This is a genomic window from Pseudoalteromonas sp. NGC95 (assembly GCF_015864705.1).
GTDB lineage: Bacteria > Pseudomonadota > Gammaproteobacteria > Enterobacterales > Alteromonadaceae > Pseudoalteromonas > Pseudoalteromonas arctica.
This window is the reverse complement of sequence record NZ_JADYWR010000001.1, coordinates 115,343-173,013: the sequence shown is the minus strand read 5'-3', so window position 1 is coordinate 173,013 and position 57,671 is coordinate 115,343. Positions and strand designations below refer to the sequence as shown.

53 protein-coding genes and 1 pseudogene (2 of these 54 running past the window's edge) are annotated in these 57,671 nt (G+C 40.1%); 32 read left to right on the top strand and 22 right to left on the bottom strand.

What is annotated here, in order from left to right; all coding sequences use genetic code 11:
• On the top strand, positions 1–353 hold the 3' end of the coding sequence (locus tag I6E70_RS00790; protein WP_197187821.1) for a glutathione S-transferase family protein. Its footprint begins 622 nt before the window's first position; the window shows 353 of its 975 coding nt (coding positions 623–975); the start codon falls outside the window, past its left edge; its stop codon occupies positions 351–353.
• 3 nt (positions 354–356) lie between these two features.
• On the opposite strand, the gene I6E70_RS00785 is transcribed toward I6E70_RS00790, so the two are convergent.
• Genes I6E70_RS00785 through I6E70_RS00775 form a run of 3 tightly spaced genes read right to left on the bottom strand, consistent with a single transcriptional unit; the run spans position 357 to position 1,401 of the window.
• The gene (locus I6E70_RS00785) at positions 357–599 is read right to left on the bottom strand and encodes a hypothetical protein (protein ID WP_007582895.1); all 243 of its coding nucleotides are present in this window, start codon (positions 597–599) and stop codon (positions 357–359) included.
• A gap of 10 nt (positions 600–609) precedes the next feature.
• Positions 610–1,056, bottom strand: coding sequence for a hypothetical protein (locus tag I6E70_RS00780; RefSeq protein ID WP_165721137.1), 447 nt, complete (start codon positions 1,054–1,056; stop codon positions 610–612).
• 6 nt (positions 1,057–1,062) lie between these two features.
• Complete coding sequence (locus I6E70_RS00775; RefSeq protein WP_010554292.1) at positions 1,063–1,401, bottom strand: hypothetical protein; 339 nt, start codon at positions 1,399–1,401, stop codon at positions 1,063–1,065.
• A gap of 496 nt (positions 1,402–1,897) precedes the next feature.
• Here I6E70_RS00775 and mraZ point away from each other — a divergent pair, with 496 nt between their 5' ends.
• The 16 genes from mraZ (at position 1,898) to lpxC (ending at position 19,638) form a co-directional block, all read left to right on the top strand.
• Positions 1,898–2,356: a division/cell wall cluster transcriptional repressor MraZ gene (gene mraZ, locus I6E70_RS00770; protein WP_197187820.1), complete on the top strand. Its 459-nt coding sequence runs from the start codon at positions 1,898–1,900 to the stop codon at positions 2,354–2,356.
• Between the two features lie 28 nt (positions 2,357–2,384).
• Positions 2,385–3,323, top strand: coding sequence for a 16S rRNA (cytosine(1402)-N(4))-methyltransferase RsmH (gene rsmH / locus I6E70_RS00765; protein WP_008167099.1), 939 nt, complete (start codon positions 2,385–2,387; stop codon positions 3,321–3,323).
• The gene (gene ftsL / locus I6E70_RS00760) at positions 3,320–3,646 is read left to right on the top strand and encodes a cell division protein FtsL (protein WP_007582915.1); all 327 of its coding nucleotides are present in this window, start codon (positions 3,320–3,322) and stop codon (positions 3,644–3,646) included. Before rsmH ends, ftsL begins: the two co-directional genes overlap by 4 nt.
• A complete protein-coding gene (locus tag I6E70_RS00755; protein WP_010554293.1) occupies positions 3,643–5,460 on the top strand; it encodes a peptidoglycan glycosyltransferase FtsI in 1,818 nt (605 codons plus the stop codon). The genes ftsL and I6E70_RS00755 overlap by 4 nt, the downstream gene beginning before the upstream one ends.
• Positions 5,453–6,931, top strand: coding sequence for a UDP-N-acetylmuramoyl-L-alanyl-D-glutamate--2,6-diaminopimelate ligase (murE, locus tag I6E70_RS00750; RefSeq protein ID WP_197187819.1), 1,479 nt, complete (start codon positions 5,453–5,455; stop codon positions 6,929–6,931). Before I6E70_RS00755 ends, murE begins: the two co-directional genes overlap by 8 nt.
• Entirely contained in the window at positions 6,928–8,310 is a 1,383-nt protein-coding gene (locus I6E70_RS00745) for a UDP-N-acetylmuramoyl-tripeptide--D-alanyl-D-alanine ligase (protein ID WP_007582921.1), read from the top strand. The genes murE and I6E70_RS00745 overlap by 4 nt, the downstream gene beginning before the upstream one ends.
• A complete protein-coding gene (gene mraY / locus I6E70_RS00740; protein WP_007582922.1) occupies positions 8,310–9,392 on the top strand; it encodes a phospho-N-acetylmuramoyl-pentapeptide-transferase in 1,083 nt (360 codons plus the stop codon). Before I6E70_RS00745 ends, mraY begins: the two co-directional genes overlap by 1 nt.
• Positions 9,393–10,727 (top strand): UDP-N-acetylmuramoyl-L-alanine--D-glutamate ligase, encoded by a 1,335-nt coding sequence (gene murD, locus I6E70_RS00735; RefSeq protein ID WP_007582925.1) that lies wholly within the window; start codon positions 9,393–9,395, stop codon positions 10,725–10,727. It abuts the gene before it with no gap.
• Positions 10,724–11,899, top strand: a complete 1,176-nt coding sequence (gene ftsW / locus I6E70_RS00730; RefSeq protein WP_007582927.1) for a cell division protein FtsW — start codon at positions 10,724–10,726, stop codon at positions 11,897–11,899. The genes murD and ftsW overlap by 4 nt, the downstream gene beginning before the upstream one ends.
• On the top strand, positions 11,896–12,972 hold the full coding sequence (gene murG / locus I6E70_RS00725; protein ID WP_197187818.1) for an undecaprenyldiphospho-muramoylpentapeptide beta-N-acetylglucosaminyltransferase: 1,077 nt from the start codon (positions 11,896–11,898) through the stop codon (positions 12,970–12,972). Before ftsW ends, murG begins: the two co-directional genes overlap by 4 nt.
• Positions 12,973–14,424, top strand: coding sequence for a UDP-N-acetylmuramate--L-alanine ligase (gene murC / locus I6E70_RS00720; RefSeq protein ID WP_002957994.1), 1,452 nt, complete (start codon positions 12,973–12,975; stop codon positions 14,422–14,424).
• Positions 14,421–15,341, top strand: a complete 921-nt coding sequence (locus tag I6E70_RS00715; RefSeq protein ID WP_197187817.1) for a D-alanine--D-alanine ligase — start codon at positions 14,421–14,423, stop codon at positions 15,339–15,341. Before murC ends, I6E70_RS00715 begins: the two co-directional genes overlap by 4 nt.
• A gap of 1 nt (position 15,342) precedes the next feature.
• Entirely contained in the window at positions 15,343–16,122 is a 780-nt protein-coding gene (locus I6E70_RS00710) for a cell division protein FtsQ/DivIB (RefSeq protein ID WP_197187816.1), read from the top strand.
• Positions 16,119–17,351 carry a cell division protein FtsA gene (ftsA, locus tag I6E70_RS00705; protein ID WP_007582937.1) on the top strand — a complete coding sequence of 411 codons (1,233 nt, stop codon included), beginning with the start codon at positions 16,119–16,121 and terminating at the stop codon, positions 17,349–17,351. Before I6E70_RS00710 ends, ftsA begins: the two co-directional genes overlap by 4 nt.
• Positions 17,352–17,372: 21 nt before the next feature.
• The gene (gene ftsZ, locus I6E70_RS00700; protein WP_007582938.1) at positions 17,373–18,620 is read left to right on the top strand and encodes a cell division protein FtsZ; all 1,248 of its coding nucleotides are present in this window, start codon (positions 17,373–17,375) and stop codon (positions 18,618–18,620) included.
• Positions 18,621–18,726: 106 nt separating this feature from the next.
• A complete protein-coding gene (lpxC, locus tag I6E70_RS00695) occupies positions 18,727–19,638 on the top strand; it encodes a UDP-3-O-acyl-N-acetylglucosamine deacetylase (protein WP_007582940.1) in 912 nt (303 codons plus the stop codon).
• A 92-nt stretch (positions 19,639–19,730) separates the two neighbouring features.
• Here lpxC and yjjG read toward each other — a convergent pair whose 3' ends face one another.
• The 3 genes from yjjG to I6E70_RS00680 form a co-directional block, all read right to left on the bottom strand.
• A complete protein-coding gene (gene yjjG, locus I6E70_RS00690; protein ID WP_010554302.1) occupies positions 19,731–20,405 on the bottom strand; it encodes a pyrimidine 5'-nucleotidase in 675 nt (224 codons plus the stop codon).
• A 13-nt stretch (positions 20,406–20,418) separates the two neighbouring features.
• The gene (gene yjjX / locus I6E70_RS00685) at positions 20,419–20,964 is read right to left on the bottom strand and encodes an inosine/xanthosine triphosphatase (protein WP_197101285.1); all 546 of its coding nucleotides are present in this window, start codon (positions 20,962–20,964) and stop codon (positions 20,419–20,421) included.
• A gap of 66 nt (positions 20,965–21,030) precedes the next feature.
• Entirely contained in the window at positions 21,031–21,930 is a 900-nt protein-coding gene (locus tag I6E70_RS00680) for a phosphoribulokinase (RefSeq protein WP_007579904.1), read from the bottom strand.
• A gap of 157 nt (positions 21,931–22,087) precedes the next feature.
• Here I6E70_RS00680 and I6E70_RS00675 point away from each other — a divergent pair, with 157 nt between their 5' ends.
• Together I6E70_RS00675 and I6E70_RS00670 are read left to right on the top strand one after the other, a co-directional pair.
• On the top strand, positions 22,088–22,963 hold the full coding sequence (locus I6E70_RS00675) for a hypothetical protein (RefSeq protein ID WP_197187815.1): 876 nt from the start codon (positions 22,088–22,090) through the stop codon (positions 22,961–22,963).
• Positions 22,964–23,038: 75 nt separating this feature from the next.
• The gene (locus I6E70_RS00670) at positions 23,039–23,404 is read left to right on the top strand and encodes a hypothetical protein (RefSeq protein WP_007579906.1); all 366 of its coding nucleotides are present in this window, start codon (positions 23,039–23,041) and stop codon (positions 23,402–23,404) included.
• A 76-nt stretch (positions 23,405–23,480) separates the two neighbouring features.
• Here I6E70_RS00670 and I6E70_RS00665 read toward each other — a convergent pair whose 3' ends face one another.
• The 6 genes from I6E70_RS00665 to I6E70_RS00640 all read right to left on the bottom strand — a co-directional run bounded on the left by I6E70_RS00665 (position 23,481) and on the right by I6E70_RS00640 (position 28,937).
• The gene (locus I6E70_RS00665; protein ID WP_197187814.1) at positions 23,481–26,054 is read right to left on the bottom strand and encodes a M1 family metallopeptidase; all 2,574 of its coding nucleotides are present in this window, start codon (positions 26,052–26,054) and stop codon (positions 23,481–23,483) included.
• Positions 26,055–26,202: 148 nt separating this feature from the next.
• Complete coding sequence (locus I6E70_RS00660; protein ID WP_197101279.1) at positions 26,203–26,883, bottom strand: hypothetical protein; 681 nt, start codon at positions 26,881–26,883, stop codon at positions 26,203–26,205.
• Between the two features lie 99 nt (positions 26,884–26,982).
• Positions 26,983–27,333 carry a DUF2750 domain-containing protein gene (locus I6E70_RS00655; RefSeq protein WP_007579911.1) on the bottom strand — a complete coding sequence of 117 codons (351 nt, stop codon included), beginning with the start codon at positions 27,331–27,333 and terminating at the stop codon, positions 26,983–26,985.
• A gap of 17 nt (positions 27,334–27,350) precedes the next feature.
• Positions 27,351–27,929 (bottom strand): glutathione S-transferase family protein, encoded by a 579-nt coding sequence (locus I6E70_RS00650; protein WP_007579913.1) that lies wholly within the window; start codon positions 27,927–27,929, stop codon positions 27,351–27,353.
• A gap of 64 nt (positions 27,930–27,993) precedes the next feature.
• On the bottom strand, positions 27,994–28,275 hold the full coding sequence (locus I6E70_RS00645) for a peptidylprolyl isomerase (protein ID WP_002958009.1): 282 nt from the start codon (positions 28,273–28,275) through the stop codon (positions 27,994–27,996).
• An 86-nt stretch (positions 28,276–28,361) separates the two neighbouring features.
• Positions 28,362–28,937: a glutathione peroxidase gene (locus I6E70_RS00640; protein ID WP_024609133.1), complete on the bottom strand. Its 576-nt coding sequence runs from the start codon at positions 28,935–28,937 to the stop codon at positions 28,362–28,364.
• A gap of 81 nt (positions 28,938–29,018) precedes the next feature.
• On the opposite strand from I6E70_RS00640, the gene I6E70_RS00635 reads away from it, so the two are divergent.
• The 3 genes from I6E70_RS00635 to I6E70_RS00625 all read left to right on the top strand — a co-directional run bounded on the left by I6E70_RS00635 (position 29,019) and on the right by I6E70_RS00625 (position 32,803).
• Entirely contained in the window at positions 29,019–29,507 is a 489-nt protein-coding gene (locus I6E70_RS00635) for a GNAT family N-acetyltransferase (protein ID WP_007579917.1), read from the top strand.
• Between the two features lie 118 nt (positions 29,508–29,625).
• The gene (locus I6E70_RS00630) at positions 29,626–31,620 is read left to right on the top strand and encodes a hybrid sensor histidine kinase/response regulator (RefSeq protein ID WP_024590221.1); all 1,995 of its coding nucleotides are present in this window, start codon (positions 29,626–29,628) and stop codon (positions 31,618–31,620) included.
• A 55-nt stretch (positions 31,621–31,675) separates the two neighbouring features.
• Complete coding sequence (locus I6E70_RS00625) at positions 31,676–32,803, top strand: response regulator (protein ID WP_024590222.1); 1,128 nt, start codon at positions 31,676–31,678, stop codon at positions 32,801–32,803.
• A 46-nt stretch (positions 32,804–32,849) separates the two neighbouring features.
• On the opposite strand, the gene queG is transcribed toward I6E70_RS00625, so the two are convergent.
• The 4 genes from queG to I6E70_RS00605 all read right to left on the bottom strand — a co-directional run bounded on the left by queG (position 32,850) and on the right by I6E70_RS00605 (position 36,883).
• Positions 32,850–33,983 (bottom strand): tRNA epoxyqueuosine(34) reductase QueG, encoded by a 1,134-nt coding sequence (gene queG / locus I6E70_RS00620; protein WP_197187813.1) that lies wholly within the window; start codon positions 33,981–33,983, stop codon positions 32,850–32,852.
• 66 nt (positions 33,984–34,049) lie between these two features.
• Entirely contained in the window at positions 34,050–35,270 is a 1,221-nt protein-coding gene (locus I6E70_RS00615; RefSeq protein ID WP_197187812.1) for a methyl-accepting chemotaxis protein, read from the bottom strand.
• Between the two features lie 45 nt (positions 35,271–35,315).
• Positions 35,316–36,020, bottom strand: coding sequence for a glycerophosphodiester phosphodiesterase (locus I6E70_RS00610; protein WP_197187811.1), 705 nt, complete (start codon positions 36,018–36,020; stop codon positions 35,316–35,318).
• Positions 36,017–36,883 carry a DMT family transporter gene (locus I6E70_RS00605; RefSeq protein ID WP_101164448.1) on the bottom strand — a complete coding sequence of 289 codons (867 nt, stop codon included), beginning with the start codon at positions 36,881–36,883 and terminating at the stop codon, positions 36,017–36,019. Before I6E70_RS00605 ends, I6E70_RS00610 begins: the two co-directional genes overlap by 4 nt.
• Positions 36,884–37,210: 327 nt before the next feature.
• Here I6E70_RS00605 and I6E70_RS00600 point away from each other — a divergent pair, with 327 nt between their 5' ends.
• The 5 genes from I6E70_RS00600 (at position 37,211) to rlmB (ending at position 43,207) form a co-directional block, all read left to right on the top strand.
• Complete coding sequence (locus I6E70_RS00600; RefSeq protein WP_010554317.1) at positions 37,211–38,314, top strand: sensor histidine kinase; 1,104 nt, start codon at positions 37,211–37,213, stop codon at positions 38,312–38,314.
• Positions 38,311–38,925: a response regulator transcription factor gene (locus tag I6E70_RS00595; RefSeq protein WP_197187810.1), complete on the top strand. Its 615-nt coding sequence runs from the start codon at positions 38,311–38,313 to the stop codon at positions 38,923–38,925. The genes I6E70_RS00600 and I6E70_RS00595 overlap by 4 nt, the downstream gene beginning before the upstream one ends.
• Positions 38,926–39,025: 100 nt before the next feature.
• Entirely contained in the window at positions 39,026–39,766 is a 741-nt protein-coding gene (locus I6E70_RS00590; protein WP_197187809.1) for an enoyl-CoA hydratase/isomerase family protein, read from the top strand.
• A gap of 205 nt (positions 39,767–39,971) precedes the next feature.
• On the top strand, positions 39,972–42,467 hold the full coding sequence (gene rnr / locus I6E70_RS00585) for a ribonuclease R (protein ID WP_197187808.1): 2,496 nt from the start codon (positions 39,972–39,974) through the stop codon (positions 42,465–42,467).
• Positions 42,464–43,207 (top strand): 23S rRNA (guanosine(2251)-2'-O)-methyltransferase RlmB, encoded by a 744-nt coding sequence (gene rlmB, locus I6E70_RS00580; protein ID WP_007378377.1) that lies wholly within the window; start codon positions 42,464–42,466, stop codon positions 43,205–43,207. The genes rnr and rlmB overlap by 4 nt, the downstream gene beginning before the upstream one ends.
• 196 nt (positions 43,208–43,403) lie before the next feature.
• On the opposite strand, the gene I6E70_RS00575 is transcribed toward rlmB, so the two are convergent.
• Both I6E70_RS00575 and I6E70_RS00570 read right to left on the bottom strand, forming a co-directional pair.
• Positions 43,404–45,560: a TonB-dependent receptor family protein gene (locus I6E70_RS00575; RefSeq protein ID WP_197187807.1), complete on the bottom strand. Its 2,157-nt coding sequence runs from the start codon at positions 45,558–45,560 to the stop codon at positions 43,404–43,406.
• Positions 45,561–45,748: 188 nt separating this feature from the next.
• Positions 45,749–46,600 carry a LysR family transcriptional regulator gene (locus I6E70_RS00570; RefSeq protein ID WP_007579940.1) on the bottom strand — a complete coding sequence of 284 codons (852 nt, stop codon included), beginning with the start codon at positions 46,598–46,600 and terminating at the stop codon, positions 45,749–45,751.
• A 126-nt stretch (positions 46,601–46,726) separates the two neighbouring features.
• On the opposite strand from I6E70_RS00570, the gene I6E70_RS00565 reads away from it, so the two are divergent.
• The 5 genes from I6E70_RS00565 to I6E70_RS00545 all read left to right on the top strand — a co-directional run bounded on the left by I6E70_RS00565 (position 46,727) and on the right by I6E70_RS00545 (position 54,092).
• Positions 46,727–47,326, top strand: a complete 600-nt coding sequence (locus tag I6E70_RS00565) for a hypothetical protein (protein WP_002958026.1) — start codon at positions 46,727–46,729, stop codon at positions 47,324–47,326.
• A gap of 117 nt (positions 47,327–47,443) precedes the next feature.
• Positions 47,444–48,526: a glycine cleavage system aminomethyltransferase GcvT gene (gene gcvT / locus I6E70_RS00560; RefSeq protein WP_121955113.1), complete on the top strand. Its 1,083-nt coding sequence runs from the start codon at positions 47,444–47,446 to the stop codon at positions 48,524–48,526.
• A gap of 73 nt (positions 48,527–48,599) precedes the next feature.
• On the top strand, positions 48,600–48,989 hold the full coding sequence (gene gcvH, locus I6E70_RS00555) for a glycine cleavage system protein GcvH (protein ID WP_024590231.1): 390 nt from the start codon (positions 48,600–48,602) through the stop codon (positions 48,987–48,989).
• Between the two features lie 161 nt (positions 48,990–49,150).
• On the top strand, positions 49,151–52,042 hold the full coding sequence (gene gcvP, locus I6E70_RS00550; RefSeq protein WP_197187806.1) for an aminomethyl-transferring glycine dehydrogenase: 2,892 nt from the start codon (positions 49,151–49,153) through the stop codon (positions 52,040–52,042).
• A gap of 739 nt (positions 52,043–52,781) precedes the next feature.
• Positions 52,782–54,092: a hypothetical protein gene (locus I6E70_RS00545; RefSeq protein WP_197187805.1), complete on the top strand. Its 1,311-nt coding sequence runs from the start codon at positions 52,782–52,784 to the stop codon at positions 54,090–54,092.
• 724 nt (positions 54,093–54,816) lie between these two features.
• Here the strand turns inward: I6E70_RS00545 and I6E70_RS00540 are convergent.
• From I6E70_RS00540 to I6E70_RS00525, 4 genes and pseudogenes are all read right to left on the bottom strand, one after another.
• Entirely contained in the window at positions 54,817–55,965 is a 1,149-nt protein-coding gene (locus tag I6E70_RS00540) for a hypothetical protein (RefSeq protein ID WP_197187804.1), read from the bottom strand.
• Between the two features lie 304 nt (positions 55,966–56,269).
• The gene (locus I6E70_RS00535) at positions 56,270–56,578 is read right to left on the bottom strand and encodes a hypothetical protein (protein WP_007579961.1); all 309 of its coding nucleotides are present in this window, start codon (positions 56,576–56,578) and stop codon (positions 56,270–56,272) included.
• 387 nt (positions 56,579–56,965) lie between these two features.
• A pseudogene (locus tag I6E70_RS00530) lies at positions 56,966–57,212 on the bottom strand (DUF4235 domain-containing protein).
• Positions 57,213–57,440: 228 nt separating this feature from the next.
• Positions 57,441–57,671, bottom strand: partial view of a hypothetical protein gene (locus I6E70_RS00525; RefSeq protein ID WP_197187803.1) — the 3' portion only. The gene runs 153 nt beyond the window's last position; the window shows 231 of its 384 coding nt (coding positions 154–384); its start codon lies off the right edge, out of view; its stop codon occupies positions 57,441–57,443.

The following is a 57,671-nucleotide window of genomic DNA, read 5'->3' as shown; positions in this document are numbered from 1 at the left end:
CGTTTAACGATGTATTTAAAGCACTCGATACAATAGAGGGGATACTGAGCAAACAGCGGTATTTAACAGGGGATAACCTCACAGAGGCTGATTGGCGATTATTCACCACGCTCATTCGGTTTGATAGTGTGTATGTTGGCCACTTTAAATGTAATTTACGCACAATTGAAAGCTACCCTGCTTTGAGCGGATACCTTAGAGAGTTATATCAGGTTAAGGGAGTAGCAGAGACAGTTGATTTTTACCATATTAAACGTCATTACTATTTTAGCCATACAATGATCAATCCAACACAAGTTGTGCCAAGTGGCCCAAGTATTGATTACTTATCTGATCACGGTAGAAATGTTTAGCGTTTAAGCAAACAGTCTAACAAGCCAGCCGTACTTTCTCACCAGGCTGGTTTCGCCTTTCCCCGCTTGTACAGCTGCGCCGGCTAAAAAGGCACTTGTTAGTCCCACTTTAGTTGCGGCAAAACGCTTTAGTCTATATTGAAACGCTGCATGATGTTGGCGTTTTAACTCACTGCGCGTGTCCATTTGCTTACTAAGAGCATCAACGTTTTCATTAGGTGCTTTGATTAAGTAGTTAACTAACATGATAATTTCCTTATAAGTTAAACAGTTGTTTTAAGCTTTTGAGCGTTTTACTAAAGCCAATTTTATTGCTTAGGTAAACTGTATTTTTCCAAAGCCATGCTAAACAAGCAACTTGCAGCAAAGCAGCTGTTGCAATACTCAGCCATACTGACCCAAAAAGATCATATACACCGTATCCAACAGCACCTAATACTCCTGCCCACAACAAAACCAAACCACTGGCAAAACAGCCTAAAAATATAGTGATCAATGCAAGCGATCTAAGCGATAACCGCCATTCAGCTTTAGCAAGCTGATGGGTGATCTTTCCTTGAGTTTGGTAATCATCCTTGAGCTGCTTAGAGTACTCTAAAAGCTTTGCTATATGATCTTGCCAATCGTCCTTTTGGCTCTGCTGCTCAGTAGTTTGGTTTTGCGCTTCACCATCCTTGGCTGCGCTTGTTTGTGGGTTATTCATCACTAATTACTTACGACGAAATAGTGATGTAATCAGCATGCCCGCAGCAAAAGCAATACCCGCGGTTGCCAATGGGTTTTCAGAAGCAAAAGCACGAGTTTTTGCAGTACATTCACTTAGTTTTTCGCGTGCAATAAGTTGTTTTTCGCTTAGTGCTTCTGCTGAACTCGAAGCGCCTTTACGAACACTGCTTTCAGCTGTTGCTGCTTTGCTAGAAAGTGCATCTACAGCATCGTGCGCCGCTGATGTTGCTTTCTCTGTAAGAGGTGATTCAGTATTTGTTAGTTTAACGTCAGGCTTAACATCTGAAGTTGTGTTTGGTTTCGTATTTGTTGCAGTAGCCATAATCAATCCTTAATAAGTTAAAAATTTAAATAGTGATTTAGATGATGCAATGATTAAACCAAAACTGTTATTTATTTTAAGTTGTTGATTTTGTTTGTTTTTGTTGTTTGTATATAACTTTTCGTATTTGGTAATTTAAAGCAAACAGTAACTATTACTACACGGTTAGGTAAATTTTACAAAGGGAGTAAAAATGCTTAAAAAGTTGTAAATATTCATTGGTTATTCAGTAAGCAAAGCGTGTAAACAGAAAGTTATAAAAAACAGAATAAATATTTTTTTCATCACAATCCCACTTTTTCCCACGTAATTCAAACGCTTCGCTTGAGCCCTTATTTTTTCTAGCTTTGGGACTTACTAAAGCTGGTCAGCTTACTTGACAAAATGGCTTGTCAAGCCCTAAACTGGAGCACTGTGGTAAAAAGTGGTTTTTAGTGGATCACACTGGATAAAAATAAACAAAAGTTGAATAAAACAATTTTAAAGTAGGTTTTTTATGTTTCGTGGCGCGAGTTCACTGAGTTTGGATGATAAGGGGCGTTTTGCGGTACCGACTAAGTACCGAGAATCTCTATTGTCTGAAGATCAGGGAACTGTTATTTGTACCGTCGCATTAAATGAGCCGTGTTTATGGTTGTATCCGCTGGCTGAGTGGCTAGAAATAGAAAGCCGTTTATCTAAAATCTCCAATATGAACCCACGAGCCCGTCGAATGCAGCGTATGTTGCTCGGGAATGCTACTGAATATCAACTTGATAAAAATGGTCGAATTTTGCTTGCGCCGTCACTGAGGGCTCATGCATCACTTGGCAAAAAAATCATGCTAGTTGGTTTGATGAATAAATTTGAAATTTGGGATGAGGCGCGTTGGCACGAGCAAATGCAGCAAGATACTGAGCTTGAAAGGCTTGGCGATTTTGAACCTAACCAAGATTTAGATAATTTTACACTCTAACAGCACAAAAAAAGGCAAATAATAGCTAATGACAGCGCAATTTGAACACGTATCCGTATTAATGGACGAAACCATCGATGCCCTCGCAATTAAGCCAGATGGTATATACATGGATGGTACGTTTGGACGTGGCGGCCACTCTGGACAAATTTTAGCACGCCTTGGTGATGAAGGTCGGCTGCAAGCAATTGACCAAGATCCACAAGCGATACAATCAGCCGAAAAATTTGCTGATGATCCACGTTTTGCGATTGCACATACTCGTTTTTCAAATTTATACGAAGTAGCAGAGCAGAACGATCTCATTGGTAAAGTGGATGGCATTTTATTAGACATTGGTGTCTCGTCGCCACAACTTGATGACGCTGCGCGTGGTTTTAGTTTTATGAAAGATGGGCCACTTGATATGCGCATGGACCCAACAACAGGTCGCAGTGCTGCACAGTGGTTAGCAGAAGCCGAGTTAGATGATATTACCCACGTAATTAAAAAACTGGGCGAAGAAAAGTTTGGTAAACGCATTGCACACAAAGTACTCGAAGTTCGTGAGCACACGCCAATCACAACAACCAAGCAACTTGCTGACCTTGTTGATGAAGCAGTACCGGTAAAAGATAAGTTTAAGCACCCTGCAACACGTACTTTTCAGGCGATTCGTATTTATATCAATAGCGAGCTTGAAGAGATTCAAACAGCGCTACAGTCTGCAGTTAAAGTGCTAAAGCCAGGCGGACGTTTAGTGGTGATTTCGTTTCACTCACTAGAGGATCGTATTGTAAAACAGTTTATTAGAAAACAGAGTAGGGGAGAAGTGTTACCCAGAGGTCTGCCTTTAACTGATGCACAAATAAATAAAAACCTGACGTTAAAAGCAGTGGGTAAGGCTATTAAGCCAAGTACTGTTGAAGTAGAACGTAATCCACGTTCTCGTAGTTCTGTACTTAGGATTGCACAGAGGTTGGGATGAGTAAAAAAGCGAGCTATCGTCAACCCAATTTATTCTTTGAAATATTAAAAGGCCTAGGTGCTAACAAGCTAACCTCGGCCTTGTTGGTTGTGATATTCGCTTCTAGTTTAGCTGTTGTGCAAACAACACATTTAGCTCGTGGGCAACTTATAAAGCAAGATCAATTATTACAAGAACGTGATGAACTCGATTTAGAGTGGCGCTACTTACTTGTTGAAGAAGAATTTTATTCGCAACATGCACGTATTGAAGAAGTTGCTATATCACAATTAAAAATGAAACGACCTACGAGTCAAGATGAGCAGGTAATAATAGTACAATGAGAAATAGAGGCAAAAAACCAGTCACTAATTTAATCACATGGCGCTTTATGCTGGTGTGTACAGTTGTGTTTATGGTGTTTGTAACACTCGTATCTCGCGCTGCTTATTTACAAGTAATAGAACCCGATAAAGCACGTTCAGAAAGTGATAAACGCACGGTACGTGTTGAAAAACTGCATGTGCAACGCGGAATGATTTTTGACCGCAATGGTAAAGAATTAGCGGTAAGTGTGCCTGTGGTAAGTGTATATGCAGATCCTAAAGCATTACATAAATCGCTTGTATCTAAAGTAATTAAACAAGCCCGCAAAAGCGGCGAAGATCACTTATCTTTAACTGAAAACACTGTTGAGCTTGATAAGCGTACTGCACTTTATTATAAAAACGATTTACGCTGGCGCGAGCTTGCAGATGTGCTGCGCATTGATCCTAAGAAGATTAACTCTCGACTATTAAACGATCCCTCGCGTCGCTTTGTTTATTTAAAGCGCCAAGTTACTCCTGCTGTAGCAAATTATATTGGTGATTTACGCCTCCCTGGTATTCATTTACTAGATGAATCTAAACGCTATTACCCCGCCGGTGAGGTTACCGCGCATGTTATTGGTTTTACCAATATCGATGGCAAAGGCATTGAAGGCATTGAAAAGCTATACGAAAACGCTTTAACGGGCGAGGAAGGCCGCCGTACCATTCGTAAAGACGCACAAGGGCGTGAGGTAGAAGTACTTGACGAACGTGAACGTGTAGAGCCAGAAAGTATAGAACTAAGTATTGATCAACGAATTCAAGCTATTGCGTACAAGGCCGTAAAATCAGCTGTACTGACTTATAAAGCCACATCGGGCTCAGCTATGGTAGTTGATGTTAAAACCGGTGAAGTACTGGCAATGGTAAATAGCCCTTCATTTAATCCAAACAACTTAAGCGATGCTGCACCTCATAAACGTCGTAACCGCGCAATTACAGATTTGTTTGAACCAGGCTCAACTGTTAAGCCTCTAGCCATTTTGGCTGGGCTAGACTACGGCGCCATTCAGGCAGATGACACGATTGATACCTACCCAGGTTGGATGCGTTTAGGTGGTAGTTTAGTTAGAGATACTCGTAATCACGGCGAACTAACACTACGCGAAATACTAAAGTACTCCTCAAACATGGGAGTTGCGAAGGTTACCCAGTTAGTGCCTAAAGATTACCTTGTTGGCTTATACCAAAAAGTAGGCTTTGGCAGTGATACTGGTACTGGAATGGTAGGCGAAAGCAGCGGTTTGTTTTATCCAAATCGTCGTTGGTCTGACTTTGAAATTGCAACTTTATCATTTGGTTATGCGATTTCGGTAAGTACTGCGCAAATGGCGCGCTTTTATACCATGTTAGGCGCTGGTGGAGTTAATCGACCACTGACTATTTTAAAGCAAGACAATATACCTGAAGGCGAACGTATTTTTAAACAAAAAGACGTAGAAGCCGTAGTGCACATGATGGAAAGTGTATTTGAAAAAGACGGTACTGCTCGCAACATAAAAGTTGATGGGTATCGTGCAGCTGGTAAAACAGGTACATCTAAAAAAGCCGTAGCAGGTGGTTATGGTGATGAATATGTAGGTTATTTTGCAGGTGTAGCGCCGGCAAGTAATCCTCGTTTAGCCGTGGTAGTTATGATTAATGAACCAGGTGGTGATGTGTACTATGGAGGTGCCACCGCTGGCCCTGCATTTGCAGAAATCATCTCTAACGCATTAAGAATATTAAACGTAGCGCCTGACAAGGAAGAGGTTGCGTACGTACAAGGTAAAGATAACGATGCGTGATTTAAAGGATATTTTAAAATACATCGAAATAGATGCGCCCTCGCAACTGGTAAAACATTTACGCCTTGATAGCCGTGAAGTAACGCCAGGTGATGTATTTGTTGCTATTAAAGGCCATGCACTTGATGGCGGTCAATTTATTAATAAAGCAATTGAAAATGGCGCAACAGCTATTATTGCTGACAGATTATGTGAATTTGAAACAAGTTTTGAGCCACTATATTTAGTTTCGGAGCTTGATAAAAAGCTTCCAGAATTAGCAAGTCGCTTTTATAGCCAGCCAAGTCAGGCTCTTGATTTAATTGGTGTGACAGGTACAAACGGTAAATCGACAACCACAGCAATGATTGCCCACTTAGCGCAATTTTGCAGTACTGATTCGGCTATTATTGGCACTTTGGGTTATGGTCATCCTGATAACTTAATTCCACTGATTAATACCACACCTTCAACGGTTGATTTGCAGCATATTTTGAGCGATTTAAATTCGCAGCATAAAAAGCTGGTAGCCATGGAAGTGTCATCTCATGGATTAGTGCAGCAGCGTGTTGCTAAATGCGCGTTTAAAGCGGCTGTGTTTACTAATCTTTCGCGCGATCACTTAGATTACCATGGTGATATGGCAAGTTACGGTGATGCGAAACTAATGCTTTTCCGTGATTTTGAGCCGCAAGTTGTAGTGCTTAATCAAGATGATTCTCAAGCTGAGCAATGGCTTGAAAAGTATGATTTTAATAACCTAATCTGTTATGGCCGCAAAAACTTAGCCCCTAAGAATGCTCAGTACGTTTATTTTTCTGATGTTGAATATTCAAGTGAAGGTATTTCGGCGCAGTTATCGACTAGTTGGGGTGATATGTCGATTAAATCGCCTCTGTTTGGCGAGTTTAATTTATATAACTTAACGGCCGCGATCGCTACATTACTAGGGCTTGGTTATCCGCTTGAGCAATTAGTTTCAGGTTGTGCGCAGTTACAGCCAGTAGCTGGGCGAATGCAAGCATTTAGCCAAGCAGGCATGCCGACGTGTGTTGTTGATTACGCACATACACCCGATGCACTTGCACTTGCATTACAAGCATTGCAGCTGCATGTGCCAGGTGGTGTAAGTTGTGTATTTGGTTGCGGTGGTGACAGAGACAAAGGAAAGCGTGCATTGATGGCGCAAGCTGCAGAGCAAAACGCTAATAAAGTTATTATTACCAGTGATAACCCTCGCTCAGAAAACCCTGATGACATTATTGCAGATGTAGCTGGCGGTTTAACCCATCCTCAAAATGCACATTTAGAGGCTGATAGAGCAACTGCAATTCGTTTTGCTATAGAAAACGCTACAGCTGATGAGGTTATTTTGATTGCAGGTAAAGGCCACGAAGATTATCAAATTATAGGCGATAAGCGAATCGACTTTTGCGATCGCCGGTATGTACAAGAACAACTAAAAAAAGCAGTAAGAGGGATAACACAATGATCCCAATGGATTTTGATTGGTTAGCTAATGTGCTAACAACCGATTATCAAGGTGATAATCAACACGTACTTAATATAAATACTGATACTCGTACAGTGTGCGATGGCGAAGTGTTTTTAGCACTGAAAGGGCCAAATTTTGATGGGCATAAATTTATAGCTGAGGCTAAACAAAAAGGCGCTATTGGCGTTATTGTTCAGCACAAAGTTGATGTAGATATTCCACAATTTATAGTAAGCGATACACGTATTGCACTAGGTGCAATTGGCACCGCTGTTATGGCCCAAGTGGCGCCTAAAACAATTGCAATTACAGGTAGTGTAGGCAAAACCACCGTAAAAGAAATGTGTGCGGCAATTTTGTCGGTTCACGGTGATGTATTAGCTACTAAAGGTAATTTTAATAACGATATTGGCGTCCCACTTACGTTATTGCGCTTAGAGCCTCAACATCGCTTTGCAGTAATTGAACTAGGTGCAAATCACTTAGGTGAAATTGCTTACACCACTGCAATGACAAAACCAGATGTAGCCGTTGTATGTAATGTTGCAGCAGCCCACTTAGAAGGTTTTGGTAGTTTAATGGGCGTCGCAAAAGCTAAAGGTGAGATTTTTGATGGCCTTAAAGATGACGGCGTTGCAATTGTTAACTGCGATAGTGAATTTAGCCAATATTGGTTAGATAAGCTTGAAGGGCGTAATGTTAAACGTTTTTCTACAACTGAAAAACTAGATATTTGGGCAGAGAACATCACGCTTGATGCCAACGCTCGCGCAAGCTTTACACTTTGTACTAAAGATAAGCAGGTCCCTGTTACTTTGGCACTTCCGGGTAAGCACAATATTAGTAATGCACTTATCGCTGCTGCACTGACCAGTGAATTTAATGTAACCCTTGAAGAAATAGCCAATGCACTTGCCACAATGGGGGATGTAAAAGGGCGCGTTAATTTAATTGAAGTGTCTGATTTACTCACCGTGGTTGATGATACCTATAATGCCAATGTTAAGTCTGTAAAGGCTGCGATTGACTTGTTAAGTGATATGCAAGGTCACCGCATTTTAGCACTCGGAGATATGGGTGAGCTAGGTGAAGATGCACGTAAGTACCATCAAGAAGTTGGCGAGTATGCACTTGAGCAAGGGATTGATGAGTTATTTACATTAGGTGTATTAAGTAAATACGCAAGTGATGTGTTTGAACTACCTAATCGCCACTTTTCGAGCCGCGAACAGATGCAGCAAAAAATTCAAGAAAGTATTAATAAAGTGAATACTAAAACAACAATAGTAGTGAAAGGATCGCGCAGTTCTCGCATGGAATTATTAGTAACCGATTTAGTTAATGGCCAGCAACAAGCCATCAATGGAGTATCATAATGTTAGTTTGGCTGGCAGAGTATTTAACACAGTATTTTAGTGGTTTTCATGTTTTTTCGTATTTAACGCTACGTGCCATTTTAGGTATTTTAACTGCGCTAATTATGTCTCTTTATTTAGGACCTAAGTTAATTCGTGGTTTGCAACGTATGCAAATAGGCCAAACAGTTCGAGACGATGGTCCGCAATCGCATTTGTCTAAGTCGGGTACACCGACTATGGGTGGCTTACTTATTTTAGCGGCCATTTTTACCAGCACGCTACTTTGGGCCGATTTATCAAATAAATACGTATGGGCAACACTGTTTGTAATTGGCTCTTTAGGTATTGTTGGCTTTGTTGATGATTACCGTAAAGTTATTCGTAAAGATCCAAAAGGCTTAATTGCTAAGTGGAAGTACTTTTGGCAGTCGGTCATTGCATTAGTTGTAGCTACTGCTTTGTATTTTACCAGTGCACAAGCATCTGAAACATCACTTGTTGTTCCATTTTTTAAAGACGTGTTACCGCAATTAGGTTTGTTTTATATCGTGCTTACGTATTTTGCCATAGTAGGTACATCAAACGCGGTAAACCTGACCGATGGTTTAGATGGCTTGGCGATTGTGCCAATTATTTTAGTGGCTTCAGCACTGGCAATTATTGCTTACTTAACAGGTAATATTAACTTTTCGGCTTACTTACATATTCCACATTTACCGCTGGCGAGTGAGCTTGTGGTTGTATGTACTGCCATTGTGGGCGCAGGGCTTGGCTTTTTATGGTTTAACACTTACCCAGCACAAGTATTTATGGGCGATGTTGGCTCATTAGCACTTGGTGGCGCATTAGGTATTATTGCTGTTTTAGTACGCCAAGAGTTACTGCTTATTATTATGGGCGGTGTATTTGTAATGGAAGCACTATCGGTCATATTACAAGTGGGGTCGTATAAATTACGCGGACAACGCATTTTTAGAATGGCGCCAATTCATCATCATTATGAATTAAAAGGTTGGCCAGAGCCTCGCGTTATTGTGCGCTTTTGGATTATTTCTGTTGTGCTAGTGCTTGCTGGCTTAGCTACTTTAAAGATTCGATAAATGCAGTATTTAAACGAGATAAAAAACAAACAAATAACAGTGCTCGGACTCGGTGTAACCGGTCTGGGCATTGTGCGTTTTCTATTATCTCATGGCCTCACACCAAAGGTCGTTGATAGCCGAGTAACCCCGCCGGGGATTGATTGGTTAAAAGAGCACGCGCCAACTCTAGATACCCACTTCGGTAAGTTGGATGACGCAGAGCTTTGTTCAAGCGATATGATTATTATAAGCCCTGGGCTTAGCTTAAAAATACCAGCTGTTGCAGATGTAATTAACGCAGGTGTTGAAGTGATTGGCGACGTTGAGTTATTTGCACGCATTAATACAAAACCTGTTGTTGCAGTAACGGGCTCTAACGGTAAATCAACCGTGGTGACGCTCGCTTATGAGGTGTTAAAAGAAGCCGGCTATAAAGTTGCTTTGGGTGGGAATATTGGCACAGCGGTACTTGATTTACTCAATGATGATTTTGATGTGTATGTGCTTGAGTTATCGAGTTTTCAGTTAGATACCACAACGAGTTTAAAACCAGTAAGTGCAACGGTATTAAATGTGTCTGAAGATCATCTTGACCGCTACGACAGTTACCAAGCTTATATAGACTCAAAGCTAAGTATTTATAATTTTGCAGAGCTTATTGTTGTCAATGCAGACGATAGTCAAACACATCCTGTTGAGCGTGGTACGGCTCCTCTAATTAGCTTTGGTGCTCAACAAGGTGATTACCATTTAGCGCAGCACAATGGCGAAACTCACTTTATGGTTAAAGGCGATGCCTTTTTACCTGTTGATACACTTGCGGTAGTGGGTAAGCACAATTATTTAAATACGCTTGCAGTAATGGCGCTCTTAAGTCCGTTTGAAGTAAGCAAAGAGCAATATAAAAATGCATTAGGTCAATTTAATGGGTTGGCTCATCGCTGCCAATTTGTAGCTGAGCTTAACGGTGTAAAGTATTTTAACGATTCAAAGGCAACTAATGTTGGAGCGACCATTGCTGCAATAGATAGTTTAGCTAGTGACGGTGAAAATCTGATTGTTATTGCTGGTGGCGATGCCAAAGGCGCTGATTTAAATGCGCTTAAACCTTACATAGAACAGCATGTAAAAGCATTAATTTGTTTTGGTAAAGATGCAAGTGACTTAGCTGCGATTACCAATAAGAGTTATTTAACTAACAATATGGAAGAAGCCGTTACTTTGGCCAAAGTACTTAGTAGTACAGGCAATATTGTTTTATTAGCACCCGCATGTGCCAGCATTGATATGTATAACAATTATATGCAACGCGGTGATGACTTTGTTCAGTGTGTAATGGCAGAGGCGTTATGATTGCTTTTGCCGATATAAGAGACGCATTAACACCTAAGCCTTCGGCGCAGTTATACGATGTACCGCTATTGTACTGCGTAATAATGCTCATTGGTGTTGGTTTTATCATGGTGACCAGCGCATCAATGCCTACCGCAGAGCGGTTATTTGATGACCCGTACCATATTACCATTCGCCACAGCATGTTTTTGGCAATGGCGTTTGTGCTTTTTTGGATAAGCGTTTGTGTGCCAATGGAGTGGTGGAAACGATCAAACCCTTATCTATTAATACTAGGCATGGTGCTATTAATAGCGGTATTGATTATTGGGCGTGAAGTAAACGGCGCTAAACGATGGATACCTATTGGACCTGTTGGTTTTCAGGTGGCTGAGGCCGCTAAGTTGTACTTTTTTAGTTATATTGCGGGTTATTTGGTAAGAAAACGCGAAGAAGTACAAGAAAATATTAAAGGCTTTGCAAAGCCAATTGCTGTATTTGCAGTGTATGCACTGCTTATTCTGCTGCAGCCAGATTTAGGCACAGTGGTTGTTATGTTTGTAACAACGGTTGGTTTATTGTTTTTAGCTGGTGCTAAGTTATGGCAGTTTTTTGTACTTATTTTAACGGGCGTTGGTCTGGTTGTATTACTTATTATTGTTGAACCATATCGTATGGCACGTGTTGTTGGCTTTTTAGACCCTTGGGATGATCCTTTTGGAAAGGGTTATCAGTTGGTGCAATCGCTAATGGCATATAGCCAGGGTGGTTGGTTTGGCCAAGGCTTAGGTAACAGTGTACAAAAGCTACAATATTTACCTGAAGCACATAACGATTTTATTTTTGCCGTTATAGGTGAAGAACTTGGCTTAATAGGCGTTGTAAGTATTTTAACGGTATTAGCTACTTTAGTATTTAGGGCCTTATTAATAGGCCAACAAGCACTTAAGTGCGGCAAGGAATATGAAGGCTACTTTTCATTTGCCATTGGTATTTGGTTTGCATTTCAAACCATGGTGAATGTAGGTGCGAGCGCGGGTATTTTACCGACGAAGGGTTTAACCCTGCCGTTTATTTCTTATGGTGGCTCAAGCTTATTAATTATGACGATTGCCACGGGTATTTTATTACGCGTAGATTTTGAAACCAAAATGGCAACCAAACAAGCCACCTCACGCGGAGGTAAGCGATGAGTAAAAAATTAGTAGTAGTGGCTGGTGGAACTGGCGGACACATTTTTCCCGGTATTGCAGTAGCCGATTATTTAAAACAGCAGGGCTGGCAAGTTAGCTGGATCGGCACACCAGATCGAATGGAAGCGAGCGTTGTACCTAAGCACAATATAGATATTGATTTTATTAATGTTAAAGGTGTTCGTGGTAACGGATTAAAGCGTCTTATTAAAGCCCCATTCATGGTAATTAATGCAGTATTGCAGGCGCGTAAGGTATTGAAAGAACAGCGTCCTGATGTAGTACTTGCAATGGGCGGTTATGTTACGGGTCCAACGGGAATTGCCGCAAAAATTTTAGGTATCCCGCTGGTTATTCACGAGCAAAACGCTGTAGCGGGTATGAGCAATAAACTGCTAGCCAAGGTGGCTACACGAGTATTAGCTGCATTTCCAAGTGCTTTTGCACAGGGTCAAGCCGAGCTAGTAGGTAACCCAGTTCGCCAAAGCGTTATGAATATAGCCAAACGCGATGTATCAAGCCCTATTAATATTTTAGTAGTGGGCGGCTCGCTTGGTGCACAAGTGCTTAATCAAACATTACCAGAAGCATTTAAAGTACTAAATAATACAGCTCCAATAAGTATATGGCATCAAACAGGTAAGGGTCATTTAACTACCGTAGAAGCCGCTTATAAAATGCATGCTTTTACAGGCAGTAATACAAAAATAGCTGAATTTATTGATGATATGGACGCAGCGTATAGCTGGGCCGACATTGTTGTTTGCCGTGCTGGTGCGTTAACTGTAAGCGAAATTGCAGCGGCAGGTAAAATGGCCGTTTTTGTTCCGTTTCCACATGCCGTGGACGACCATCAAACAGCGAACGCACAATATTTAGTGATGGCTAATGGCGCATTATTAATGCCACAAGGGCAGTTTAATAAACAATCAATTGTTGAACTATTAAGCCCGTATTTAGCCCAACCTTCATTAATTACTGAAATGGCTACAAATGCAAAAAAACAAGCCATTTTAGATGCCACAGCAAGCGTAGCAACGCACTGTGAGCAAGTAACAAATAAGAGAAAATAAGTGAAAGAAACGTCAGTACAAGAAAAACACACACGCCCCGCAATGCGCCGAATAGAAACCATCCACTTTATTGGTATTGGTGGAGCAGGTATGGGCGGTATTGCTGAAGTACTCGCTTTTGAAGGCTACCGTATTACAGGTTCTGACATTGCCCACAGCGCTATGACAGATCGTTTAATTAAAGCCGGTGCTGAAGTATTTATTGGCCATCATGAAAATAACGTGAAAGATGCCAATGTAGTGGTTGTTTCAAGCGCGATTGATGAAACAAACCCTGAAATTATCGCAGCTAAAGCCGCAAGAGTTCCGGTTGTACGCCGCGCAGAAATGTTGGCTGAACTAATGCGTTTTCGTCACGGCATAGCCATTGCGGGTACGCATGGTAAAACAACAACAACAAGCTTAATTGCGAGTATTTATGGACAAGCAGGCCTTGATCCAACGTTTATTATTGGTGGCTTGTTAAATAGCGCAGGTAGTAACGCAAAAGTAGGCAAAAGTGATTTTTTAATTGCAGAAGCTGATGAAAGCGACGCGTCGTTTTTACACTTACAGCCAATGGTCTCGGTGATCACAAATATTGAAGAAGATCACATGGATACTTACGGTGGCAGTCTTGAAAAGATGAAAGACACATATGTGGATTTTATTCATAACTTGCCGTTTTATGGTTTAGCCGTTGTATGTATTGATTCTGAAGTTGCTGCTGAGCTTATTCCGCGTTTTGGTCGCCCAGTTATCACGTATGGTGAATCGAAGGATGCTGATTACCGCATGAGCGACTTTAGTCAATCAGCTAATACATGCACATTTACAGTAACTAACAAGCAAGGTGAGTGTTTAACTGCCACGTTGAATATGCCAGGTAGACACAACGCACTTAATGCAACCGCTGCGATTGCTGTGGCAAAAGATCAAAACATTGCGAATCATGCAATTTTAGAAGCGCTGCAGAAGTTTGAAGGTATTGGTCGTCGTTTTCAACACTATGGTGAATTTGAAAACGAGCGTGGCAATGTGATGTTAGTTGACGATTACGGGCATCACCCTTCAGAAGTTGCAGCAACAATTGCAGCCGTACGTGAAGGTTGGCCTGATAAGCGTTTGGTAATGGTATATCAGCCACATAGGTTTTCTCGTACACGCGACTTATACGAAGACTTTGTAAAAGTACTCGCTGATGTTGATCAGTTATTATTACTTGATGTGTATAGCGCTGGTGAAGACCCTATTGTCGGCGCAGACAGCAAAAGCTTATGTCGTAGCCTTCGTCAACGTGGCAAAGAGCCGCTGCATGTAGCAACAAACGCAGAGCTTGCTGGTGTTTTGGCCGCAAATTTACAAAATAATGATTTAGTATTAACCCAAGGCGCTGGTAATATAGGTCAGTTAGTTAAAACATTAGCTGCGACGGGTATGTCGATAGAAAAACTTAAGCAAGGTGAAGTATGACTCAGGTAAACACACAATTTGGTAAAGTAGCGGTACTGCTAGGTGGTAACTCAGCAGAACGTGAAGTGTCTTTACGATCGGGTCAGGCTGTTTTAAATGCGCTGCAAAATAGTGGCATTGATGCAATTGCATTTGACCCGCAAAGTCGTTCTTTGTGGGAGTTAAAAGAATTAAATGTAGAGCGCGTTTTTATTGCTTTGCATGGTCGTGGTGGCGAAGACGGAACTGTACAAGGTGCGCTTGAATTTATGAACCTGCCTTACACGGGCAGTAATGTACTGGGTTCAGCACTTGCTATGGATAAAGTACGTTGTAAGCACTTATTTAAATCAGCGGGTTTAAGTACTGCACCTTATACCGTAGTTGACGCTAAAAAAGGCTTTGATGCTGCAGCTATTATGGATGAGTTTAAAAAGGTAATGGTTAAGCCATCGCACGAAGGCTCAAGCATAGGTATGGCGCAAGCAAGTACAGCACAAGAACTTGAAGACGCACTAGCTAATGCATTTAAATTTGATAATCAAGTACTTGTAGAGCAGTGGATCACGGGACGTGAATTCACAGTTACAGTGCTTGGCGATGAAGTACAACCAGTCATTGAAATGACTACGCCAAATGGTTTTTACGATTACCAAGCTAAGTATCAATCAAATACAACGCAGTATCACTGCCCTGCAGATTTATCAGAGCAAGATACTAAGTACTTACAAGCTATATCGCTAGATGCATTTGATTTAGTGGGCGCAAGTGGTTGGGGCCGTGTTGATGCGATGCAAGACGAGCAAGGTAACTTTTATCTGCTTGAAGTAAATACAGTGCCAGGCATGACTGAAAAGTCGTTAGTGCCGATGGCGGCAAAAGCGAATGGGGCAACTTTTGAACAATTAGTTGTTCGCATTTTAGAGCAAACGCTTTAATATGCATCCCCTTTTAGAAAAAGCTCAGGAAATCAAACTGAAACTTAATTGGTCTCTGATTTTTGGTGTGAGCTTTTTTCTGATAGTTGTAATTGGCTTAGTGCAAATTACAACAGGTGTATCGGATTGGTTAGTTGAAAACAAAGATGCTCAAATTAAGCACCTTACAGTGCAAGGGCAGCCTAAATACACAGATGAAACGGCAATTATAAAAGCGATTAAAAAAGCCGATTTAAGTAGTTTTTTTGAACTTGATGTTAAGCATGTGCAGCAGCTAGTTCAAGACTTACCCTGGGTTGCTACCGCTTCGGTGCGTAAACAATGGCCTGATACTATACAAGTATATGTTGTTGAACATGAAGTAGTAGCACATTGGAATAGCGACTTATTGCTCAACCAAAGTGGTCAGGCATTTCAAGCCAGCAGCGATAAGTTAGATAATGACTTACCGCAGTTATACGGCCCAGAAGGCAGCGAAGAAGAAGCGTGGATTGCTTTTAAGCAATTTGATGAAATGCTAAAAGTTAACGGCTTAACGTTAACAAGTTTGGCATTGTCGGAGCGTTTTTCGTGGCAACTATGGCTAGATAACGGAATACGTTTAAATTTAGGACGTAAAGATAAAGCCAAGCGTGTACAACGTTTTATAGACGTTTATCCACGAATGGAACAACGTGCAGATGCACAAGTAGATACAATAGATTTACGGTATGATACCGGCCTTGCAGTCAGCTTTAAGCCAGTGCAAGAAGAACAATTACAAAATAAGAGTAAGGCATGACTAAGTCAGCAGAAAGAAACCTAGTAATAGGGTTAGACGTTGGCACCTCGAAAGTGGTTGCCACGGTAGGTGAAATCACCGCAGATAACAAGCTCAGCATTGTTGGTGTGGGCAGCCAAGTATCTCATGGTATGGATAAAGGCGGCGTTAACGATTTAAACTTAGTGTCTGAGTCTATTCGCCGAGCAATAGACGAAGCCGAGTTAATGGCTGATTGTCGTATTAGCTCTGTGTATTTGGGTATTTCTGGCAAACATATACAGTGTCAAAATGAAAGTGGCGTGGTGGCAATTAATAACACTGAAGTCACTGACGAAGACATTGAAAATGTAATTCATATTGCGCGTTCTGTGCCTATTTCGGCAGAACGTAAAATGCTGCATGCATTGCCGCAAGAATACAGTATCGACATGCAAGAGGGCATTAAAAACCCACTTGGTATGAGTGGTGTTCGTATGGAAGCGCGTGCACACATTATTACGTGCTCAAACGATATGGCAAAAAATATCGAGAAATGCGTAGAGCGCTGTGGTCTTGAAGTCGATCAACTTATCTTTACTGCATTAGCGTCATGTTATTCTGTACTAACAGATGACGAAAAAGAGCTAGGTGTTGCAGTACTTGATATTGGTGGCGGCACTATGGATATCACCATTTATATTAATGGCGCACTTCGTCACTCTGCGGTTATTCCAGTGGCGGGTAACCAAGTTACTGGTGATATTGCAAAAATATTTCGCACACCTATATCACATGCCGAGTCACTCAAAGTACAATACGCATGTGCTAGTAGCCAAATGGCAAGTAGCGAAGACACAATTGAAGTACCAAGTGTAGGCGGACGACCAGCAAGGTTAATGTCGCGCCATACATTATCTGAGGTGGTAGAGCCTCGTTTTAGAGAATTATTTGAGCTTGCGATGGAAGAAATTCGTCGTTCAGGCTTAGAAGACCAAATTGCGGCAGGTCTCGTTATTACAGGCGGAACTGCTAAAATGACTGGCGCGATGGAAGTGGCAGAAGATATCTTCCAAATGCCAGTAAGAATAGGCAAACCAATCGGGATGGTTGGTTTGACAGACTATGTAGATGATCCTTCGTACGCAACCGCTGTTGGTTTGTTACAATACGGGCGTACCATGCAATCGATGAATGCACAAAAGTCGAAAGCAGAGGATAACAATAATTGGTGGAACCGCATTACTAAATGGTTCCAAGGCGAGTTTTAAGACTCAAGTCGGAGAGTAAACATGTTTGATATAATGGAACAACACAGCGAAGAAGCTGTAATAAAAGTAATCGGCGTGGGCGGTGGTGGCGGTAACGCTGTTGAGCACATGGTTAAACAACAAATCGAAGGCGTGCGTTTTATAGCCGCTAATACGGATGCGCAAGCATTACGTAACTCTGCTGCCGATATTACAGTTCAGCTAGGCACGCAAATAACCTCTGGGTTGGGTGCGGGCGCAAACCCTGAAGTAGGCCGTAAGTCGGCTGAAGAAGATGCAGATACAATTCGTGCCAGCCTTGAAGGCGCCGATATGGTATTTATTGCAGCCGGTATGGGCGGCGGTACAGGTACTGGTGCAGCACCGGTAGTTGCTAAAATTGCTAAAGAACTCGGTATTTTAACCGTTGCAGTTGTAACACGTCCTTTTGATTTTGAAGGTAAAAAACGTGCAGCAGCCGCTGAACAAGGTATTAACGAATTGTCAGAAATTGTAGATTCACTTATTACAATTCCGAACAATAAATTGCTTAAAGTTTTAGGAAAAGGGACTACACTTCTAGATGCCTTCGCTAAAGCTAATGACGTATTATTTGGTGCGGTACAAGGTATAGCAGAGCTAATTACACGTTCTGGTTTAATTAACGTGGATTTCGCCGATGTTAGAACTGTAATGTCTGCAATGGGTACTGCAATGATGGGAACGGCGTCTGCGTCAGGTCCTGATCGTGCACAAGAAGCAGCAGAAGCGGCTATCTCAAGCCCACTACTAGAAGACGTTGATTTAACAGGTGCTAAAGGTATCTTAGTTAATATCACCGCAGGTATGGACATTGCGATTGAAGAATTTGAAATTGTTGGTAATCACGTTAAAGCACTTGCGTCAGAAAACGCAACGGTTGTTGTTGGTGCGGTAATCGACCCAGAAATGACTGATGAGCTACGTGTAACGGTTGTTGCAACTGGCTTAGGCGGCGATCGTCGTCCACAGTTTGGTATTGTTGATAACGGCTTTAAAAAAGCATCAGGTTCTGATGTTGCAAGCACATCAAACCAAACGAGCAGTATGTACGTACCAAGCTTTGCAAGCCAAGATACAAACACTGAAGAAAACACTGCTAAAGCGCAAACGCAAAGCAAAGAAAAAGCGCCTACAACTAGTTCAAGCAGTGCATCAAGCTCTTCAGCACAAAATAGTAAAAAAGCGGATAAATCAGAAGGTGGTGATTATTTTGATATCCCCGCTTTTTTACGTAAGCAGGCTGATTAACATTTAATAATACTTTTGTTTGAAATATGTACAAATATTGAAAGGCAAAAGGATTTATGTTAAAATCCGCCATATAACTGTAACTGATTTAAAAGTGAGCATACCTATGATTAAACAGCGTACGATTGCAGAAGTAGTCAAAGCCATAGGAATTGGACTTCATAAAGGTGAGAAGGTCACAATAACTCTCCGACCTGCGAGCGCAAATACTGGGATTGTATTTCGTCGTGTCGACCTTGATCCGGTTGTTGATTTTGAAACAACACCTGAAGCCGTTGGTGATACGCAGTTGTGTACCTGTTTAATTAACAAAGATGGTGTTCGCTTATCGACTACTGAGCATCTTATTGCAGCCGTTGCTGCAATGGGAATTGATAATCTAATTGTAGAATTAGATAGCTCAGAAGTGCCGATTATGGATGGTAGTGCATTACCATTCATATATCTGTTACAAAAAGGCGGAATCGAAGAGCAAAACGTTGCTAAACGCTTTATCCGTATTAAAGAAAAAGTACGCATTGAAGAAGGTGATAAGTGGGCTGAAGTTGAACCATATGATGGTTTTCATATCGACTTTGAGATTGCATTTAACCACCCAGCTATCAATGAAAGTCGCCAACGTATTGGGTTGGATATAACAACGCAAAGCTTTATTGAAGAAATTAGCCGTGCGCGTACTTTTGGATTTATGAAAGATATTGAATACATGCATGCAAACAACCTAGCGCTAGGTGGTAGCATGGATAGTGCTGTGGTACTTGATGAGTTCAAAGTGTTAAATCCTAACGGTTTACGTTATAGCGACGAGTTTGTTAAGCACAAGATATTAGACTGTGTTGGTGACATGTTTATGACAGGCCATAACCTTTTAGGGAAAGTAACTGCATTTAAATCGGGTCATGATTTAAATAATAAATTACTTCGTAAAATTATGGCTACAGAGTCAGCATGGGAGTGGGCAACATTTGAAACGCCTGTGACGATGCCTGCACCCGGTCTTGAGTTAGCTCCAGCCTAAAAGCAGTAAAAGAGCAGCTCGAAAAACAGTTATAAAAAATGACGCTAATTAGCGTCATTTTTTTGCGTGAAATTTAATAGCTCTATACTTTATTATAACTCCAAAAGAGCTTGTAACTGATTTAAACTAGCTACGGTATAGGTTGGCTTTATTCCGTCGGCTAATTGCTCACCAGGGTGCTGTAACCAGCAAGTATCAATACCAGCATTGTTGCCGCCAAGTATGTCACTTGCAGCAGTATCACCCACCATAAGTATCTCGCTTTTATCTGGGTTACCCATTAGCTCAAATGTGTGCTCGAAAATCGCTTTATTCGGTTTTGCTATACCTACAAGTTCAGATATAACTAACCATTCAAACATATCTTTTAAGCCAGTATGCTCAAGGCGTACGGTTTGTAAGCGGGCAAATCCGTTAGTAATAATACCTAATCTAGCATTTGGCTTAAGTTTATTTAAAAGCTCAATAGCACCAGGTAATGGCTCGCAAATTTGCGCCATAGAATCTAAAAAAGCATCGTTTAGCTCTTTTGCTGGCACATTAAGTTTTGAAGCCCACTCATTAAAGCGTGTTACTTGTAAGTAATCTGCGCTAATAGTGCCATTTTGATAATCAACCCACAGCTGCTTATTGGTTTTTTGATAATGAATATAATCGTCTTGGCTAAAATCTACGTTGTAAGCTTTAAACATGCGAGTCATGCCCGCTAAAATATCAAACCTAAATAAGGTTTCGTCTGCATCAAACAATACATAGTTGTACTTCATTAAATTTCCTAAATTAATTTGTTTGGCCGTATAGCTCAGGGTGTAAAAAAGGCGCCATAGCTAAAGTGAGTGCTTGTGTATAGGTACTTTCGCGCGTGGCATGATTGTTGGTAAGTAGACCAATAGCGCCACCTTTTTGTTTAACGTTGGTGGTATTAAATGCTTTGTCCATTACATCGCCAAGTTCTTCACCTTTAAGTAATGCATTATAAAGTACTTGGGGTAGAGGAAGGTTGCTGCTACGCCCTACAACTTGATCTAAGGCATTATCAATAACAACGTAAGCAAAGGTTGCTGCACCATAGCTAAATTGCTCTGCACCGCCTTCCATTGCAACGTAATAGTGAGCTTGGTGGTGCTTTTTGCAATAATTAACACGGTTTTGCGCGCCAATACGTGTTTCGTCTTCGCCAATAGGCTGATCGGGCACGTCTGAGGGAGCATTCACACCTTCACAGTCAATGATACATTCTGGAAAATACATAGTAAAAATATGTTTAGCGGCATTTATTTTTACAGGATTTTTAGAACCGACAATAATTTTTAATTGTTGTGACATGCTGATCTCACCTTGAGCAAAATCAGCAGTGTACGTGAGTTAGCTTTAACAAAAAAGAGTCGGTAATCAAATAGGTAAATCGAGTGGTGCTAGGTTTTCCAGTGCACGCTTTTTCAAAATAATATCTTTAATTAATGGGGTAAGCACAAGCTCCATAGCCAAGCCCATTTTACCGCCTGGTACTACAAGTGTATTTATACGAGACATAAAACTGCCTTCGATCATGCGTAAATAATAAGGAAAATCAACATCATCAATACCCCTAAAGCGAATAACTACAAAGCTTTCATCAAGAGATGGAATATCTTTGGCGCTAAATGGATTTGAGGTATCAACAGTAGGCACCCGCTGAAAATTAATATGGGTACGAGAAAACTGCGGGGTAATATGATTTATATAGTCATCCATACTGCGCACAATAGAGCCCATAACCGCTTCGCGAGAATGGCCTCGTTCGGATGTATCGCGTATTAATTTTTGAATCCACTCAAGGTTAATAATTGGAACCATGCCTATTAATAAATCGACATGCTTTGCTACGTCTACATCTTGATCAACTACGCCGCCGTGTAACCCTTCATAAAACAATATATCAGTATTACTATCAAGGTCTTGCCAAGGAGTAAATGTACCCGGTAATTGATTATATGGGACGGCTTCATCAAAGGTGTGTAAGTATCGGCGTAACTTACCTTGGCCTGTTTCACTATAGTTTTCAAACAACGCTTCTAAAGCACCAAAGTCATTTGCTTCTCGGCCAAAGTAACTAATGTGTTTATTTTCTTGTTGTGCTTCACGTACTTTTTTATCCATTTCAGGGCGAGTGTAACGATGAAAGCTATCTCCTTCGATAAAAGCCGCTTCAATATTAAGGCTACGGAAAATATGTTTAATTGCATTGGTTGTGGTGGTTGTACCCGCACCAGACGAACCCGTAATCGCAATAATAGGATTTTTAGCTGACATGTTAATTCTCTTTTTTAGGACCAGGTTTTATAACCAGACTAAACTTAACATTATTTTAAGCCGTTTGGGTATCTTAAGAGTTGACTGACTTAGCTCAAGTGACGTCATCAGCAAATAACGTTATCATGAGGTGCTTAAAATTAAAACGAGAGAAAGCATGAAACTTATTAAACCATTACTTGGGATATTTTCTATAGCAGCGCTTAGCCCAATTATGGCGCAGGCTAGCATGCCAAAAAGCCAAGTATTACTTGCTGATTTAAATACGCCTTATGGGGTACAAGTTAATATAGTGAGTGATAAAAACAGTTATAACAACCAACCGCACTTAACAAGTACAGGTTTATACTTTACTCATGAGGTGACTGCAGGTGACCAAAACCAAACCGATATTGCTTATTACGATTTAACATCAAAAAAAGTTATTAATATCAGTAACTCTCCCGTAAGCGAATATTCACCAACGGTTATGCCAAGTGGTGATGCAGTATCAGCGATTGTTGTAGAGGCAGATGGTAAGCAAAAACTGTGGCAATACCCACTCAAAAGCGAAGATGCGCCAAGTCGTATTTTTGATTGGATTGAACCTGTTGGGTACCATGCATGGGGTGTTCAAAATGATTTAGTAATGTTTATTTTAGGAAAGCCTCACACTCTTCAATATACTTCTGTTGCACAAGCGAAGGGGAAAATAGCTGCCAGTAATATTGGCCGAACGCTTATTTATAACAACTCTACAGCTGCATTTTTATTTAGTTACACTAAAAACGAGCAACATATTTTAGCGAGTTTTAATCCACAGGATAAACAAGTTGAAGACCTACTAAGGTTACCTGCTCAAGTTCAAGATTTTATTTTGAAAGATGATGAAACTATCGCTTATGCTATTAAAAACCGCGTTTATCAGCGTAAACTTGATGGAAGTGATGAAGTATCGCAATGGCTTAATTTAAGCACCTACTGCGAAACAAATATAACAAGAATGAGTTACAACAATGAAAAACTCGCTTTTGTATGTGATATAACGCAGTAAAGCAGACAAATAAATTCAGATTTTATTGTGTGTATGCGTTAATCTAATACGCAAATTAACTAATAGGGATTACACGTGGCTTATAGTGCAGACGAGCTGACAGAACAGCTCATTAAATTACAGTGTAGAAGTAATTTTAAGATTAAAAATATTGCAGAGTACATGTTAGTAAACTCTAAAGAAGCATTTTATACCCACAGCGAAAGCGGCAAGGGTAAAATAGTAATTCGCCCAGCATTTGAGGTGTTTAGCGATGACTTTAGTGATATTGATGGCGTAACTCGTGCGCAAGGCTACTTTCATAGCAGCGAGATGACACGCTTTCCTACACGTATTTTTAAAAGTGCTCAGCCTATTCACTACGGTGTGGCGTTTAAAATAAATTCTGAGCAAGCAGCCAAAGACTTTATAGCCAAGCTAACGATGATTATTGGTAACTAGTAAAACATAAACGTAAAAAGCCGCTGAATTTATATTCAGCGGCTTTTGTGTTTTTATAGCTTAATAAACCTAAGGGTTACTTACTTTTTAAGAAGCTATTAACCGATTCAAGTTCACGTGTTTTAAGCGCAATACAATCGTTTGTGCTTTCTTCAAGCTTACTTAATGTACGAGCGTAACCGGCTACATCGGCTACTTTTTCGTTAAAAAAGGTCTTTGTTTTAGCTAAGCTTTCTGCATTACAACTCGCCGTTGTAAAGTACGGTAAGTTAGGAATAAAGAAAGGCGGTAAGCTTGCTGTTACTTTATCGTAGTTACTGTAAACCCAGTCAATAAATAACGCTTGGCGCTCATCTGTATAACTTTGACCTGACAAAATAGTACGCATGTCAGATGCAGTTACTTCATCCGTTAAGCTATAAGCTAATACCGCTTTTTGTAATTCAGGTTTGCCAAAAAAGCCCATTGCAGCAAGCATGTTAGTGCGTACTTGTGGATCTTTCGTTGTTTTAAACGTTGTCATGAATTGATCAAGCAGCGCTTTGTCACCATGAAAAGCAGCAAGAGTTAAGTACGTACCGGCTAAGTAAGGGTCTACTTTTTGTGGATCATTTAAATAAACTTGTGTTTGTTCTTTCGCTTTACTGATTACGTTTTGATCTTCACCATCAAAACCTAAGCGTGATACAACGGCCGCACGAAGTTGTGCAATAGCTCCGTCTTCTCCCGCTTTAGCTTCTAAACCATATTTTTTAGCTGCAGGCGTTACTGCATTACGAATAAATTCAGGCCATAGGTCTTTATTGCTATCGTCTTTAAAAGTACGTTGTTGCGATACTAAGTAACCTAGCGCGGTATTTGCTACGCGAGGGTGGCTATCGCTTACGAACACTTCAAGTGTTTGCATTAACTTAGCAGCAGATATAACACCAGCGTCAAGTAGTGCATCAGTAGCCGATAACAACGCTAAGCGTTCACGGTCACTCAGTACGCTTGGCGCCTTTTCAACAAGTGCGCTAAATTGTGCGTCATCCATTACCCAGCGGTAGTAGCCTAGTGCACCTTGGTCAGGATAAATCCATTCTGGTTCAAAGTCTAAGTCTAGTGTTTGGCTTTGTTTATTAAGTAATACATTTGCTGTTTTTACTTTATCGCCAGCACCATATTTAATTGCAACCGGTACATTCCATAACTGCTCTGGCGCATCAACGCCTGCATTTACAAAGCGGCTTTGTGAAATAGTTACTTTGCTACCTTGTTGAGTTACTTTAACTAGTGGGAAAGAAGACTGTTCAATAAACGATTTTAAAACACTCGCTACGTCTTTATTTGATGCTTTACCAAGTGCTTCCCATAAGTCGGCCGCTTCAGCATTTTTATATGAAAACTCTTTTAAGTAGCTTTGAATACCTTTTTGGAATGCATCTTCGCCAATCCAGTTTTCAACCATAGCAAGTACTGAGCTGCCTTTACTGTAAGCTAGACCTAAACCGTCCATAATGTCGGCTTCGGTTTTAATTGGCTTACGAATAGGCTTGGTGCTTAGGCGTGCATCAAGTGCCATTACGTTATTTTGCGGCAGGTCTAAGTGCGATTCAAACTCAGGGTTAAGCTGCTTAGTAATTTTTGCAGCCATCCAGCTAGCAAACGCTTCGTTTAACCATAAGTCGTTCCACCATTTCATGGTTACTAAGTTACCGTACCATTGGTGAGCAAGTTCGTGAGCAATAATTGATACATTACGTTGTTTCTTACTGCGTGTTGCGGCAGCTAAATCAACCAATAAAATATCTTCTCTGTAGGTCACTAAGCCTGAGTTTTCCATTGCGCCAAATGGAAATTCTGGTACAGCTACTGAGTCTAATTTTTTGTAAACGTAAGGAATACCAAAATACGCTTCAAGTGCGCCCAGTACTTTTGGCATGTTTTCTTTAGCGTATTGGGCTAAGTGGATTTTACCTTGTGGGGTAATTACACGACCAGGAATTGGCATGCCTTTAATTTCTAATTCTTCAAACGGGCCAACAGCCATCGCTACTAGGTATGAAGGGATTGGCGGTGTTTTATCAAAGTAGTGTGTGGTCATATCGCCATTAACGATTGCTTTAAGCTCTGGCGTATTTGAATATACTTTTTGTGATGTAGGCGCAGTAATCGTTAACTGAAATGGAATTTTGTAACTTGGCTCGTCAAAAACAGGAAATGCACGGCGTGCATCACTCATTTCAAATTGAGTAAATAAGTAAGGAGTGCCTTGGTCTAATGTTTTGTATAAACCAACACTTTGACGGTTATATGGCGCTGAAAAATCAACTTTAAGTGTGTATTTACCTGGTTGAATTTGCTCATCACAGCTAAATTTTACTTTACCTGTTTTAAGCATTTCATTGTTTAAATCACAGTTTTCATCACCAAGCAGTTGCGCCATTTTAACAGCGTAAGCTACGCCATTTAACTCAATGTATTTTGTTGGCTTTAGTACTTCTAGGGAAATCTCAGTCATCCCTGTGAATGTATCTTGGCTCGGGTCGAGTGTTAACGACACCTGTTGTGAACTTGGTTTTGCGAGTTTTTCAATAACGAATTCGTTAGCGTTTGCAGCACCCATTGCTAAAGCAACGCTCACTGTTAAGAGGCTTTTAAGAAACATAGTGATCCCTAGATTGTTGTTGTTAGAAACTACCCTAAATAGGCTTTTTTATGCTCATATAATTAGGGGGTTAGATATCCTAACAGTTTTTTTAAATAGAGTAATTGATTATAACGGTGACTTTAAGGGGAAATAGTAACAAAGTTTGTCAGTGGCTTTCGCGTGTTATAAAACGCTGCCAATGCAGGTGTGAGTTAATAATACGTATTTGTTGGACAACGGTATTTAATAAGTAGGTATCGCTAAACACATCGTGTGGATACTCGTTAAAACCCATCAAGTAATTAAAAGCGTCTTTAGAGTTAGCTTGTAGGGCGTATATACGCACTTGTTGCTCAAAGTTAAGACGAAGACTGCTTATTGCTGTTTTCATACCGAGTTGATCTACGTTTGGTATATCACATTTTTGCAGATAACCGGCTCGCTCACCTTCGCCTGAAAACCAAATGCGGACTTTTTCACTGTACCTGCCAGTTTTAGCCGGTAAGTCGAACATTAATCGGTGTTGGTTTTGCGATTTGATGAACGTTATATATTCATTAAATCCAGCATTTATAAGTGCTTGATGTACAGGAACTAAGCGAGGTTTTATTTTACCGTGGGTATGAAAATTAAAGCATAAGACGTTTTTTTCAAGGGACAGATCATCAAGCGTTAAATAACCAACCTCATCGCTATAAGCACCACTATAATATGCAATTAAAGGGAGCCAAAAATGCCAGTGTTTTGGTTGCTCTCGTGCAACTTTAAAATCACCGTATATATATCCATTATAAAGAGTGTGCAGTTCCATGGCTGAAAAGGGCCGGCGACCAAGATGGGTTTTCAACGTAATACCTTGAAAATAATGATGTGTTTTATTTTATACCCAACTAGCAGTAGATGCTAGTCGGGTTTTATCCGCTTTTAGAGTAAAGCGTATAAAGTATTATTCACTCAATGCGCGAGCTAAACCTGTAGGTTCAATTTCTGCACATACTTGGTCGTCATTCCAATTGATACCAACAAGTGCGTTATCTTCATTTAAGTCTTCAACCCATGCATCTAAAAATTCATCAAGGTTGATTTCTACTGGGCTGTAATCTTTCCACTCTTCTTTACACTGTGCTTTAGCTGCTGCTTCACTTTCCCAAAGCAGTAGTACGTCAGTTTCGTCAAATTGGTTAGAATCGCACACTACAAAGCCATTATCTTCTGCACCAAGTGCCCAAATTACTTCGCTAACACGTACTTTTTCTACGAAGTTAACTAGTTGTGATTCAATTTCGATATCGCTCATGTGTTTACCCTTTTAAATTAGTGACGAGGATTGGTGTCTATTGCTGCTTGGCGCTCGTCATATTGCTTATGAAAAGCAACAAGCGCTGAATGCTGACTAAAGTCAGCTAATTCGCGAAAGCAAATCCAATCAAGCAGGCAGTATAAACTGATGTTGAGGTATTCACAGCTTTTAAATTCTTCATCGCTTAAATGGGTATTTAAAAAGCTTAATGTTTGTTCAATACGTTCGTTTTGCAGATTAAAAAATAATTTATCGCTTTTGGTGTCAAATCCAGAACGTTTACATAACACCATTTCTACTAACGAATCGTTACAAGCATTTATAGTCGTAAGTAAGTGCTCTTGAGGCCACGTTAGTTTTGGCTGACCTGTTTTTTCAAGTAAATAACGCAATATAGAATTAGAGTCACTAAGAGTTAAGTCGCCATCTACCAGTATTGGGATTTTTCGAGCTGGATTTTTACTGGCCATAGTAGGGCGATCTTGCTCAGAAAATATATCGAGACTTACAAGCTCTAGTTTGCAGCTGTTTTGTTGTGCCCAAATTCTAATGCGGCGCACGTAAGGTGAAGGTACAGAACCAATTAATTGCATAATTACTCCATAAAAAAGCCGCATAAGCGGCTTTTATCAAATGTTACTTACAGTACAGTTAAATTTATTCTGAACGGCTAGTAACTTCAAGTAAATGATAACCAAATTGAGTTTGCACAGGGCCTTGTACTTGATTAATTGGCGCAGAAAACACAACTTTATCAAACTCTGGAACCATCATACCAGGGCCAAACTCACCAAGAGCACCGCCATCCTGACCTGAAGGACAATTAGAATGTGCTTTTGCTAGTTCAGCAAAGTCTTCGCCTTGCTCAATTTTTGTTTTTAAGTCTAAGCATTGTGCTTCACTGTCTACAAGTATATGTCGTGCGCTTGCTACTGTCATAAAATCTCCCGAGTATAGTGTGGTGTTTTTTTAACCGAATTGAAATGTCATTCTAGTTAGTTTCAACTAATTGTACCAGTATAAACTTATTTATCAGAAAACGCAGTTTCAATTGCAGTAATCATTTGCTCTGAATTAGGTGCCACTTTGCTGTTAAACCGTAAAACTGTTTTACGATCAGCAGACACTAAGTATTTATAAAAGTTCCAATTTGGAGAGCTAGTTTGCTCATTCAAATATTTAAAAATTGGATTTGCTTCGCTACCACGAACTTTGCTGGTGGCAAACATGGGAAAAGTTACACCATAATTTACAAAGCATACTTTCGCTGTTTCTTTTTCATTGTCTTCTTCTTGAAAAAAGTCATCAGAGGGGAACCCTAATACGACTAAACCTTGCTCTTTGTATTGTTGATATAGCGCTTCAAGGCCTTTAAATTGATATGTAAAACCACAATTACTTGCCGTGTTTACTATTAACAAAGGTTTATTTTTAAATTGGCACAAGTTAATAGATTCTTTTGAGCGAAGCTTTCGTATATCTACATTGGTAAAATCTTGGCAGTCCTGTGTAGAGGTTTTATTTATGGTTGATGGTGTTTGAGCTTGAAGGGGAGCATTAATAAGTAAAGCCGTTAAACCTATTATAATTATTTTAAGCATTACATTACCTAAACTTTACGATTGTTTGATTGGATAATCATACGCTAATATGGAACAAATTGATCAACCCTCTAATGACCTATGACAATCCGTTTAGCAACTATTAATGATCTTAATGAAATTGTAGCCATTTACAACGAAACTATTGCAGGGCGAATGGTAACTGCAGATACGCAAGAAGTGAGCGTTGACGAAAAGCGTGACTGGTTTAATAGCCACAACGATAAAAGGCCTATTTACGTTTACTGCGAAAATAACCAAGTACTTGCTTGGGTAAGTTATAAATCGTTTTATGGGCGCCCAGCTTACGACGGCACAGTAGAAATGAGCATTTACATTACCAGTAAAGCGCAAGGTAAAGGGCTTGGTAAAAAGCTAATGATATTTGCTCAAACACAAGCTAAGCAATTAAATATTAAAGTATTACTCGGCTTTATTTTTAGTCATAACTTACCGAGTGTTAAATTGTTTAAGCATTTTGATTTTGCAATATGGGGTGAGTTGCCAAGCGTTGCCATAATGGATGATAAGGCGTATAGCCTTACTATTTTTGGAAAACATCTGGAATAAATTATTTTTCATAATGTTGTAATATTTTTTACAAAATAAGACGAAGGGTTTATGCCAATTAAATAAAAATAGTCTACGCTATTAACATATTAAGTTTATTAATTTGAAGTGTAGCTTGATGATTCGAAAAATATTAATTGTTGATAGTAGCAGTGTCATCGCAATGCGTGTGAAAGTGCTTTTAGAATTAATAGGATGTGAAGTCGAATTAATTCATTTCAGCATGCTAGACATGTATACCAATATAGGCGACTACGACTTAGTTGTTGTTGCCCATGGTGTGCCTGTTGATTCTATAAAACCGCTTGTTAGCCAAGTAGCGCAAGAGCGTTTTATGCTGCTTGCTCCAAAAGCACAAAGTGGTGAGCAACTAACTGCGTTTAGTGAGCTAAATCATGTTGCGCCTGACGCAACCGTGATATATCCATTTTTTTCTAATAAAGAAATTACTTCTCTTTTAGAGAGCTTACTAGAATTAGGCTCTAATCATATTTTGCAATTACCCGCTATTTTACTCGTCGATCATGTTCCTGAGCGCCTCGAAAAAATGAAAAGCAGCTTGATCGGTGCTCATATCGAGACCCATACAGCAACCACCTCTGCAGAAGCTTTAGAAATTACGAAAGAAAAGCAAATCGATATACTGATAAGTGATTTTGTTTTAGATGACGGAACCGGTTTAGAAATTTTTTCAAACTTAAAAATAATGCAACCACATTGCCGTTGCTTATTATTTACCTCACGTCCCGATCAAGTTTCAATGATTGAAGCTATTCGTCAAGGTGTAGAAGACGTACTTATTAAGCCATTGAACGACAGCTCATTATTACAATCAATACATAAACTGTGGCAAACAGAGCTATTAAAACGCCATAACGCAGAACTTGTCGAAAGGCTACAAGATACAGTTGATGCCCTGATTGAAAAAGACAGCCTACTTCAGGTTATTTATAAGCATACGCCCGATGCAATTATGTTGTTTGAGAAATGCGGTAGAGTGATAGAAGCTAATGATGCCTGTTTAAAACTATTTAACTTACCGTTTAACGAACTCGAAGGGAAATCAGTATTTAGCTTTTTAGATGATGATTCAACATTAGGTATTAAAAATAAAATATCGACATTAAATAGTAATCGCCAATTTAGTTGCGACTTACGTTTATCTAAAACAGCTGGGGGCTATATACCGCTAGTGGGATCTTTTAATGAGATAGATCATCACGGAGAAATAGCACTTGCCGTAATATTTAAAAATGTAACCCACCTTAAGCAAAAAGAAGATTTACTACTTGAAGCAAAAGATATCCTTGAAGAGCAAGTAAGAGCGCGTACTTCACAGCTTGAACATGCAAAAAATATTGCTGAAGCTGCAAATTTAAGTAAATCAGAATTTTTAGCAAATATGTCGCATGAACTTCGCACACCAATGCATTCGATTTTAAGTTTTTCACGTTTTGGTTTAAGCAAATTAGAAACTGGAGATTTTGCAAAAGAGAAACTAATTAAATACCTATCGCGAATAGAGAGTAGTGGTGAGCGTTTACTGTCGTTACTAAATAATTTACTCGACCTATCTAAGCTAGATGTGGGTAAGTTTCCATTTAATCCTCGTCCATATAATTTAGCGAACATTATAAAAACAAGTATTGATGATGTATCTGGTACGGCAATGGAAAAAGAAATTGAGGTTGTATTCACCGCGCAGCCGCTACCTGTAATTTCGCAGTGTGATGAAGAGCAAATAAACCAGTTACTTCGAAACGTATTAGGTAATGCACTCAAATTTAGTGAACCAAAAAGTAAAATACAGATAAATTTAGAGTCAGATAGTCGATTTGCTACCATAGAGGTTACCGATAGTGGGGTCGGCATCCCAGAAGATGAGCTGGAGCATATTTTTACTAAGTTTGTACAAAGCAGTAAAACAAATAGCGGTGCCGGTGGTACAGGATTGGGCCTTGCATTGTGTAGAGAGTTTGTATCTTTACACCAAGGAGAGATCACTGCACGTAACAACGAAAATGGTGGTGCAACTATATCTATACAGGTGCCATTAGAAATAAATCTAGATGATCATTTGGCTGAAGATCAATTAATACAACACAGTAATTAATTGCTAGTTAGCATACCAAGTAACTTTTTTTGAGAATTTGAATGGATGATAAATTATGGCCTTAACTAAAATACTTGCCGTTGATGACGAACCCTTTAACCTTGAAATTATTGAGGAGATTTTAGAGGATCTTGATTTTGAATTACAAGTAGCAACAAGTGGTCCTGAGTGTTTAAACATGGTTGAAGGCTATATGCCTCAGGTTATATTGCTCGACGTAAGTATGCCGCAAATGAACGGCTATGAAGTATGTAAGGCACTTAAAGCAAACCCAAATACAGCACACATTATTGTTATGTTTGTGTCTGCTCGTGGCACAGTTGAAGAGCGCATGGAAGGCTACTCGGTTGGTGCAGAAGACTATATTGTAAAACCCTTTGGCCATGATGAACTTAAGTCAAAGCTTAAAAATTTAAACCAAGTACTTGTTGAAAAACAAAGCCTTGAAAAGCAAGTTGAAGATGCTACATCAACTGCATTTAATGCCATGGCTAACAGCAGTGAAATGGGGCAGATAGTTAACTACGTTGAAAACATAGGCTTTATTAACGACCCTCAAGAGCTAGGTAAAGCGCTTATAGATTGCCTACAATCTTTTGATTTGCAAAGTAATGTTGAGTTTAGAGAGAACGATGAAATTAGTCACTTTGCATTAAGTGGCGTGTGTTCACCTATTGTGGTGGAGCTATTTGAAATGCTTAAAAACAAAGGGCGTTTACATGAATTTTCGCATCGAATTTTAGTTAACTATGAATTGATTAGCTTACTTATTTTAAATATGCCCGATCACGATCCAGATAAACACGGGCGTATACGCGACCACGTATGTTTTATTGTCAGTGTTACCGAGCAGCAACTACGCGCCATCATGACTAAGAAAATGCTTGAATCACAACAAGCAAAACTTAATGCCGTAGCAAGTACAGTTCACAGTAAGTTTCATGGCTTAATTAGCTTATTGAATGACAACCGTCAAAACAACGAAAAAGTGTTTAAACAGTTACAAGAAGAGCTCGAAGAACGTATCCCATCAATGGGATTAGATGAAGATCAGGAGGTGTTTATTTATAAAAAAGTAGATGAAACTATCCAAAACTCAGTGGCCAGAGAGGAGTCTGTTAAAAAGGTAAAAGCAGCTTTTGCTGAAATTGAGCAAGACCTGTCATTGCTTTTAAAGAGCTAAATATAATTAATTAAATAATGTTACTTTAAGGCTTACTCCAACTGCATTATGCATCTCTGGGTAAGCCTTTTTCTACGATTCTGATTAACCTAGCCGTTTTACGAATTTGTAATCGTTGTTTATCGTTTTGTTGAGCAAGCGCCCATTCAATATGTTCTAAAACAAGCTCGCTGGATATTTGGCTTTTATCTTGTAAAGCATGAATAATAGCCGGGCTAAACTCTGCATTACCTAAACCGACCGCTATATTACGTAACCAACGTTCGTGACCTATGCGGCGAATAGGGCTGCCTTCGGTATTTTTTAAAAATGTAGGCTCATCCCAAGCAAATAGCTCAAGTAAATCTTTATTTTTTAATTGAGTACGGGGATGAAAGTCATTTTCATCCGTTATTTGTCCATAACGATTCCAAGGGCATACCAACTGGCAATCATCACAACCATAGATACGGTTGCCTAATAAAGTTCGGTATTGTTCGGGTATGGGGCCTTGGTGTTCTATCGTTAAGTACGATATGCATTTACGTGCATCAACAACGTAAGGCTCTACAATTGCACCTGTTGGGCAAAGAGTAATACAAGCAACACATTTTCCGCAGCCTTCAAACGTGTTCTCTGCATCTATTGGTAGGGGTAAATCAATAAATAGCTCGCCTAAAAAAAACCATGATCCTGCTTCTTGATTAATTAATAACGAATGCTTACCGCGCCACCCTAAACCGGCTTTTTCGGCAAGTTGACGCTCAAGTACCGGGGCTGAATCTACAAAGGGCCTAAAGCCATATTCGCCAATTTCTTGCTCCATTTTTTGGCCAAGTTTTTTTAAACGATTACGCATTAATTTATGGTAATCACGACCCAGTGCATAACGACTTATGTATGCTTTTTCTTTATTTTTTAAGGTTTTTGCAAAGCCAGCATCGGGAGGGAGATAATTCATTTTTACGGATATAACACGCTGTGTACCAGGTACTAATTCAGCAGGGCGAGCGCGTTTCATGCCGTGAGCAGCCATATAATCCATCGAGCCGTGGTAGCCAGCATCAAGCCAGCGTTGCAATTGGGCTTCGTGCTTAGATAGGTCAATATCAGTAATACCTACTTCGCTAAAACCAAGCTCTTGCCCCCAGGTTTTTATTTGTAGGGCTAATTTTTCATAGTCTGGGGTAGGGTTGCTCACACACTTCACACACTTAAATTAATAGCTGCGTAATTTACCATATTTCTCTGAGCCCGAAAACGCTTCTTAGCGCACGAAGCGCTTTAACTGTTGTTGGGTCTGTAAGCTTAACTGTTGAGATTGCTCGCTATCGGCTAATGCCGTATCTATTTGCTGTTTAGCTTGCTCACCTAAAGCTACTATTTGCTCTACCGATTGGTGAGTATTAGTTTGAGTGCCCTCAAGCATATGTACAGCACTGGCTATTTGTTGTAGTTGCTGTTGGTTGTGCTCAAACTCGCTAAGCATTTTTGTAAAACCCTCGGAGGTTGCACTAATTGAGCTTTGTGCATTATTGGAGTGAGTCATTAATTGCTCTGACTCTTTATTTGTTTCATTTACTAGCTCATTCATTTGAGTAATAAAGTCGCTTATTTGCCTAGTTGCGCCACTTACCTTTATTGAAAGTGTGCGTACTTCGTCTGCAACTACGGCAAACCCTCTGCCAGCTTCACCCGCTCTAGCTGCTTCTATTGCGGCGTTAAGGGCTAACAAATTAGTTTGATCAGAAAACTCTTCAACCATTTTTAAAATACTACGAATGTTTTCACTGTTCTCTTTCAGTCCCGCAATTGTATTTGAAAAGCTACCTAGCATATTAGTAATAAGTTTAACCTGCTTTACTAAAGTAGCGAGCTCTGATGCAGATAGTTTTACAAAGTTAAGGTGTTCATTATTAACGTTATGCACGCTATCTGTATTATTTACTATGTTTTGTAAGCTTTGGGTTATTTGCATACTGGCATTAATAATACTGTGGCTTAACTGTATTTGTTGCTCGCTTGATTGCTCAGTATTTTTCATCGATTCAGTGACTTGTATATTACTGTGTGCACTAGCTTGAGCACTGTTATATGTTGTGCTGAGTAACTCACTTAAATGGGCAGTAAATATATTATATTGTGTACTTAAATCTTTAAATTCGTCATACGAAAAGTGAGGAAGTTTTGCTGCTAAATTTGCATCTTGTTGGTTTATTTTTATCAAAGTATCGCGCATAGCAGTAACAGGGCGAACAATTAAAAAACGCATATAAAAAAGAGTAAAAATAAAACCAGATATAATAACAAGCGTAAGCAGCCAAAATAGCCCTGTGCTTTGCTGTTGTTCGCTTAAACTCTGATGCAGCCAAAATAATGTAATTGCTTGGAACAATAATACAAAACTTAAATTACCGATTATTTTACGCGTTAACGTAAAAAAGAATGTTTGCTCTATATAGTTATAAATTTTCATAAAACTACTCATTATGCTTAAGCCCTACGATTCTTATTTTAGTTAGGGAGGTGTAAGTTAGCTTCTTTGTAACGATAACAAGTAAGCTTTGGTTCGCGCTGGGTAATTCGTAAAAATTCCGTCTATGCCATACTCCAGCATTAGCGCTATATCTTGTTCTCTATCGACCGTATAAGCATAAATCTTTAAGCCTCTTTTTTTTGCATCATCGGCAAAAGCCTTATTTATAAAGGTTTTATCTGCATGTACGCTATAAGCGTTTAAATCACTTGCAAACTTTGCATAGTTAATTGGAATAGAAGAAGTAAGGGCGCCTATTTTAAGCCATGGTAGCTTGCTTTTAAGCCACTGTAGTTGATGATGATCAAACGATGATACTAAAATATTTGCTTTCGATATTTTGTTAGCTTCAATGTTTTGTTCTAGTTGAGCCACAAACCTTTCTAGTTCAAACGTATGTTTAAGCTCAATATTTAATAAGGATTTATTATTATTCCAATCAAACAGCTGCTGAAGAGTGGGAATTTTTTCACCCTTTCCAGCATCAAGTTTAGAGAGTTCATGTGCCGTAAAGTTACTCACCCTACCTTTACCGCTGGTGGTTCTATCGAGCCATGAGTCGTGTATTAACATGTAATCATCGATGGAACTTTGAATATCTACTTCAATACCATCAACACCTACTTTTAACGCTTCTAAAATAGCGCTTTTGGTGTTTTCAGGAAAATCCCCACTGGCACCACGGTGTGCAAATACTTTCATTGTCGAGCCTTTTTAGTGATTGACCACGTTTCAAAACAAGCGGCACTAACAATAAGTGCTCCACCAACTAACGTCATAACAGTAGGACGTTCATGAATAATTACTATAGCCAGTATGGTGCCATAAAGTGGTTGTAAGCAAGAAATTAACCCCGCAGTTGCCGCTGATAAATGCTTTAAACTTGCTGCAAATAACGAGTGCGGTGTAGCCGTAAAAATAACACCCGCTATGGCAATTAAAATCAGGTCGTGATTACTAACCTCATATACCGGCACTTCTATAAATGCGCACAGCATAATGCTTGCCACTAAGGTTTGATAAAACATAGTTTGCGGGCCACCATATTGGCTAAAGTAGCGCTTATGGGTAATGTTTCTGATTGAAAAAAACAATGCCGATATAACACCTGTTATTACACCTAAGGTCACATCGTCGCCTAAATTTGCACTTGGTACTAACAGGTAAATACCTAAAACAACCACCGCCGCACTTATTATATCTTTTGCTTTTGGCCTGCTTTTATTAAATAAGGGTTCTAAAAACACCGTCATTACGGGATAGCTAAAAAATGCCAGCATTCCAATAGTTATACCGGCCATTTGCATACCAGCAAAATAGGTAACCCAGTGAATACCCACCGCAATACCTAAAAATAACGCAATAAGGTAGTCTTTAGGTTTGTTGAGTTTAATTTGTTTTTTTTGAAAATACAGCATGGCTAAAATAGCCATCCCTGCAATTGCAGTTCTGTAAACGGTAATATCTAAAGCATTTAAACCAATAAGCTTGGCAAATAAAGCGGTTCCGCCAAAAAGTAATACCGCTATGTGCAAATAAATTAAACTTTGCTGCTGAGATTGCATTTAGTTTCCTTGTTGTACTTTTTGAACATATTAACATTGCTTAAAAATTCTTAAGATGAATTTTTTTATCGCATGACAAATGTCATAAAAGTTGATGACACTTCACACTCTTATTATTTTTATACGCTGGCATAGTTACCTTACTCAACAGGGGATAATTATGAATTCTTTAATTTTAATCAGCTTAACTATTAATGAAGTGCTAGAGGCGTTAAGTTTTACGATTACGTACGCAGATTGCTTTATGCTGGCATGCATTTTTATGTTATTTATATTTATTAATAAAAATAGTCCTATAAGTAAAAATAATATGCCTGAGGTATTAGTATGAGCTCGCTTAACTCCTTTTCTCAACAAAGTGATAAAGGTTTTTGGAAATATGGGCATTTAATTTTTACAGGCTTTTATTTACTCCCACTAATAATTAATTTTGCGAGCTTTACTGCTAACCAAATAACGATGTCTTTAGCCTTTTATGTTGCTTTTATTCTTTTATATGTAAAAGCAATAAACTGCAAAAGTGCAGGGGTGACCAAGTTATTTGTAGCCATGCTATTAATTTGTTTTTGCGCCACTTTTTACACCACAGGTACTCCTACTTTATTTGGCTTTGCAGCGTACGTAGCAGGCTATGCATACAGCTACCATCAAAGAATTTATGCTGCACTCGCGATTATATCTACGGTTTTATTAAGCGCATATATTGGTGATATAGGGAAGGTGCAATACTTTTTAGCCGTTGCTTTGATTTTATGTGCAGCCTTATTTAGTTATGGTATTGCAGCTAAAAGAGAGAGCCTGTACAAAAAACGTGAGCAAGAAAACGCTAACCAATTAGAGCAATTAGCAGCAATTGCTGAGCGTGAACGGATAGCCCGCGACTTGCACGATATTTTAGGTCACTCATTGTCATCTATTGCTTTAAAAGCTGAGCTTGCCAATAAATTAAACCAAGGTGAGCGTTACGCTCAAGCAAATAGCGAAATTGCACAAGTGGCCGATCTGGCAAGGCAGTTACTTAGTGATGTAAGAAGCGCCGTTAGTGATTTAAAACAGCTTAACCTTGTTAGCCAAGTAGCACAGTTAAAACAAAGATTAATAGAACAAGACTTTAACGTTTCATTTAATGTAGTTTTAAATACTCTACCCGCTAAAGTAGAGGGCATCGCAGGCCTTATAATTAAAGAAGCCGTTACCAACTTGCTACGCCATAGCAGCACAAAAAATTGCGAAATAAATATAGAACAAACAGCGCAGCAGCTACTCATTACCGTTATTGATCGTGCACCGTGCTCCACATTGAATTCGGGCAATGGCCTAAATGGTATTAAAGAGCGAGCAGAACAATTAAATGGCAGTGCAACATTTACCTGTGGCGATATTTTTACTTTAAATGTAATGCTACCAATTTCAGCTAAGGATTTACAATGATCAGAGTGTATTTAGTGGAAGATCAAGCGCTTGTGCGCGACGCAGTAGCAGCATTGTTAGGACTCGATTTTAATATTGAGATTATTGGGCAAGCAAGTAACGGGCAAGATGCACTTAATGCAATTGAGGCGCTTGATATTGATTTACATCCCGATATAATTTTAACCGATATAGAAATGCCAACCATGAATGGTATAGAGCTCAGCGAAAAAATAGCCGCTAAGTTCCCCGCTATAAAAATGGTTATTATGACTACATTTTCTCGTGCGGGTTATATTAGGCGAGCGCTTACGGCAGGTGTTAAAGGTTTTATTTTAAAAGAAGCACCCAGTGAAGAGCTAATAAATGCGCTTAAAAAAGTAATGCAGGGGCAAAAAGTGATAGACCCAGAGCTTGCTATTAATGCATTGGACGACGCAGATCCACTTACCGATAAAGAACGCAAAGCACTTAAACTTGCAAGCGACGGCCTTAAAACAAGCGACATAGCCAAGCAGTTATTTATAAGCGAAGGTACTACACGTAATTATTTATCAGACGCTATTGCTAAGCTAAACGCCACTAACCGTATAGATGCTGCACGTATAGCTAAACAAAAAGGATGGCTTTAAATAGTGGGTTTATAAATTATAAGCAAAGTATTACTATGTTACTTATAAAAGTAACGAACAGCGCTTAAAGTTAGCTTAAAAAGCGCTAAAAGAGGTTTTAATGGCAAATTTAATAGAACTAACAACTAAAAATAACACCGCTATACTCACCATGAATACCGCTGAAAACCGTCACAATCCAGCGTTTTTGGCTGAGTTTAATTTACACCTTGACCACATTGAAGCAGATCAAAATATTAAGTCAGTTATTCTAACGTCTTCGAGTGACAAAAACTGGTCATTAGGCATCGACCTTCAATGGATGTCTAATCCAAGTATTTTACCTGCTGCTATTTCTGACTTTATGATTCAAATAAGTGACTTGTTTAAGCGCATAGTTACTTTTCCTATGCCTATTATTGCTGCGTTAAACGGGCATACCTATGGCAATGGTTCGGTGCTTGCGTGTGCGTGCGATTTTAGATTTATGAAGTCAGATAAAGGCTTCTTTTGTTTTCCTGAAGTGGATGTAATGGTGCCGTTTGTACCGTCGATGTTTCCTATAATTAATAAAGCTATTTCGCAAACATTCTTTAATCGTTTAGCTATGTCAGGAGAGCGTGTTGGTGCACAGCAGTTGCTAGACAATAAAGTGGTTGAAGCTGTGTTTGCAAATAACGACGAACTACAAGCGGGTGCACTTGAGTTTGCCCAGCAGTTTAATAAAAACCGCTGGATTTACGCTCAAAATAAATCACAAATGAATAAGCAAATTTTGCTTACAATGAAAGAGGAAGACCCAAGCTTTATTGATAATATAAGCAAACTGCTCTGGAAAAATCTACAAAAAAATAGTATTTAGCGCGATAGGGTTTTAGCATTGCTACCAGATGACTAAATACTTTGCAGTTAAGGGGTCGTTAAGCCCCATTGCGCTAGATTTTTAAACTATACAGAAAGATAAACAGCAAGGTAAAAGTGCTTTCTCAAAAGTTTAATCGCTTTTACCTGTCTCATTATAACTATATGGGTTAAAATACCTACATAACCAACTAACAAGATAGTGAATGTCAAACCAAGATCCAAATCTCAGTCGAGAACAAGAAAAGTACGAAAACCCAGTCCCTAGTCGTGAGTTTATACTTACTCACCTTCAAGAGCGTTCAAAGCCTGCTAACTACGCGCAATTATGTGAAGAACTAGCAGTAAACGATGACGAACGCCAAATAGCATTTAAACGCCGCCTTCGCGCTATGGAGCGTGACGGACAGCTGTATTTTAATAAATTTAAATGCTACGCCCTAATTGACGAAGCCGGTTTAACCAAAGGCAAAGTAATAGGCCACAGAGACGGTTTTGGCTTTTTAGAAGTTGAAGGCGAGAGTAAAGATTGGTTTATTGCTAAGCACCAAATGAATATGGTGTTACATGGCGACATTGTACTAGCTAAAGGCACTAAGCGTGGCTCTGGCTCAAAATGCGATGCACGTATTATAAAAGTGCTTACTAACGAGCGCGCGCCAATTGTTGGCCGTTACTTTGTAGAGCATGGTGTTGCCGTTGTGGTAGCTGAAGACCCGCGCATAACGCAAGATATAATGATTTTACCAGGCAACGAAAACGGTGCCCGCCATAACCAAATGGTGCAGGTTAAAATCACTCAAAATCCAAGCCGTAACATGAACGCGGTAGGTAAAATTATTGATGTACTTGGTGAGCATTTAGCCCCAGGTATGGAAATTGAAGTCGCACTGCGCAATCACGATATCCCACATGTATGGCCAGAAAAAGTTGAAGCACAAGTTGCTCACCTAGGTGAGTTTGTTGAAGACGCTGACAAAAAAGGCCGCGTAGATTTACGTGACTTACCACTTGTAACTATTGATGGCGAAGACGCTCGCGACTTTGATGACGCCGTATACTGTGAACCTAAAAAATCGGGTGGCTGGCGCTTATGGGTTGCCATTGCCGATGTATCTCATTACGTAGGAATGAACACGCCGCTTAACAAAGAAGCAATTTTGCGTGGTAACTCAGTGTATTTTCCTGAGCAAGTAATTCCGATGCTACCAAAAGTGCTTTCTAACGGATTATGTTCGCTTAATCCAAAAGTAGATCGCTTATGTATGGTTGCCGAAATGACCGTATCGAGCTCGGGTAAACTTTCGGGCTATAAGTTTTACGAAGCGATAATGAACTCGCATGCACGTTTAACTTACACCAAAGTAAATGCCATTTTACAAAACGACGAAAAACTACGCGAAGAATACTCAGCCGTAGTGCCACATTTAACTGACTTACAGCAAATGTATATGGCACTTAAAGCAGCACGCCAAGACCGTGGTGCCATTGAGTTTGAAACCCTAGAAACACGTTTTGTATTTAACGCTCAGCGTAAAATAGAATCAATAGTGCCTGTTATTCGTAACGATGCGCACAAACTAATTGAAGAATGTATGATTTTAGCCAACGTATCGGCGGCTAAAATTCTTGAAAAGCACGAAGCAAGCGCGCTTTATCGTGTGCATGACGAACCAGACAGCGAAAAACTAGGTAACTTTACTAAGTTTTTAGGCGAGTTAGGTATCGAAAGCACATTAAGCGACGAGCCAACACCAAAAGAAATAACCCAAGTATTAGCGCGACTAGGTGACCGCCCAGAAGCCGAGCTTATTCAAACTATGCTACTGCGTTCAATGAAACAAGCTGTATATCAGCCAGATAACATTGGTCACTTTGGTTTAGCGTTATCGGCTTATGCGCACTTTACATCGCCAATACGTCGTTACCCAGATTTAGTAGTACATCGTGCTATTAAAGCAGTTATAAAAGCACAAGGTCAGCAAACGTCTGGCGAATACGCTTATACCGACGACGAAGTTGATCAACTAGGTGAGCAGTGTTCTACCACAGAGCGCCGCGCCGATGATGCAACTCGCGAAGTAGCGGATTGGCTTAAATGTGAGTTTATGCAAGATCACGTAGGTGACGAGTTTGACGGTGTTATTTCATCGGTCACTAACTTTGGTTTGTTTATTCGTTTAGACGATTTACAAATTGATGGGCTTATTCATGTTACTAATTTAGGCGACGAGTTTTTTGCACATGACGCTGCAAAACACACCCTAATAGGTGAGCACTCTCACAAAGTTTATCGCCTTGGCGATAAAGTAACAGTAAAAGTTGCGTCGGTTAGTTTAGACGATCGCCGTATCAACTTAACGCTTAAAGGCGATGTTGCACAAGACAGATACTCACGTCGTCGTGCGCCAAAAAAAGGCTCAGGTAAATCTGAGCATGCGCCAGCAAGTGTGCGTTCGCAATTAAAAGCAGGCAAAGTACCGGGTAAAAAGTCGCACAGCGATGACAAACCAAAAGGTAAAAAAAAGCCAGCAAATAAAGATAAAGGCAAGCCTGCAAATAAGTCTGCAACTAAACCCGCAGATAAAAAAGCAGCAGACACTGCCGTAAAGAAAAAGCCTAAGAAGAAGGCAGTTAAAAAGCCTAAAAGAGCTGGCAAAAATGCCCGTAAAAGTACTAGCCCAGGAGCAGATAATACGTGAGTAATGAATTAATTTTTGGCTTTCACTCTGTTGAAGCAATTTTAGAAAGCGAGCCAGAGCGCTTTGTAGAAATTTACGCCCTTAAAGGTCGTGACGACAAACGCTCAACTCCGATTATTGATGAAGCACGTAAGTTTGGTATTTCAGTACAGTTTATGCAGCGTAAAGCCCTTGATAGCAAATCAAAGGGTGAGCAGCATCAAGGTATTATTGCCAACGTAAAAGCAGCGCCAACGTTTAACGAAAAAGATCTTGATGCGATAATCGCTCGTGAAGACACCCCGTTTTTACTTGTACTTGATGGTATTACCGATCCGCATAACTTAGGCGCATGTCTACGTAGTGCAGACGCTGCAGGTGTTCACGCTATAATTGTACCTAAAGATCGCTCTGCAAAGCTTAACGGCACAGCACGTAAAGTAGCTTGTGGCGCAGCCGAAACAGTACCGCTTATTCAAGTGACTAACCTTGCACGTACGCTTCGCGAAATTAAAGATGCAGGCGTATGGGTTGTAGGTACTGCTGGTGAAACTGATAACCACGTATTTGATGCAAGCTTAACGGGCCCAATGGCGATTGTTATGGGCGCAGAAGGCGAGGGCATGCGACGCTTAACGCGTGAGCATTGCGATATGCTCGTTAAAATCCCAATGGCGGGTACTGTTTCAAGCTTAAACGTATCGGTAGCCACGGGTATTTGTTTGTTTGAAGTATTACGCCAACGTAACGCAAATAACTAATATATAAAACGATAAGTTTTATGTATTAAAAAGCCGAGATTGAAATTCAATCTCGGCTTTTTTGTATCTGTAACTTACGCTTTAACTATGTAAGCTTTGGTAAACGGTTTAATAACAAGGCAATAATTTAGATGTGTAGTGTTCTTACATAAAAAATTATTAACGCTGTTAGTGAACCGTTTAACCAGCTTTCAATTTAGAATGAGTAAGTGTAGCCCATCTGTACAGTACGTGGCTTACCTGGTTGAATGCCACCGTTTGAACGGTTAGCAACGTATGTTTTATCAAACAAGTTATCAACGCTTAGGTATACTTTTTGATTTTCATCGATTAAGTATTTAGCAGCTAAATCCCATACTACGCGGCTATCAATTGCGTTTAAGCCCGACTGCGTTAAGTTAGCATGCGCATCAGATACGTAACGTATTTGGCTGTTAACTACAAACGCAGAAAACTCAGCACCTAACGATAACGCTACTTGGTTTTCTGGTACGTAAGGCATTGCATCGCCTTTTTCTACCGTGCCCCAAATTTCTGAATCAAAATCGTTTTTAAACTCAGAGTCTGTGTAGGTATACGTTAATTTAACTGGGAACATAGCTGTATCAGTTGCAAACGTACGTGCTCCACTAAATTCAAAGCCCGCTACTTCTACTTCACCGTAGTTGTATTGGTCGCCAATGTTGTCGTCGCTACAACCAACCGCTGCAGTACAGTTACCGTGCATGTTGCTGTAGTCAGAGTAAAACGCAATTACTTCACCGCTAAAGCCATCCATATTAAAGCGAGAGCCAAACTCAATGTTTACACTTTCTTCTTCTTCTTGGTCAGCATTACCAGGTGCTGCTGGTGCATAACCTTTTTGAATGCCCGCAAGTAGCGTTACGTTTTCGTTAAGCGTGTAAGTAGCACCTAGTGACGGCACTAAAATTTCAGTATCGTTCGACACATCTTTAGTTAAACCGTTGCTGCGTGTTGGATCTGATTTAGACCACTCTTCACGCGTAATAGTAATGTCTTCATAACGAAGGCCTGCACTTACTACTAATGCATCAATTGTCCACTCGTCTTGAATAAACAAGGTACTTGCTTCTGCGCTATCTACACGGTTGCTGTCAGAGCCCGGAACGCCTTGCTCTGTAAGCGTTAAGCTTAGGTCTTGATTAAGTGTGTATTTGTCTTCCCATTGAAAACGATCCATTTCGTCTTCGTGGTAACGTACGCCAACAGTCACATAGTGATCGCCTGCAGGAATATGTAATTCAGACTGAATACCTTTAGCTTGGTAATCGCGGTTATTAGCTTTAATACCAATACCTTCAATACCTTCGCTTGTCGGGTTTGCTTCAAATTCACTGTATTGTTCAAGGTAGCTTTCGCTTACTTTGCTGGCTTTATACCAGTTACGATGAAAATCGTTTAAGTAAGCCGTAGCTAAAAACTCATAGCCATCACCAAAACGGTACGCGTAGTTAAGTTGGTATGCGTTATGGCGAGTATTCATTTCATCGTTTTGCGATGCAGCATAACGACGGTAAGGACTTTCTTGATAATCTTCGTCAGTTAAGCCCATATATGTTTCGTCTGATGTTTCGTCAGAGTACTTAATTTTTAGCTCAAGATTATGCGCATCGTTTTGACCAAACGTATGGCCAAACTTTAATAGTAAATCTGTTTTTTCAAAGCCGGTGTTGTCATTACCTACTGGCAGCTCTTTAAAGCCGTCTGCGCCGTAAGTAAATACTTCAATTAAGCCTGCTGTGTTGTTTTTTTCTTTACCGAAGTAAGCGTGACCTTTGTAGTAACCATCACCACCAAGGGCTGCATCTACCATACCTTTTGAGCTATTTGGCTCAGTAGGTAAGCTGCGCGAAAGTAAGTTTAAAACACCGCCCGTAGTACGCGGGCCGTACTTAACTGATGCCGCGCCTTTTAATACTTCAATAGACTCCATACGACCCGTAGTAGGGAAGTAGTAAGCAGATGGTGCTGAGTATGGTGCTGGTGCAACTAATACACCGTCTTCCATTACTGATATTTTATCGTTACGGCCAGTACCTGTGCCGCGCATACCAATATTAGGACGAAGGCCGTAGCCGTCTTCTTCTTGCACGTACACGCCCGGAACAGACGCTAAAACGCGAGAAATATCAGTAAATTTGAATTTTTGAAGTTCTTCATCAGAAATAAACGTAGCCGAACCAGGAATATCGTTAATTGCTTGTTCTGAGCCAATAACGGTAATTTGTTCAAAGCGTTGTTCTTTATTGCTGGTGTCTTTTGCTATTGCAGTAGCACTAAAAGACAAAGCAACCGCAGTTGCCAGGGTAGATACTAAAAACTTAGGGTTCATTGTGTTCCTAATCATGTCAATTATCTTAATTGGCGTAATTTGAACACGTTAACGAATACGAATCAATGTTATTAAGTATTTAATTATTCAGTTTAATAGAACTAAAAGCACCTACTTATGCAACTTTGTTAACTAAATCGTTTCTTTTGTATTAATTTGTAATTGCTTTACTCGTTATAAAGTTTTGATTAGCTATAACCTAAACGTAGCGCTATAAACTCCGCGAGCTTATCTACTGCATGGTCAGATTCACCCGAACTTTTAATTAAACTAATACCAATATTACCAAGAGTGGGTAAATGTTTGGTTTGAACTTGATAGTTAAGCTCACTCGGTACTGTGCTTTTAGCAAGTACGGTAATACCTAAGCCTTCTTTTAATGCAGCAATAAGGCCGGTTAAATCGGCGTTGCTATATACAATTCGGTATTTTATGCCCGCACTTTTTAATGCATCAATTGCACGGCGACGATAAATACACCCCTCTGGCGCGGTAACTAGCGTAACCACGTCGTTTTGCGCAAGTGACAGGTCGCCCACCCACACCAGCTCGTCTTGCATAAAAATAGGAAACTTATCAGAGTTAAGTCGCTCATTTAGCGCAAGTACTAAATCGAACTGATCTTGCCTTGAGGCCGAAAGTAAATGTTTACTTAAACGCGACTTAACTTCTAACGACACCTCAGGGTAGAGCGCCACAAAGTCGCCAATAATAGAAGGTAAAATACGCGCTGCAAATTCGCTCGGAATACCCAAGCGCACTTTACCTGCGATGTTTTCTGATGTGAACTGCTGCAAAATAGCATCGTTGTGTTGCATCATTTGTTTTGCCATAGGCAATAATAGCTCGCCGTACTGGTTTAATACTTGGCGCTGTCCTTGTTTTTTAAATAGTTTATAGCCAAGCACGTCTTCTAAGCGCTTTATTTGCAAACTTACAGCAGGTTGCGACAGGCCAAGTAAATCGCCTGCTTTAGCAAAGCCGCCTATTTCAACTACCATTACAAAAGTACGTAAACCGTCTGTTGATATGTTTTTCATATTTAAAATTACAATTTATATAGCTATATATATAAGTATTATTTATCAATTGATAAAAAATTACAATTTGTTGTTGGTAGGCGTGGGCAATATACTTTTGTAATCGAAAATACACAGGTGTTTGTTATGACTTTTAACCCAATAATGTTTGCCCGCCACAGCAACGCAAGTAGTGCGGTTACTAACGCTTTGCAAACTAACAACAATCACGTTGTAATGGATTTTAGCGGCACCGAAACCAGTGTATTTTTAAGCACTATTTTAGGCCTTGATTTAACTAAGCTTACCGCCAGCGGTTTAGGCTTAAAAGGCACGCTTGATGGCGACTATAATTCTGACTACAGCTTTGCTGTTTATTACTTTAGCGAAACCGCCTTTAGATTCGTACTGCCACACAACGCAAGCCTTCAACTACAAGCACTTATAAACGAGCAACAACTACGTTTTGATATTGATTATGTAGTACGCACCGACCTAGCAAGCTTTATTTTAAGTGGCGACAACGCGTTTGATACTCTAGTAAATGCTTTTAAATTAACACCAGGTTTGCGCCTTTCTGACGCGCAACTATGCTACGGTGCGCAAAGTGGTGATGTATTTATTACCGCCATTGATAAAAACGACGAACAACACTTTGTATTAGTCGCTAAACAACAAGAATTACAAAAATGGCAAAGCTACATGCAAGCGCAAGGTTTTGCACTTATGCATAGTGAAGCCGCATAACGAATACAAACAACAGGTGAACGTAACAATGTTTACCTGTTTTTAATTGCGATTAAGCAATTAAAGTCTATTTAAGCCACGCCCTAAACAGGGTTAATTTAAACGTGAAGGAATGTTATGACTTCTAAAACTGTACTACATGCTAAGCACCTAGAAGCGGGCGCTAAAATGGTTGATTTTCATGGCTGGGAAATGCCAATCAACTACGGCTCACAAATAGAAGAACACAATAGCGTGCGTACCGACGCAGGTATGTTTGACGTATCACACATGACTATTGTTGATATTGAAGGGCCTCAAGCACAAGCATTTTTACGTAAGCTAGTAGCTAACGACGTTGCAAAATTAACCGTACCAGGTAAAGCGCTTTACACAGGCATGCTTAACGAGCAAGGCGGTGTAATAGACGACTTAATTATTTATTTCTTTAGCGAAACCTTTTACCGCCTAGTTGTTAACTCAGCAACGCGCGAAAAAGACCTAGCGCATTTAGCTAACGTATCGAGCGACTTTGACGTAACGGTTACAGAGCGCCCTGAGTTTGCAATGATTGCAGTACAAGGCCCTAACGCTAAAGCAAAAACAGCCACTCTTTTAAATGCTGAGCAACAAGCAGCTGTTGAAGGCATGAAGCCGTTTTTTGGTGTTCAAGTAGGTGATTTATTTATTGCCACAACGGGTTATACTGGCGAAGACGGTTACGAAATAGTAGTACCGAACGACCAAGCAGCCGATTTATGGCAACAACTGCTAGACGCAGGTGTTAAGCCTGCTGGTTTAGGTGCACGCGACACGCTACGTTTAGAAGCAGGTATGAACCTTTACGGCCTAGATATGGACGAAAGCGTATCACCACTTGCAGCTAACATGGCATGGACCATTGCATGGGAACCAGAAGATCGCGACTTTATTGGCCGTGACGTACTTGTTAAGCAACGCGCAGAAAAAAGCACTGACAAACTAGTTGGCTTAGTGTTTGAAGAAAAAGGCGTTTTGCGTAGCGGTTCTAAAGTAATTGTTGACGGTGGGATAGGTATCATTACTTCTGGTACTTTTTCACCAACACTTGGTTTTAGTGTAGCCCTTGCACGTGTACCACGTTCAACAGGCGATACAGCTCAAGTAGAAATGCGTAAAAAATTAGTAAACGTTAAAGTAGTAAAGCCTAGCTTTGTACGTAACGGTAAATCAATAATTTAAATAATTTGGTTATACCAATCACAATAATTATTGTGATTGGTATCCTCCCAATATAAACCAAAGGACAAATAAAATGAGCAACATTCCTAGCGAGTTAAAATACGCACCTTCACACGAGTGGGTTCGCAGTGAAGGCGACGGTACATTTACTGTTGGTATTTCTGAGCATGCACAAGAACTTCTTGGCGACATGGTATTTGTTGAATTACCAGAAGTTGGCGACGAAGTAGACGCTGGCGAAGACTGTGCAGTAGCAGAGTCAGTTAAAGCAGCATCAGACATTTACGCACCTATCAGTGGCGAAATTGTTGCTATTAACGAAGAACTTGAAGACTCACCTGAAACAGTAAACAACGACGCTTACGGCGACGGTTGGTTATTCCGTATTAAAGCATCTGACGAGTCTGAGCTAGACAACTTATTAGACGCTGAAGGTTACTCGCACACTATCGACGAAGAATAATCATTTTTTGAAGATAACTAAAAGCCCCGTTTAATGTATAAAAATGGGGCTTTTATGATTTTACAGCATACAACCCCATACTGAGTGAGCTGTTAAATCATCAAATATTTTAATTAATGCTAGTTACCCATTAGCATTTAGGATCATAGGAATCTGGATTCATGTCAAACGCCAAATCTCTTGAAGAACTAGAGCAAAAGCAAGATTTTATTCGCCGCCATATTGGGCCAAGCCCAGCACAAGTAAGCGATATGCTAAGTGCTTTAGAAGTATCGAGTGTGCAAGAGCTGATCGACCAAACTGTACCGGCTAGCATTCGTCTAGAACAACCGCTAACAGTTGGCGAAAGCCGTACTGAAGTTGAAACACTAAGCTACCTAAAATCAGTAGCCAGCAAAAATAAAGTTTTCAAATCGTACATTGGCCAAGGCTACCACCCAACTAACGTACCGCACGTAATTTTACGTAACGTACTAGAAAATCCAGGTTGGTATACAGCGTACACACCGTATCAGCCAGAGATTGCTCAAGGGCGTTTAGAATCATTATTAAACTTCCAAACTATGACCCTAGATTTAACCGGTCTTGATTTAGCAAGCGCATCACTACTTGACGAATCAACAGCCGCTGCAGAGGCTATGGGCCTTGCAAAACGCGTATCAAAAGCTAAAAAAGCCAATGCCTTTTTTATTGCCGACGACGTACACACACAAACAATCGACGTAGTAACAACACGTGCCGAGCAGTTTGGTTTTGAAATAATTGTAGGTAAAGCAGAAGATGCCGTTAACCACGACATTTTTGGCGCATTGTTCCAATATCCAACTACATCAGGCGAAGTGGTAGACATAACAGACCTAATTGCTGGCGTACAAAGCAAAAAGGCCATTGCCTGTGTTGCTGCCGACATAATGAGTTTATTACTGTTAAAAGCACCGGGTAAACTAGGCGCAGACGTAGTACTTGGTTCGGCTCAACGTTTTGGCGTACCTATGGGTTACGGCGGCCCACACGCAGCATTTTTTGCAACACGTGACGCATACAAACGTTCATTACCAGGTCGTATTATTGGTGTATCTAAAGACCGTTTAGGTAACGACGCACTACGTATGGCAATGCAAACGCGCGAACAACACATTCGCCGCGACAAAGCCAACTCAAACATTTGTACAGCGCAAGTATTACTTGCCAACATGGCAGCGTTTTACGCGGTGTACCACGGCCCACAAGGCTTAAAAACTATCGCGCAGCGTATACATCGCTTTGCTGATATTTTAGCTGCTGGCCTTAAAGCTAAAGGCATCGCACTTAAGCACAGTACTTGGTTTGATACGCTAACAGTAGTAAGCGACAGCAAAGACGACGTAACAGCACGTGCAATTGCAAAAGGCGTAAACTTTGCAACAAACCACGAAGGCGAGTACTCAATTTCGGTATCAGAGACAACAACACGCGCCGATATTGCACAGTTATTCGATATTATTTTAGGCGAAGGCCATGGCCTAAGTGTTGACGCTATTGCAGCAGACGTTGAAGCAAATGGCAGCGAGTCAATTCCTGCAAGTTTAGTACGTGACGACGAAGTACTAACGCATCCAAACTTTAACAGCTACCACAGCGAAACAGACATGCTTCGCTATATTAAGCGACTAGAAAGCAAAGACTTATCGCTTAATCACTCAATGATCTCGTTAGGCTCATGTACCATGAAACTAAACGCGACTGCTGAGATGATCCCAATTACGTGGCCTGAGTTTGCAAACCTTCACCCATTCTGCCCGCTAGATCAAGCAGAAGGTTACCAAATAATGATTGGCGAGCTACACGACTGGCTAGTAAACATTACCGGTTACGATGCAGTATCACTTCAGCCAAACTCTGGCGCACAAGGTGAATACGCAGGCTTAATCGCGATTCGTAAATACCACGAGTCACGAGGGGATGCACACCGTAATGTATGTTTGATCCCAAGCTCTGCGCACGGTACTAACCCTGCATCAGCGCAAATGGCAAGCATGAAAATTGTGGTAGTTAACTGCGACAAAAACGGTAACGTAGACATGAGCGACCTTAAAGCGAAAGCTGAGGAAGTGTCTGAAAACTTATCGTGCATCATGATCACATACCCGTCTACGCATGGCGTATACGAAGAAACAATTCGCGAAATTTGTGACATTATTCATGAGCACGGCGGCCAAGTTTACATGGACGGCGCAAACATGAACGCGCAAGTTGGCGTAACAAGCCCAGGTTTTATTGGCTCTGACGTATCGCACTTAAACTTGCATAAAACGTTTTGTATTCCACACGGTGGCGGTGGTCCAGGTGTTGGCCCAATTGGTGTTAAATCGCACCTTGCGCCATTTATGCCAAACCACAGCGTAATTAACGTACCAGGTACTAACATCGGTAACGGTGCGGTATCGGCAGCGCCTTACGGCTCAGCCGCTATTTTACCTATTTCATGGGCTTACATCACCATGATGGGCAGCGAGGGCTTAAAACAAGCTACTGAAATGGCAATTGTTAATGCTAACTACTTAACGCATGAGCTAAGCAAGCATTTCCCAATTTTATACCGTGGTCGTAACAACCGTGTTGCTCACGAATGTATTGTTGACTTACGCCCGCTTAAAGAGCTATCAGGCATTACTGAAATGGACGTAGCTAAGCGTTTGCAAGATTACGGCTTCCATTCACCAACTATGTCGTTCCCAGTAGCTGGCACATTAATGATTGAGCCAACTGAGTCTGAATCAAAAGGTGAGATTGACCGCTTTATCGAAGCAATGGTGTCAATTAAAGGCGAAATTGAAAAAGTAATCTCTGGCGAATGGTCAATCGAAAACAACCCGCTAGTGTTTGCACCGCATACACAAGGCGACGTATTAGGTAACGAATGGGACCGCGCGTACGACCGTTTTTACGCTGCATTCCCAGTGCCTGCAGTAGCTAAAAACAAGTTCTGGCCAACCGTTACACGTATTGATGACGTATACGGCGACCGTAACTTAGTGTGTGCTTGTCCACCGGTTGAGACTTATCGCGACTAAGAACAGAGACTAATTTTTTGACCTTTAATGGGTAGTAAGTCCCATTATAGTTTGGGAATTTATCAAAATTAAAAAAGTCGTTGCAGCAATGCAACGGCTTTTTTGTGTGTGGTGATTCGCCATAAATTATATGGGCGTAGGTTGGGAAGAGTGAAACGAAACCCAACAAATCACAAATATACTTACTCACTTAAAAGCCAAGAGTATGTGTTATTTATTGTAGGCGTTTAGCTTGCTGACGCGCGGGCGGCAGCCTGAATAAGTATTTGAATAGGTGTTTGAGGTCACCATCATCGATAACGCGAATACGTTTCGCATTTTTTTAAGATTAGAAACCTTATTCAAGGTTTTGTCGCGGTGGCGACAGCAGCCAAAGAGGGGCTGCCGCTGGTCCCTCTCTGGTCTATCTTCGTCTTATCGCGCATCCATACGCGATATTACTAATCAATTGCTCATTTTAATGGCGTGGTGACGGGGGAAGGTGTTAAACGTGATAATTGTTTTGGCCTTGGCAAGAAACAAGACCTGACCCTTTGCATTTTTCTGTATTCTAGACTTTAGCGAGTAACTTTAGCTTTAATAAATGCTTAACTTTGCAGGTATGGCTATTTGTTGGCTTTATTTGTGAGTTGTATGTTTTTTTGTTTACAAATTATTGCAATTTAGTTGCTAAATAACTTGTTGTTGCTCTATTTAAGTTGAGATAATGAAACGGAATAAACTTAATGGACTAATAAAAATGAATAAATTTATACTTACCCCACTCGCTATTGCACTTTCTTTAACGCTCAGCGCATGTGGTGGCTCTTCATCAGATGGGAATTCTGCAAGCTCATTAAATGGCGGCAGTACAGCTCAGCTTCAAACTATTTCATTACAAGCATTAACTCGCCAGTGCGGGACCGATTCTGCGTATCAAACTGATGTTGTTTTTCATAACGACGATGGTGATGCTATAGGCTCTGTTAAAACCGACGCCCAAGGTAATTTCTCAGGTGAACTACCTTCTGGTACAAGACATGTATCATTACTGGGCGATGTGGTTGATGAGACCGACGGTGGTTATAAGCAAATTTTCACTGAGCTTGATATTGAAAATAGAGCTAATTTAGGCAAGTTTTATTTTAATAACTTTAGCGAAGGTTGTGGGTGTACTGAATATAATGTTGATACAACAGCGCTAAGTACGATTGCATCTGATTACACGATATACCAATCTCAAGGTAATGAGGTTTCAGGTTCTGTAAATATTTGTCCTAGTGACAATAAGCTCTATTTAACAGCGCTGTCTAGGTATTCAGTTGATGCAAAAGCAGCAGTTATTGATGTACCGGTAAACTCGTCAGTTATTACGCTAACTGATGAAGATTTTATTCATGACGGTGTTGAAGTTCCTGTTCAATTAGATTTTAATGCTGATTATTCTAGTACTAGAAGTTATATTGAAGCTGAAAATACTTATCAGTTTGTTCAATATAGTTTTTCAGGAATATCAGACACTCTTTTTATATTCCCCACAGTAACTGAGCACAATTCTTATGTGCAGTTTGATTTTATGTCCGACCCGATGAACGTAGATGGTGTTGAAGTTGATATCCACAGTTATGCTCGAAGCGCAATAGAAACTGATGGTGATTATCAGCTGACAGAGCTTCCCACGATTACTGATGATTTAGGGTTTAGTTTACTTCAGATTACTGAAAACAATGATGCAAGCTTTGACTTTAGCAATGTAGATAACCGGTTTGCTCGAACAACATGGGGTTATAGTTTTTTAGTTGATGATGCTGCAGAAAGCAGGTTTGATTGGACAATAAGAGGTGGCATAAGCGGTCAAATTCCTGATTTATCTTTCGGTAGTATTTTTCCTGAACCTACCGATGAAGTTATTTTAGAAGAGCTAACGTTATTACTTTATGGCTATGCTGGTAATGCAACCGATGCAAACAGTTATGCACAATTATTAGATACGATTTCTGAAGGCGGGCATTTAACTAAGCCTGAATTTAGTAATTACGTATATATATTCATAGGTGCTGAGTTGTATTAGTTGTCACGTTTTATTTTGTAGTATAAGGCCACATTTTTGGCCTTATACATTAAAATCAAAGGGGGCACTCATTAGAAAGTTCCAGTCAAGCAGGCTGCTGTGTTTTCTTGAACTTTTTATTCAAAAATCAAGTATTCTTATTATTTAAACTCAATTTAAATATGGCTACGCACTGTACCCTATACAACTATTAATGACGTCGATTGGTGTGAATATACACCATGGCTTGAATAAAGAACGCCATATGAGTTTAAGCGTTTTAATTGAGCATCATTGATGATTAATTAAGGCTCTTGGCTTACCTCTCAGTCATCGTTTAGTGCCAATATCGGCCCAAACAACAAATGCCTTGAAATTATACTTATAATCTCTATTATTGACATCAACAACACCCCTCCCGCTACCCGTAAGCTCAGCGCCCTGCGAGGGGTTAATTATTTCTATAGTATGGTAAAAGGATTTAGCCTTCATGCAGATCCCCAAAGCCCCATAACAACTGTGCAGCAAGTCGACTTTCTAGTGGAACCAAAGGCACTAAATTTTGACTAGACATCAAATACCTAGCTTTTTAGTTTATTGCTCATCGAGTTAATTACTCTGTCTAGACCACTGTGAATAGAATATGAAAATGCGTTTACCATGTGATTAACCGTGGGAGAGTGCATGAGAAAATAAAGGGCAATGTTATTGCCCTTTATTATGTGCTTAAACTAGTCGTTCTAAACTATAGCGCTACTAAGCTTTGCTCTAGCATTGCCTTTATTTGTTTTACTATTTTAGCTTCTGTTTCAGGTTCGAATTGTTGTATACGTGGGGTATGAATATGCCCTGTAGGTATACTTGAATTAAGCGCATCGCGCAGGCGAATACTGCGGTACGATATTTCGTTAGACAGGTAACCACCACCACCGCCATTAACCGCAATACTATTTTTAAGCTCGCCGTACGAACCGGCTTTATAGGTTTTTTCAAGCGTGGTGACTTCGTGATTGTCGATAACTTTATAAGGGCCTTTGGCTTGTTGCATGTAAGTTAAAGGCAAGCTAAATTTTACAAACTCGTTGCCCGGGAGTAGTCTGCCATTAAGCTTTGGTATTACTGGGCTTGTTTGCGTTCCACCATACACAATATTGGCATTATCGGGGGCAGTTACACTGCGACGTTTACCCGGAAAGTGCTCTAAATCAAATTCTGTTCTGCCCATACTTACGGTTACTACCATGTCTACATTATTAAGTGCGTAGTAGGGGGCAAGTAGCGATTCTATTATACCTTGATCAAAGTCTTCGTAGCGCACAGGCACCATAACGGTGTTAATTTCTGCGCTTATGCCGTTGTAATTAATAACTTGGCCGTCGAGTAATAACGCCGCAACACCTGAAGGATTACTTTGGTTTATGTTTTTATCGAGTAAAAATGGGTCAAAGCCAGTTAGTAATATTTTTTTAGTGCTGCCTGATGAAAAAGCAAGGTCGGTACGGCCTCTGCTGCCGTCCTCAAGCATTGTTAGTAAAGTATTTAGTTGAGCCTGCGTAATTGAAAATTTAGGTGACGTTGTGCGTATTACTTTGCTTGAAAGCAGGCGTGCCCAGTAAAGCTCTCGGTCGTCGTAGTTATTGGTTTTTAGTATGCGTTGTTTTGCGTTTTCCCACAGTTCAAAGCTGAAGCTTTGTACTAATGTTTTTGCACTTTTAAAGTCGTTTAATTCTTTAAATTGTTGTTCAAAATTTGATACTTGTGGGGTAAATGCATTTAAAACATTTGGCATTGCTGATTGTGCTTTGTTGATACGCTGTTCTTCAACAGTTAAAGGATTACTTAAAGCAGCGAATGAAGAGGCAATTAAGCTGGTCGCTAATAATACTTTGATCATAATACTCCTAAGATAAAGCTATTGTTTTATGTGTAATTTACTATCCTACTATTGCTAACTTAGGGCAACCAATTAACGTTGAATCGACTGATATTTGCTTTTGCCGTGCATTAGTATTGTTTAACGGCCAATTAGTATCACCGGCTAATAAAAAATCCCTGAGTCAAAAATTGATCTTTATAGGTTCTACTTTAAGCTCTCATAATAGTAAAAAGCCGTTGCAGTAATGCAGCGGCTTTTCATTATAGTTTTGTGTGCTTTGGCAATACGAGCATAAGGCTCTATACCCCTTTAAAACCCTCTATTAATCGTCAGGTCCTTTTAAGGTAAACACTAAATGTTTACGCATATCTTTTAAAATAACGCCTTTTTTAAGCATTGCGCCGCTTAAACGCTTTTGCCATTTTAATAAATCTGGTTCTGCGGCCGCTAAGGCTTGCTCGTTTTCAAACTGAAAGCACAGCAGTAGTGTACTTGGAAATAAGTGGTATTCCACATCAAACCAGCATTGCAGCATGCCTGGGAGCTCAGCGCGACCTTGTTCTTCTAATTTTTCAGCAGTATTAAGTACAAGTGCTTGCTGTTTTATTTGCACTGCAGAGAGTTTTTTCATTATTAAAATCCAAGTTAGCGGCTAAAAAATGCAGCCGGAATGCGGGCATTATACGCAAGCTTGTAGGCAGGCAACAACTTTGAAAGAGAGTTAATGTTTAATAGAGTGTATCTGCTTAAAATCTAGGAGGCCCTGTTGGAAGGCGCCTTTGGCTTTTCCAACCTACGTAGGTTGGAAAAGCGGCGCAGCCGTGCCATCCGACATTTTAAATTTAACCACAGAACCCCGGTTTGGATATTAATATGTTTTTTAGCTCAATAGTTAAGTAACCTTAATCAAGGCTTTAGCAAAGTTGCTTGCGACAACTGGGGATTGGTTGCCGCAAGCCGCCCTTAGAGCCTCACCGCATTACGATTAATACTTATAAGAGGTATCAATCGGGTCGGTTTATTTGGATCGGCGCTTGTCTAGTACATAACGTACGGCCATTCTTGCAACACCCGCACCAATACCTGAGACTACTGCCCATGTAACGGCCTCTTTAAGATCGGTTTCTTCGCTTGGTCTATCTTTTGGGGCTGGTTCGTTGGTAACCTTTTCCCACGATTTTTTGTAAAGTTTTCCTTGTTAACATACCTGCAGATGCAGCGGCGAGACCTATACCGATAGTCGTAATTAGTTGTTTATTACTCATAATGTTCTCCTTTTTATAAATAACGGCAGCGTTATTTATGTATAACTCTTTAAGTAAGAATATTAATAACAGCAATTTACGTACCGATATACGCCTGGGTAATAAGCACAGTTATATAAAAAACTCACTCAAAGTTTTACAAATTTAAGCGTAGAGCTTTGAGTGAGATTACGACAAAAGTAAGAGCGTTTAACTGAAAGGTTATTTTACTCACGCTTAGGAGGTTTATTAAGCTTGTGCTTCAGTTCCTAGTAAGGCACCGATATAGGCGAGTTCTTCGCTAAAAATACCATTCAAAAGAGCGTTTTGCTCAATTATTACAGCGTCATTAGGTTGGGCTTTGTATTCTTGCTGGCATCTTGTGAGTTCGGTGGCCAGCCATTGGCAAACATTAGTAGTTAATTTTATTGCTGTTTTTAAAAATAATGACCATTTTATTTTTTGTAAATTAAAGCGGTA

Excerpts from the sequence above, each read along its gene's own strand:
- lpxC (WP_007582940.1), top strand. The coding sequence starts at position 18,727 with ATGATTAAACAGCGTACGATTGCAGAAGTAGTCAAAGCCATAGGAATT.
- I6E70_RS00590 (WP_197187809.1), top strand. The coding sequence starts at position 39,026 with ATGGCAAATTTAATAGAACTAACAACTAAAAATAACACCGCTATACTC.
- I6E70_RS00575 (WP_197187807.1), bottom strand. The coding sequence starts at position 45,560 with ATGAACCCTAAGTTTTTAGTATCTACCCTGGCAACTGCGGTTGCTTTG.
- ftsZ (WP_007582938.1), top strand. The coding sequence starts at position 17,373 with ATGTTTGATATAATGGAACAACACAGCGAAGAAGCTGTAATAAAAGTA.
- I6E70_RS00625 (WP_024590222.1), top strand. The coding sequence starts at position 31,676 with ATGGCCTTAACTAAAATACTTGCCGTTGATGACGAACCCTTTAACCTT.
- I6E70_RS00635 (WP_007579917.1), top strand. The coding sequence starts at position 29,019 with ATGACAATCCGTTTAGCAACTATTAATGATCTTAATGAAATTGTAGCC.
- I6E70_RS00675 (WP_197187815.1), top strand. The coding sequence starts at position 22,088 with ATGAAACTTATTAAACCATTACTTGGGATATTTTCTATAGCAGCGCTT.
- I6E70_RS00600 (WP_010554317.1), top strand. The coding sequence starts at position 37,211 with ATGAGCTCGCTTAACTCCTTTTCTCAACAAAGTGATAAAGGTTTTTGG.
- I6E70_RS00650 (WP_007579913.1), bottom strand. The coding sequence starts at position 27,929 with ATGCAATTAATTGGTTCTGTACCTTCACCTTACGTGCGCCGCATTAGA.
- I6E70_RS00595 (WP_197187810.1), top strand. The coding sequence starts at position 38,311 with ATGATCAGAGTGTATTTAGTGGAAGATCAAGCGCTTGTGCGCGACGCA.
- I6E70_RS00745 (WP_007582921.1), top strand. The coding sequence starts at position 6,928 with ATGATCCCAATGGATTTTGATTGGTTAGCTAATGTGCTAACAACCGAT.
- I6E70_RS00785 (WP_007582895.1), bottom strand. The coding sequence starts at position 599 with ATGTTAGTTAACTACTTAATCAAAGCACCTAATGAAAACGTTGATGCT.
- I6E70_RS00665 (WP_197187814.1), bottom strand. The coding sequence starts at position 26,054 with ATGTTTCTTAAAAGCCTCTTAACAGTGAGCGTTGCTTTAGCAATGGGT.
- I6E70_RS00540 (WP_197187804.1), bottom strand. The coding sequence starts at position 55,965 with ATGATCAAAGTATTATTAGCGACCAGCTTAATTGCCTCTTCATTCGCT.
- I6E70_RS00605 (WP_101164448.1), bottom strand. The coding sequence starts at position 36,883 with ATGCAATCTCAGCAGCAAAGTTTAATTTATTTGCACATAGCGGTATTA.
- I6E70_RS00655 (WP_007579911.1), bottom strand. The coding sequence starts at position 27,333 with ATGAGCGATATCGAAATTGAATCACAACTAGTTAACTTCGTAGAAAAA.
- I6E70_RS00775 (WP_010554292.1), bottom strand. The coding sequence starts at position 1,401 with ATGGCTACTGCAACAAATACGAAACCAAACACAACTTCAGATGTTAAG.
- I6E70_RS00570 (WP_007579940.1), bottom strand. The coding sequence starts at position 46,600 with ATGAAAAACATATCAACAGACGGTTTACGTACTTTTGTAATGGTAGTT.
- mraZ (WP_197187820.1), top strand. The coding sequence starts at position 1,898 with ATGTTTCGTGGCGCGAGTTCACTGAGTTTGGATGATAAGGGGCGTTTT.
- gcvH (WP_024590231.1), top strand. The coding sequence starts at position 48,600 with ATGAGCAACATTCCTAGCGAGTTAAAATACGCACCTTCACACGAGTGG.
- I6E70_RS00780 (WP_165721137.1), bottom strand. The coding sequence starts at position 1,056 with ATGAATAACCCACAAACAAGCGCAGCCAAGGATGGTGAAGCGCAAAAC.
- yjjX (WP_197101285.1), bottom strand. The coding sequence starts at position 20,964 with ATGTCACAACAATTAAAAATTATTGTCGGTTCTAAAAATCCTGTAAAA.
- ftsW (WP_007582927.1), top strand. The coding sequence starts at position 10,724 with ATGATTGCTTTTGCCGATATAAGAGACGCATTAACACCTAAGCCTTCG.
- ftsA (WP_007582937.1), top strand. The coding sequence starts at position 16,119 with ATGACTAAGTCAGCAGAAAGAAACCTAGTAATAGGGTTAGACGTTGGC.
- murD (WP_007582925.1), top strand. The coding sequence starts at position 9,393 with ATGCAGTATTTAAACGAGATAAAAAACAAACAAATAACAGTGCTCGGA.
- I6E70_RS00680 (WP_007579904.1), bottom strand. The coding sequence starts at position 21,930 with ATGTCAGCTAAAAATCCTATTATTGCGATTACGGGTTCGTCTGGTGCG.
- I6E70_RS00565 (WP_002958026.1), top strand. The coding sequence starts at position 46,727 with ATGACTTTTAACCCAATAATGTTTGCCCGCCACAGCAACGCAAGTAGT.
- I6E70_RS00615 (WP_197187812.1), bottom strand. The coding sequence starts at position 35,270 with ATGAGTAGTTTTATGAAAATTTATAACTATATAGAGCAAACATTCTTT.
- mraY (WP_007582922.1), top strand. The coding sequence starts at position 8,310 with ATGTTAGTTTGGCTGGCAGAGTATTTAACACAGTATTTTAGTGGTTTT.
- I6E70_RS00640 (WP_024609133.1), bottom strand. The coding sequence starts at position 28,937 with ATGCTTAAAATAATTATAATAGGTTTAACGGCTTTACTTATTAATGCT.
- murG (WP_197187818.1), top strand. The coding sequence starts at position 11,896 with ATGAGTAAAAAATTAGTAGTAGTGGCTGGTGGAACTGGCGGACACATT.
- I6E70_RS00630 (WP_024590221.1), top strand. The coding sequence starts at position 29,626 with ATGATTCGAAAAATATTAATTGTTGATAGTAGCAGTGTCATCGCAATG.
- I6E70_RS00545 (WP_197187805.1), top strand. The coding sequence starts at position 52,782 with ATGAATAAATTTATACTTACCCCACTCGCTATTGCACTTTCTTTAACG.
- I6E70_RS00715 (WP_197187817.1), top strand. The coding sequence starts at position 14,421 with ATGACTCAGGTAAACACACAATTTGGTAAAGTAGCGGTACTGCTAGGT.
- I6E70_RS00710 (WP_197187816.1), top strand. The coding sequence starts at position 15,343 with ATGCATCCCCTTTTAGAAAAAGCTCAGGAAATCAAACTGAAACTTAAT.
- gcvP (WP_197187806.1), top strand. The coding sequence starts at position 49,151 with ATGTCAAACGCCAAATCTCTTGAAGAACTAGAGCAAAAGCAAGATTTT.
- I6E70_RS00755 (WP_010554293.1), top strand. The coding sequence starts at position 3,643 with ATGAGAAATAGAGGCAAAAAACCAGTCACTAATTTAATCACATGGCGC.
- rnr (WP_197187808.1), top strand. The coding sequence starts at position 39,972 with ATGTCAAACCAAGATCCAAATCTCAGTCGAGAACAAGAAAAGTACGAA.
- I6E70_RS00610 (WP_197187811.1), bottom strand. The coding sequence starts at position 36,020 with ATGAAAGTATTTGCACACCGTGGTGCCAGTGGGGATTTTCCTGAAAAC.
- gcvT (WP_121955113.1), top strand. The coding sequence starts at position 47,444 with ATGACTTCTAAAACTGTACTACATGCTAAGCACCTAGAAGCGGGCGCT.
- murE (WP_197187819.1), top strand. The coding sequence starts at position 5,453 with ATGCGTGATTTAAAGGATATTTTAAAATACATCGAAATAGATGCGCCC.
- I6E70_RS00535 (WP_007579961.1), bottom strand. The coding sequence starts at position 56,578 with ATGAAAAAACTCTCTGCAGTGCAAATAAAACAGCAAGCACTTGTACTT.
- I6E70_RS00645 (WP_002958009.1), bottom strand. The coding sequence starts at position 28,275 with ATGACAGTAGCAAGCGCACGACATATACTTGTAGACAGTGAAGCACAA.
- rsmH (WP_008167099.1), top strand. The coding sequence starts at position 2,385 with ATGACAGCGCAATTTGAACACGTATCCGTATTAATGGACGAAACCATC.
- ftsL (WP_007582915.1), top strand. The coding sequence starts at position 3,320 with ATGAGTAAAAAAGCGAGCTATCGTCAACCCAATTTATTCTTTGAAATA.
- yjjG (WP_010554302.1), bottom strand. The coding sequence starts at position 20,405 with ATGAAGTACAACTATGTATTGTTTGATGCAGACGAAACCTTATTTAGG.